General features: G+C 70.3%; 49 protein-coding genes and 7 tRNA genes. 18 read left to right on the forward strand and 38 right to left on the reverse strand.

Annotated elements, in window-relative coordinates; translation table 11 throughout:
• Positions 1–69: 69 nt before the first annotated feature.
• Genes ACIPEK_RS28805 through pgsA form a run of 3 tightly spaced genes read right to left on the reverse strand, consistent with a single transcriptional unit; the run spans position 70 to position 2,881 of the window.
• A complete protein-coding gene (locus ACIPEK_RS28805; RefSeq protein ID WP_383073830.1) occupies positions 70–1,278 on the reverse strand; it encodes a glycosyltransferase family 4 protein in 1,209 nt (402 codons plus the stop codon).
• Positions 1,275–2,210, reverse strand: coding sequence for a phosphatidylinositol mannoside acyltransferase (locus ACIPEK_RS28810; protein ID WP_383073828.1), 936 nt, complete (start codon positions 2,208–2,210; stop codon positions 1,275–1,277). Before ACIPEK_RS28810 ends, ACIPEK_RS28805 begins: the two co-directional genes overlap by 4 nt.
• Entirely contained in the window at positions 2,207–2,881 is a 675-nt protein-coding gene (gene pgsA / locus ACIPEK_RS28815; protein ID WP_383073826.1) for a phosphatidylinositol phosphate synthase, read from the reverse strand. Before pgsA ends, ACIPEK_RS28810 begins: the two co-directional genes overlap by 4 nt.
• Before the next feature lie 267 nt (positions 2,882–3,148).
• Between pgsA and ACIPEK_RS28820 the strand changes: the two genes are divergently transcribed.
• The gene (locus ACIPEK_RS28820; protein WP_402001738.1) at positions 3,149–5,374 is read left to right on the forward strand and encodes an elongation factor G-like protein EF-G2; all 2,226 of its coding nucleotides are present in this window, start codon (positions 3,149–3,151) and stop codon (positions 5,372–5,374) included.
• A gap of 147 nt (positions 5,375–5,521) precedes the next feature.
• Complete coding sequence (locus ACIPEK_RS28825; RefSeq protein WP_402001741.1) at positions 5,522–7,192, forward strand: hypothetical protein; 1,671 nt, start codon at positions 5,522–5,524, stop codon at positions 7,190–7,192.
• Positions 7,193–7,257: 65 nt separating this feature from the next.
• Here ACIPEK_RS28825 and ACIPEK_RS28830 read toward each other — a convergent pair whose 3' ends face one another.
• Positions 7,258–7,818 (reverse strand): HIT family protein, encoded by a 561-nt coding sequence (locus ACIPEK_RS28830; RefSeq protein ID WP_402001744.1) that lies wholly within the window; start codon positions 7,816–7,818, stop codon positions 7,258–7,260.
• 66 nt (positions 7,819–7,884) lie between these two features.
• On the opposite strand from ACIPEK_RS28830, the gene ACIPEK_RS28835 reads away from it, so the two are divergent.
• Entirely contained in the window at positions 7,885–8,562 is a 678-nt protein-coding gene (locus ACIPEK_RS28835; protein WP_383073820.1) for a potassium channel family protein, read from the forward strand.
• Between the two features lie 29 nt (positions 8,563–8,591).
• Here ACIPEK_RS28835 and thrS read toward each other — a convergent pair whose 3' ends face one another.
• The 3 genes from thrS to ACIPEK_RS28850 form a co-directional block, all read right to left on the reverse strand.
• A complete protein-coding gene (gene thrS / locus ACIPEK_RS28840) occupies positions 8,592–10,577 on the reverse strand; it encodes a threonine--tRNA ligase (protein ID WP_402001747.1) in 1,986 nt (661 codons plus the stop codon).
• A 328-nt stretch (positions 10,578–10,905) separates the two neighbouring features.
• Positions 10,906–12,180 carry a hypothetical protein gene (locus ACIPEK_RS28845; protein ID WP_402001750.1) on the reverse strand — a complete coding sequence of 425 codons (1,275 nt, stop codon included), beginning with the start codon at positions 12,178–12,180 and terminating at the stop codon, positions 10,906–10,908.
• Positions 12,180–12,746, reverse strand: a complete 567-nt coding sequence (locus ACIPEK_RS28850) for a DUF4365 domain-containing protein (RefSeq protein WP_327276249.1) — start codon at positions 12,744–12,746, stop codon at positions 12,180–12,182. The genes ACIPEK_RS28845 and ACIPEK_RS28850 overlap by 1 nt, the downstream gene beginning before the upstream one ends.
• A gap of 192 nt (positions 12,747–12,938) precedes the next feature.
• Between ACIPEK_RS28850 and ACIPEK_RS28855 the strand changes: the two genes are divergently transcribed.
• Positions 12,939–13,664: a 3'-5' exonuclease gene (locus ACIPEK_RS28855; protein ID WP_402001753.1), complete on the forward strand. Its 726-nt coding sequence runs from the start codon at positions 12,939–12,941 to the stop codon at positions 13,662–13,664.
• 79 nt (positions 13,665–13,743) lie between these two features.
• On the opposite strand, the gene ACIPEK_RS28860 is transcribed toward ACIPEK_RS28855, so the two are convergent.
• Positions 13,744–13,815 (reverse strand) — tRNA-Val (locus ACIPEK_RS28860).
• 39 nt (positions 13,816–13,854) lie between these two features.
• The gene (locus tag ACIPEK_RS28865; RefSeq protein ID WP_402001756.1) at positions 13,855–14,301 is read right to left on the reverse strand and encodes an SRPBCC family protein; all 447 of its coding nucleotides are present in this window, start codon (positions 14,299–14,301) and stop codon (positions 13,855–13,857) included.
• 83 nt (positions 14,302–14,384) lie between these two features.
• Here ACIPEK_RS28865 and ACIPEK_RS28870 point away from each other — a divergent pair, with 83 nt between their 5' ends.
• Entirely contained in the window at positions 14,385–16,904 is a 2,520-nt protein-coding gene (locus ACIPEK_RS28870) for an SCO7613 C-terminal domain-containing membrane protein (RefSeq protein ID WP_402001759.1), read from the forward strand.
• A 429-nt stretch (positions 16,905–17,333) separates the two neighbouring features.
• Here the strand turns inward: ACIPEK_RS28870 and ACIPEK_RS28875 are convergent.
• A tRNA-Val gene (locus ACIPEK_RS28875) sits at positions 17,334–17,405 on the reverse strand.
• Between the two features lie 54 nt (positions 17,406–17,459).
• Complete coding sequence (locus ACIPEK_RS28880; protein WP_402001762.1) at positions 17,460–17,951, reverse strand: TIGR02611 family protein; 492 nt, start codon at positions 17,949–17,951, stop codon at positions 17,460–17,462.
• 190 nt (positions 17,952–18,141) lie between these two features.
• Between ACIPEK_RS28880 and ACIPEK_RS28885 the strand changes: the two genes are divergently transcribed.
• Together ACIPEK_RS28885 and ACIPEK_RS28890 are read left to right on the forward strand one after the other, a co-directional pair.
• Positions 18,142–18,555: an SsgA family sporulation/cell division regulator gene (locus tag ACIPEK_RS28885; RefSeq protein WP_003959770.1), complete on the forward strand. Its 414-nt coding sequence runs from the start codon at positions 18,142–18,144 to the stop codon at positions 18,553–18,555.
• A gap of 351 nt (positions 18,556–18,906) precedes the next feature.
• Entirely contained in the window at positions 18,907–19,494 is a 588-nt protein-coding gene (locus tag ACIPEK_RS28890; RefSeq protein WP_383073806.1) for a CGNR zinc finger domain-containing protein, read from the forward strand.
• Positions 19,495–19,498: 4 nt separating this feature from the next.
• On the opposite strand, the gene ACIPEK_RS28895 is transcribed toward ACIPEK_RS28890, so the two are convergent.
• From ACIPEK_RS28895 to ACIPEK_RS28905, 3 genes are all read right to left on the reverse strand, one after another.
• Positions 19,499–19,654: a hypothetical protein gene (locus ACIPEK_RS28895; protein ID WP_176740351.1), complete on the reverse strand. Its 156-nt coding sequence runs from the start codon at positions 19,652–19,654 to the stop codon at positions 19,499–19,501.
• 348 nt (positions 19,655–20,002) lie between these two features.
• Positions 20,003–21,022, reverse strand: a complete 1,020-nt coding sequence (locus ACIPEK_RS28900; RefSeq protein ID WP_402001766.1) for a LacI family DNA-binding transcriptional regulator — start codon at positions 21,020–21,022, stop codon at positions 20,003–20,005.
• Positions 21,023–21,284: 262 nt separating this feature from the next.
• The gene (locus ACIPEK_RS28905; RefSeq protein WP_402001769.1) at positions 21,285–21,746 is read right to left on the reverse strand and encodes a hypothetical protein; all 462 of its coding nucleotides are present in this window, start codon (positions 21,744–21,746) and stop codon (positions 21,285–21,287) included.
• Positions 21,747–21,948: 202 nt separating this feature from the next.
• Between ACIPEK_RS28905 and ACIPEK_RS28910 the strand changes: the two genes are divergently transcribed.
• On the forward strand, positions 21,949–22,464 hold the full coding sequence (locus ACIPEK_RS28910) for a DsbA family protein (protein ID WP_402001772.1): 516 nt from the start codon (positions 21,949–21,951) through the stop codon (positions 22,462–22,464).
• 13 nt (positions 22,465–22,477) lie between these two features.
• Here ACIPEK_RS28910 and ACIPEK_RS28915 read toward each other — a convergent pair whose 3' ends face one another.
• The 3 genes from ACIPEK_RS28915 to ACIPEK_RS28925 all read right to left on the reverse strand — a co-directional run bounded on the left by ACIPEK_RS28915 (position 22,478) and on the right by ACIPEK_RS28925 (position 25,234).
• A complete protein-coding gene (locus tag ACIPEK_RS28915) occupies positions 22,478–23,314 on the reverse strand; it encodes a GNAT family N-acetyltransferase (protein ID WP_402001775.1) in 837 nt (278 codons plus the stop codon).
• A 64-nt stretch (positions 23,315–23,378) separates the two neighbouring features.
• On the reverse strand, positions 23,379–24,200 hold the full coding sequence (locus ACIPEK_RS28920) for an aminotransferase class IV (protein ID WP_402001778.1): 822 nt from the start codon (positions 24,198–24,200) through the stop codon (positions 23,379–23,381).
• Entirely contained in the window at positions 24,200–25,234 is a 1,035-nt protein-coding gene (locus ACIPEK_RS28925) for a chorismate-binding protein (RefSeq protein WP_402001849.1), read from the reverse strand. The genes ACIPEK_RS28920 and ACIPEK_RS28925 overlap by 1 nt, the downstream gene beginning before the upstream one ends.
• A 163-nt stretch (positions 25,235–25,397) precedes the next feature.
• On the opposite strand from ACIPEK_RS28925, the gene ACIPEK_RS28930 reads away from it, so the two are divergent.
• The 5 genes from ACIPEK_RS28930 to ACIPEK_RS28950 all read left to right on the forward strand — a co-directional run bounded on the left by ACIPEK_RS28930 (position 25,398) and on the right by ACIPEK_RS28950 (position 25,843).
• Positions 25,398–25,470: transfer RNA gene (locus ACIPEK_RS28930), tRNA-Gly, on the forward strand.
• 37 nt (positions 25,471–25,507) lie between these two features.
• Positions 25,508–25,581 (forward strand) — tRNA-Cys (locus tag ACIPEK_RS28935).
• Position 25,582: 1 nt separating this feature from the next.
• A tRNA-Val gene (locus ACIPEK_RS28940) sits at positions 25,583–25,654 on the forward strand.
• A 19-nt stretch (positions 25,655–25,673) separates the two neighbouring features.
• Positions 25,674–25,745, forward strand: a tRNA-Val gene (locus ACIPEK_RS28945).
• A gap of 23 nt (positions 25,746–25,768) precedes the next feature.
• Positions 25,769–25,843, forward strand: a tRNA-Val gene (locus tag ACIPEK_RS28950).
• A 153-nt stretch (positions 25,844–25,996) separates the two neighbouring features.
• Here the strand turns inward: ACIPEK_RS28950 and ACIPEK_RS28955 are convergent.
• The 3 genes from ACIPEK_RS28955 to ACIPEK_RS28965 form a co-directional block, all read right to left on the reverse strand.
• Positions 25,997–26,281, reverse strand: a complete 285-nt coding sequence (locus ACIPEK_RS28955) for a zf-TFIIB domain-containing protein (RefSeq protein WP_030968663.1) — start codon at positions 26,279–26,281, stop codon at positions 25,997–25,999.
• 68 nt (positions 26,282–26,349) lie between these two features.
• Positions 26,350–27,321 (reverse strand): phosphotransferase family protein, encoded by a 972-nt coding sequence (locus ACIPEK_RS28960; protein ID WP_402001781.1) that lies wholly within the window; start codon positions 27,319–27,321, stop codon positions 26,350–26,352.
• Positions 27,322–27,534: 213 nt separating this feature from the next.
• Entirely contained in the window at positions 27,535–27,744 is a 210-nt protein-coding gene (locus ACIPEK_RS28965) for a hypothetical protein (RefSeq protein ID WP_327276234.1), read from the reverse strand.
• A gap of 608 nt (positions 27,745–28,352) precedes the next feature.
• On the opposite strand from ACIPEK_RS28965, the gene ACIPEK_RS28970 reads away from it, so the two are divergent.
• The gene (locus ACIPEK_RS28970; RefSeq protein ID WP_402001784.1) at positions 28,353–29,687 is read left to right on the forward strand and encodes a protein kinase; all 1,335 of its coding nucleotides are present in this window, start codon (positions 28,353–28,355) and stop codon (positions 29,685–29,687) included.
• 4 nt (positions 29,688–29,691) lie between these two features.
• Here the strand turns inward: ACIPEK_RS28970 and ACIPEK_RS28975 are convergent, their stop codons facing one another.
• The 9 genes from ACIPEK_RS28975 to ACIPEK_RS29015 all read right to left on the reverse strand — a co-directional run bounded on the left by ACIPEK_RS28975 (position 29,692) and on the right by ACIPEK_RS29015 (position 41,566).
• Entirely contained in the window at positions 29,692–30,510 is an 819-nt protein-coding gene (locus tag ACIPEK_RS28975; protein ID WP_402001787.1) for a TrmH family RNA methyltransferase, read from the reverse strand.
• 99 nt (positions 30,511–30,609) lie between these two features.
• Positions 30,610–31,872, reverse strand: coding sequence for a uroporphyrinogen-III C-methyltransferase (gene cobA, locus ACIPEK_RS28980; RefSeq protein ID WP_402001789.1), 1,263 nt, complete (start codon positions 31,870–31,872; stop codon positions 30,610–30,612).
• Between the two features lie 245 nt (positions 31,873–32,117).
• Positions 32,118–35,384 carry a nicotinate-nucleotide--dimethylbenzimidazole phosphoribosyltransferase gene (cobT, locus tag ACIPEK_RS28985; RefSeq protein WP_402001792.1) on the reverse strand — a complete coding sequence of 1,089 codons (3,267 nt, stop codon included), beginning with the start codon at positions 35,382–35,384 and terminating at the stop codon, positions 32,118–32,120.
• A 333-nt stretch (positions 35,385–35,717) separates the two neighbouring features.
• Complete coding sequence (cbiE, locus tag ACIPEK_RS28990) at positions 35,718–36,956, reverse strand: precorrin-6y C5,15-methyltransferase (decarboxylating) subunit CbiE (RefSeq protein ID WP_402001795.1); 1,239 nt, start codon at positions 36,954–36,956, stop codon at positions 35,718–35,720.
• A 107-nt stretch (positions 36,957–37,063) separates the two neighbouring features.
• The gene (locus tag ACIPEK_RS28995; RefSeq protein WP_383073787.1) at positions 37,064–37,750 is read right to left on the reverse strand and encodes a GNAT family N-acetyltransferase; all 687 of its coding nucleotides are present in this window, start codon (positions 37,748–37,750) and stop codon (positions 37,064–37,066) included.
• Positions 37,751–37,853: 103 nt separating this feature from the next.
• Positions 37,854–38,720 (reverse strand): MetQ/NlpA family ABC transporter substrate-binding protein, encoded by an 867-nt coding sequence (locus ACIPEK_RS29000; RefSeq protein WP_402001798.1) that lies wholly within the window; start codon positions 38,718–38,720, stop codon positions 37,854–37,856.
• A 73-nt stretch (positions 38,721–38,793) separates the two neighbouring features.
• Positions 38,794–39,465, reverse strand: a complete 672-nt coding sequence (locus ACIPEK_RS29005; protein WP_402001801.1) for a methionine ABC transporter permease — start codon at positions 39,463–39,465, stop codon at positions 38,794–38,796.
• On the reverse strand, positions 39,462–40,523 hold the full coding sequence (locus ACIPEK_RS29010) for a methionine ABC transporter ATP-binding protein (RefSeq protein ID WP_402001804.1): 1,062 nt from the start codon (positions 40,521–40,523) through the stop codon (positions 39,462–39,464). The genes ACIPEK_RS29005 and ACIPEK_RS29010 overlap by 4 nt, the downstream gene beginning before the upstream one ends.
• A 395-nt stretch (positions 40,524–40,918) precedes the next feature.
• On the reverse strand, positions 40,919–41,566 hold the full coding sequence (locus ACIPEK_RS29015; RefSeq protein WP_402001807.1) for an HAD family hydrolase: 648 nt from the start codon (positions 41,564–41,566) through the stop codon (positions 40,919–40,921).
• Positions 41,567–41,658: 92 nt separating this feature from the next.
• On the opposite strand from ACIPEK_RS29015, the gene ACIPEK_RS29020 reads away from it, so the two are divergent.
• Both ACIPEK_RS29020 and ACIPEK_RS29025 read left to right on the forward strand, forming a co-directional pair.
• Positions 41,659–42,018: a hypothetical protein gene (locus tag ACIPEK_RS29020; protein ID WP_072484474.1), complete on the forward strand. Its 360-nt coding sequence runs from the start codon at positions 41,659–41,661 to the stop codon at positions 42,016–42,018.
• A gap of 2 nt (positions 42,019–42,020) precedes the next feature.
• Entirely contained in the window at positions 42,021–42,458 is a 438-nt protein-coding gene (locus ACIPEK_RS29025) for a hypothetical protein (RefSeq protein ID WP_383073777.1), read from the forward strand.
• 25 nt (positions 42,459–42,483) lie between these two features.
• Here ACIPEK_RS29025 and ACIPEK_RS29030 read toward each other — a convergent pair whose 3' ends face one another.
• From ACIPEK_RS29030 to ACIPEK_RS29040, 3 genes are all read right to left on the reverse strand, one after another.
• The gene (locus ACIPEK_RS29030; protein WP_383073776.1) at positions 42,484–42,987 is read right to left on the reverse strand and encodes a GNAT family N-acetyltransferase; all 504 of its coding nucleotides are present in this window, start codon (positions 42,985–42,987) and stop codon (positions 42,484–42,486) included.
• A gap of 36 nt (positions 42,988–43,023) precedes the next feature.
• A complete protein-coding gene (locus ACIPEK_RS29035; protein WP_402001811.1) occupies positions 43,024–43,590 on the reverse strand; it encodes a sigma-70 family RNA polymerase sigma factor in 567 nt (188 codons plus the stop codon).
• Positions 43,591–43,684: 94 nt separating this feature from the next.
• On the reverse strand, positions 43,685–44,887 hold the full coding sequence (locus ACIPEK_RS29040) for a glycerophosphodiester phosphodiesterase (RefSeq protein WP_402001814.1): 1,203 nt from the start codon (positions 44,885–44,887) through the stop codon (positions 43,685–43,687).
• A 234-nt stretch (positions 44,888–45,121) separates the two neighbouring features.
• Between ACIPEK_RS29040 and ACIPEK_RS29045 the strand changes: the two genes are divergently transcribed.
• Complete coding sequence (locus tag ACIPEK_RS29045; RefSeq protein ID WP_382216810.1) at positions 45,122–45,793, forward strand: lysophospholipid acyltransferase family protein; 672 nt, start codon at positions 45,122–45,124, stop codon at positions 45,791–45,793.
• Positions 45,794–45,895: 102 nt separating this feature from the next.
• Here ACIPEK_RS29045 and ACIPEK_RS29050 read toward each other — a convergent pair whose 3' ends face one another.
• Positions 45,896–47,440 carry an MFS transporter gene (locus ACIPEK_RS29050; protein ID WP_402001817.1) on the reverse strand — a complete coding sequence of 515 codons (1,545 nt, stop codon included), beginning with the start codon at positions 47,438–47,440 and terminating at the stop codon, positions 45,896–45,898.
• Positions 47,437–47,988 (reverse strand): TetR/AcrR family transcriptional regulator, encoded by a 552-nt coding sequence (locus ACIPEK_RS29055; protein ID WP_402001820.1) that lies wholly within the window; start codon positions 47,986–47,988, stop codon positions 47,437–47,439. Before ACIPEK_RS29055 ends, ACIPEK_RS29050 begins: the two co-directional genes overlap by 4 nt.
• Before the next feature lie 81 nt (positions 47,989–48,069).
• Here ACIPEK_RS29055 and ACIPEK_RS29060 point away from each other — a divergent pair, with 81 nt between their 5' ends.
• Entirely contained in the window at positions 48,070–48,594 is a 525-nt protein-coding gene (locus ACIPEK_RS29060; RefSeq protein ID WP_402001823.1) for a hypothetical protein, read from the forward strand.
• Between the two features lie 27 nt (positions 48,595–48,621).
• Here the strand turns inward: ACIPEK_RS29060 and ACIPEK_RS29065 are convergent, their stop codons facing one another.
• The 4 genes from ACIPEK_RS29065 to ACIPEK_RS29080 all read right to left on the reverse strand — a co-directional run bounded on the left by ACIPEK_RS29065 (position 48,622) and on the right by ACIPEK_RS29080 (position 53,470).
• Positions 48,622–49,521 carry a sigma-70 family RNA polymerase sigma factor gene (locus ACIPEK_RS29065; protein WP_402001826.1) on the reverse strand — a complete coding sequence of 300 codons (900 nt, stop codon included), beginning with the start codon at positions 49,519–49,521 and terminating at the stop codon, positions 48,622–48,624.
• A 100-nt stretch (positions 49,522–49,621) separates the two neighbouring features.
• Positions 49,622–50,632, reverse strand: a complete 1,011-nt coding sequence (locus tag ACIPEK_RS29070) for an aldo/keto reductase (RefSeq protein ID WP_402001829.1) — start codon at positions 50,630–50,632, stop codon at positions 49,622–49,624.
• A 124-nt stretch (positions 50,633–50,756) separates the two neighbouring features.
• Positions 50,757–52,190: an argininosuccinate lyase gene (argH, locus tag ACIPEK_RS29075; RefSeq protein WP_402001831.1), complete on the reverse strand. Its 1,434-nt coding sequence runs from the start codon at positions 52,188–52,190 to the stop codon at positions 50,757–50,759.
• Between the two features lie 86 nt (positions 52,191–52,276).
• On the reverse strand, positions 52,277–53,470 hold the full coding sequence (locus ACIPEK_RS29080) for an argininosuccinate synthase (RefSeq protein WP_402001834.1): 1,194 nt from the start codon (positions 53,468–53,470) through the stop codon (positions 52,277–52,279).
• Positions 53,471–53,704: the final 234 nt, after the last annotated feature.

Genomic DNA, 53,704 nt, shown 5'->3' on the forward strand with positions numbered 1-53,704 from the left:
GGCGCCGGCCGAACGGGCGATCGTCGCGGCGTGCGGACCGGCTTGCTGGTGCCCCGGTGTCTCCGCCCTCTAGTCCCGTGCCAGTCCGAGGCGTGCGCGCAGGCCCGTGCGTTCGTCGGCCGCCACCGACGCCGCGCCGTCCGTCACCGTCTCGTACACCGCGAGGATGTCCGCCCCGACCGTCGACCAGTCGAAGCGCCGCACGTGCGCGGTTCCCCGTTCGCGCAGCTCCGTACGCCGCTCCGGGTCGCCGAGCAGCCGGATCGCAGCCGACGCCAGCGCGTCCGCGTCCTCGTTGGCGAAGAGTTCGCCCGCCGCGCCCAGGTCCAGGACCTGCGCGAACGCGTCCAGATCGCTGGCCAGGACGGGCGCACCGGCCGACATCGCCTCGACCAGGATGATCCCGAAGCTCTCGCCGCCCGTATTGGGCGCGACGTACACATCGACGCTGCGCAGCAGCCGCGCCTTGTCCTCGTCGCTCACCATGCCGAGGAATTCGACGCGCTCGCGCATCTCCTCGGGCAGCGAGGCGACGGCCTCCTCCTCGTCGCCGCGGCCCGCCACCAGCAGCCTGGTGTCCGGACGCGCGGCAAGGATCGAGGGCAGCGCCCTCATCAGGACGGGCAGGCCCTTGCGTGGCTCGTCGATACGCCCGATGAAGCCGATCGTGCCGCCCTCCCGTCTCCCACCACCGCCCTCAACCGAGCTTCGCGCCCCCTCCGATTGCCACTCGGCCTTGGGCTCGGCCCCGGCGAAGAAGCCGACATCGACCCCGTTGGGGATGACGACCGCGTCGCCGCCCAGGTGCTCGACCAGGGTCCGGCGTGCGTACTCGCTCACCGCGATGCGCGCGCTGATCTTCTCCAGCGCGGGCTGCAGGATCGGGTAGGCGGCGATCATGGCCCGGGAGCGCGGGTTGGAGGTGTGGAACGTGGCGACGATCGGCCCCTGCGCCGCCCAGCAGGCGAGCAGCCCCAGCGACGGCGAGGTCGGCTCATGGATGTGGATCACGTCGAAGGTGCCGTCGTGCAGCCAGCGGCGCACCCGGGCGGCCGAGAGGAAGCCGAAGTTCAGCCGGGCCACGGAGCCGTTGTACGGGACGGGCACGGCCCGGCCCGCCGAGACCACGTACGGCGGCAGCGGTGTCTCGTCGTCGGCGGGTGCCAGCACCGACACCTGATGTCCCAGCCGGATCAGGTGTTCGGCCAGGTCCCGGATGTGGAACTGCACACCACCCGGTACGTCCCAGGAGTACGGGCAGACGATGCCGATCTTCACGGCCGGTCCTCCCGGTTCTCCAGGTCGGCCAGCCAGAGCCGTTGCAGCATGTGCCAGTCCTCCGGATGCTCGGCGATTCCGACGGCGAAGGCATCGGCCAGCGCCTGTGTCACCGAGGACGTCTTCTCCGTACGGCTGCCTGACTCGGGCACCTCGACCGGCGGATGGATACGCGCCTTCATCACGGGCGTGTCGTCGTACGAGAGCGTCACCGGCAGCAGCAGCGCCCCGGTCTGCTGGGCCAGCAGCGCCGGCCCGGCGGGCATGCGTGCGGTGTCGCCGAAGAATTTCACCTCGACGCCGGACGCCGACAGATCACGGTCGGCGACCAGACAGACCAGGCCTCCCGCGCGCAGCCGCCGCGCCAAGGTACCGAAGGCGGCGCCACCGCTGTGCGGCAGCACCTCCATGCCGAGTCCCTCGCGGTAGGCCACGAACCGGTCGTACAGCGTCTCGGGCTTGAGCCGCTCGGCGACCGTGGTGAAGGGCACCTTGAGATCGGTGGTGACCCAGGCTCCGGCCAGGTCCCAGTTCCCCAGGTGCGGCAGGGCGAGAATGACACCGCGGCCGGTGTCCAGCCCGTCGGTCAGCCGGTGCGCATCCGTCACGTCTATGGACGCCTTGATCCGCGCCGGACTCCAGGTGGGCAGCCGGAACGACTCCATCCAGTAGCGCATGTACGAGCGCATCCCGGCCTTGGAGAGCGCGGCGAGCCGGGCCGGGGACGCCCCGGGCACGACCCGCGCCAGATTCGACTCCAGCCGCAGCACGCTCTTGCCCCGCCGCTTCCACACCTGGTCGGCGATGGTGCGGAAGAGGGCCCGGGCGACTGGTTCGGGGAGCTTCTTGACGGCGGTCCAGCCGAGCCCGTACAGCCCGTCGGTCAGCCGGTCCCGCAGGCCGGACTGCGCGTCACCCGGTGCGCCGCTCACTGTGCGGCCCCGCTCCCCCGGTCCGCGGCGGCGGCCTCGGCCGCGTCGGCCTCCGCCGACTCGCGGCGCACCGTCACGACCCGCTGCACGAGCGTCACCAGGCTGCCCACGGCGACGATCCACAGCGCGATCGGCAGCAGGATCTGGATCCCGGGGACACCGAACTCGTGAAGACCCGCGAGTCCGGCCGCGACCAGCGAGATGACCAGCCGCTCGGCGCGCTCCACGAGACCGTTGACCGCGACGGGCAGCCCGATCGACTCACCGCGCGCCTTCGTGTACGAGACCACCTGGCCGCTCGCCAGGCAGAAGATCGCGACCGCGCACATCACGTTGTCGTCGCCGTTGCCCGCGTACCAGAGCGCGAACCCTCCGAAGATCGCCCCGTCGGCGACCCGGTCCAGGGTCGAGTCCAGGAACGCCCCCCAGCGGCTGGAGATACCGGCCTGCCGGGCCATATTGCCGTCGACGAGGTCGGAGAAGACGAAGATCGTGATGACGATCGTGCCCCAGAAGAACTCCCCCATCGGGAAGAAGACCAGCGCACCTGCCATCACTCCGGCCGTACCGATCAGAGTGACCGCGTCAGGGCTCACGCCGAGACGGAGCAACAGTGCGGCGAACGGTGTGAGGACACGCGTAAAAAATGCACGCGCGTACTTGTTCAGCATGGCCTTCCCGAGGGTCGGTGGGCCGAGCGGCCCCTACGGCCACCGGCTGGCCCATCGTAGTCACGCCCGCCGGACTCCACCGTCCGGGCACCCGGCATCGCGCCGCGGTGCACGACGTATGGACGCAGCCTGACCTGAGTGGAAAGCTCGAATTACCGCGGGCGTCGCCGTAGCCGCCGCGGCGGCTCCCCGTGCCCGTGCACCCTTCTCCCCACACCGCGCCGGCTTTTCTTCCCGCTCCGCGCCACTATCTGGGAGGCACGCATCATGGGCGACAAGGCACACGCACATACCGGGGCCGCCGGCAGGGCAGCGACGGCCGACCAGCCCTCATCCGTACGCAATGTAGTACTGGTCGGCCACAGCGGCTCCGGCAAGACCACCCTCGTCGAGGCCCTCGCACTGACCGCGGGGGCGGTCAACCGGGCCGGGCGGGTCGAGGACGGCGCCACGGTCTCCGACTACGACGAGATCGAACACCGCCAGCAACGCTCCGTACAGCTCTCGCTCGTACCCGTCGAATGGGGCAGGTACAAGATCAACCTGCTGGACACTCCCGGATACGCCGATTTCGTCGGGGAACTCAGGGCCGGTCTGCGGGCAGCGGACGCGGCCCTGTTCATTGTGTCCGCGGCCCAGGAGGCCGACGCCGTGGCGGGCGCCACCCGCGCCGTGTGGGAGGAGTGCGCCGCCGTCGGCATGCCGCGCGCCATAGTCGTCACGCACCTCGACACGGCGCGCACCTCGTTCGACGAGATGACCCGGATCTGCGGCAAGATCTTCGGCGGCGACGACCCCGACGCCGTACTCCCGCTCTACCTGCCCGTGCACGGACCCGAGGGCCCGGACGGGCACGCTCCGCTCACCGGACTCACCGGACTCCTCACCCAGCGGATCTTCGACTACTCCTCGGGCGAGCGGCAGGAGAACCCGCCCGCCGACGCCCAGCAGACCACGCTTCAGGAGGCCCGGAACCGGCTCATCGAGGGGATCATCGCCGAGAGCGAGGACGAGACCCTGATGGACCGCTACCTCGGCGGCGGCGAGATCGACATCAAGACACTCATCGACGACCTGGAGCGCGCTGTGGCCCGGGGCGCCTTCCACCCCGTCCTCACTGCGGCCCCCGCCGCCGAAGGCGACCGCCAGGGCATCGGCACCGTCGAGCTCCTGGACCTGATCACCGGCGGCTTCCCCACCCCGCTGGAGCGCCCCCTCCCCGAAGTCACCCCCCTCCATGGGGCCCCGCGACCGGTCCTGACCTGCGACCCGCAGGGCCCACTCGTCGCCGAGGTCGTCAAGACGGCCTCCGACCCGTACGTCGGCCGGGTCTCGCTCGTACGCGTCTTCTCCGGCACCCTCCGCCCCGACGAAACCGTCCACGTCTTCGGCCACGGCCTCAACGACCCCTGCCACGAGACACGCCCCTTCCACGAGGCGGAGGTACGTGTCGGCGCCCTCTCCTCCCCCTTCGGCAAACAACAGCGCCCCCTCACCGCATGCATCGCCGGAGATCTGGCCTGCGTCGCCAAACTGGGCAGCGCCGAGACCGGGGACACCCTCTCCGCCCAGGACCAGCCGCTGCTGATGGACCCCTGGACCACACCGGACCCGCTGCTGCCGCTCGCCATCGAGGCGCACAGCAAGGCGGACGAGGACAAGCTCTCCCAGGGGCTCTCCCGGCTCGTCGCCGAGGACCCGACCATGCGCCTCGAACAGAACCAGGACACCCACCAGGTGGTCCTGTGGTGCCTCGGTGAGGCCCATCAGGACGTGGCGCTGGACCGCCTGCGCAGCCGCTACGGCGTCCAGGTCGACGCAGTACCCCACAAGGTGTCGCTGCGCGAGACCTTTGCCGGCCCGTCGACCGGGCGCGGCAGGCATGTGAAACAGTCCGGCGGCCACGGCCAGTACGCCATCTGCGAGATCGACGTGGAGCCGCTGCCGCCGGGGTCGGGCATCGAATTCGTCGACAATGTGGTCGGCGGAGCGGTACCGCGCCAGTTCATCCCGTCGGTCGAGAAGGGCGTGCGCGCCCAGGCCGCCCGGGGAGTCGCGGCCGGACATCCGCTCGTCGACGTACGCATCACCCTGCGGGACGGTAAGTCCCACTCGGTGGACTCCTCCGACGCCGCGTTCCAGACCGCGGGCGCACTGGCCCTGCGCGAAGCTGCCGCGGACACCCGTATCCAGCTCCTCGAACCCGTCGCCGAGATCCAGGTCCTGGTCCCCGACGACTATGTCGGCCCGGTGATGAGCGATCTGTCCGGGCGGCGCGGCAGGGTGATCGGTACCGAGCAGTCCGGCCACGGACGCACCCTCGTACGGGCCGAGGTCCCGGAGCTGGAGATCGGCCGCTATGCGATCGACCTGCGCTCCCTCTCCCATGGCGCCGGTCGCTTCGACCGGGCGTACGCCCGGCACGAAGCCATGCCCCCACAGCTCGCGGAACGCATCCGCGAGCAGCAGGAGAACAACCCGAATGACGCGTAATCGACTGTGCCGCCCGCCCTTGTCCACAGAGGCGGGCGGCGTATTGATCCGGACGATACGCTGTGGTCCCAGCTCAGAAGGTGTGCCGGGCACGGCAGTTGGGAAACAGCCGCAGGAGCAGTTCCTTGGCGGCGAGTGGGGGCGACAGTGGCCAACGACGGATTCGATTTCTCTCCCGGAGCGCAGATCCCGCTCCAGGGCGCGGGCTCACAGGCGGTGGCGACGAACGCCCTCGCCTCCGCCGCGTACCGCGACAGCCCGGTGGAGACGATCCTTGAAGCCAACAGCGAGTGGCACAAATCCGAAGTGAAGGTGGGCCGTTCCAAGCTCTTCAAGTCCGACTACTTCAAGCCCAACCTCGGCGAGGCGTTCTCCCGCGCCGTCCAGGAACGCGTGCTGGGCGGCGCCCGGAAGGCCCTCATCCAGTCCTTCGGAACCGACCCGCAGACCGTCGTCGAGCACTGCCTGTCCGCGACCCGTCTGCGCAGGGCGCGCGACGCCAAACTGACCGCCGTCACCGCCCTGTTCGGCTTTCTCTTCCTGCCCGGAATGCTCCTGTGGGTCATCGCCTTCCGACTGCGCGACTCGCTCGGCAACACCAAGGACAAGGCCCTCGCCGCCCTGGGCAACGCCCTGCTCCCGGTCATCGGCTTCGTGGCCCTGATCTTCCTGATCAAGCTGCCGCTCACCGGATTCCCCGCACTCTACGTACGGGCGATGATCGTCGCTCCCGTCATCGGCTGGCTCATCGCCAAACGGATCGCCGAGTCCTCCGCCAAGGACATGCGCGCCCGCTGGGAAGGACTGCTCTCCGGCGGCGGCGTCATCGCCAAGATCCCCGAGGCCGTACCCAAGAACCCGAACGAGACCTCCCGCGAGGCGCTCCGACAGGGCCTGGAGAAACTCTCCGCCGAGCAGCAGTCCAACTCGGTCTTCTACGCGGGCCCCAAGGGAATCCTCGGCATGGGAACCCGCTGGGGCAGCTGGCAGCTCGCCGAACAACTCGTCTCCAAGGAACCCGGCAAGGAATTCCACCAGTTCCGCAGTTGGGACCTGATACGGGTCATCCACGACCAGCTCAAGGTGCTGGAGCGCGGCCCGTTGAACACCGGAGGATTCCCCACCCCGTCGGTCACCCACTGGATCGTGTCACCTGTCGGCGAGAACGCCGACTCGGTCTCCAGGCCCGACGGTGAGGACGTCGCCACCTTCCAGGTCAAGCCGCACGAAATACAGCGGATCTGCAACCACCAGCAGTTCGGCGGCGGCGACCGGCACTATCTGGGCGTCCAGTTCACGCTCTGGGACGGCCAGTTGGTCATCACGATGATGATCACGGTCACGGTGCTCTACGAAACCTTGCGCATCGAAGTCACCGGACACGCGCTCGGCCCGGTCCACTCGCTCTTCACCAGCAAGCCGGCGGCCAAGACCAAGACGGTCAACAAGACCGTCCGCTTCTGGGAGACCCGCGACATCACCCTCGCACTGGTCGAGCCCCGCGAAGTCGTCCGCCTCGCCCTGCGCGCCCCCTTCACCTGGTACCCGCCGCTCCTCGACTACCTGGGCGGCAAGATCGCCCTGCCCGAGCCGTTCGGCCTGCGCCACGCCTGGGCCGAGAAGCCATGGCGCCACCGCTTCATGGCCGACGACGCGATGCGCGCCGCCACCCCCGTCCTGCGCGCCGTGCACAGCGCCGCCCTGCGCGTCCTGGAGGAGAACGGCGTCGACACCGAACGCTTCGACAACCGCTCGATGATACTGAGCGGACTGGTACAGGACCCGACCCCGCGCAAGGCCGACCTGTACGACGCATAGACATGCGCAGGGCGCCCCGGCACAAAGCAGAAGCCGGGGCGCCCGCGCAGAGGCAACAGCTCGGATCAGGCCGCCGGCCAGGCCTCGGCAAGCATCTGGCGTGTATCGGCGAGCAACTGCGGCAGCACCTTCGTATGCCCGACCACCGGCATGAAGTTGGTGTCACCACCCCAGCGCGGCACCAGATGCTGATGCAGATGGGCCGCGATACCCGCCCCCGCCACCGAGCCCTGGTTCATACCGATATTGAACCCATGGGCCCCCGACGCCGCCCGCAGAGCCGCCATCGCCCGCTTGGTGAAATCGGCCAGCTCCATGGTCTCCGGACCGTCCAGCTCCGTGTAGTCGGCGACATGCCGGTACGGCACCACCATCAGATGCCCGCCGTTGTACGGATACAGATTCAGCACGGCGTACACCTTCTCGCCGCGCGCGACGACGAGTCCGTCCTCGTCCGATTTCGCCGGGATCGCGCAGAACGGACAGCCGTCGCCGGCCTCCGGACCGGTCGGCTTGTTCTCGCCCTGGATATACGCCATCCGGTGGGGCGTCCACAGGCGCTGGAACGCGTCGGGCGTCCCCACTCCGATCTGCTGCTCCGGCTCACTCGTCATGCCGATCAGCATATTGCTTCGCTCCCGGGCAGCGTGTCGCCGGGGCCGCACCCGTCGACGCACGGCGATGCTGAGGCGATGAGCGACCAGCCCGCGGACTCCACCCCTCTTCGTTTCAGGCGCTGGGAGCAGCGCACAGAAGTGCCGCTCTTCGGCGCCTCGCTGCTCTTCCTGCTCGGCTACGCGGTCCGCGTCCTCGCCCCCCACGACGCCGAGCCCTGGCGCCGCCTCGCCCTCGCGCTGGTCGGCGCCACCTGGCTGGTCTTCGCCGCGGACTACGTCGTACGGCTCCGTCTCAGCGGCCTCGGCCACCACTTCATCCGTGCGCACTGGCTGGACACGGTCGTCCTGCTGCTTCCCCTGCTGCGGCCGCTGCGCCTGATCCGGGTCTACAGCGCGGTCCAGCAGCGCAGGGACCAGCCGCGGCTGAGCCTGTACGCCCGCGTCATCGCGTATGCCGGTGCGACCGCTCTGCTGCTCGGCTTCTCCGCCGCGCTCGCCGTCTACCACCAGGAACACACGGCGAAGGGGGCTTCGATCCGTACCTTCGGCGACGCGGTGTGGTGGGCGTGCGAGACGCTCACGACGGTGGGGTACGGGGATACGGTGCCGGTCACGGCAGGCGGCCGAGTCGTGGCGTCGGGCCTGATGGCCTGCGGGCTGGCGCTGCTGGGGGCGGTGACGGGTTCGTTCTCGTCGTGGCTGTTGCAGGTGTTCACACGGGAGGACGAGAAGAGGCCCCCGGGGGGCAGGTAGCTCTCCGGGGGCCTCTCACTCCGTGCCTGTCAGACCTGGACGCGGTCCTCGACGACCTTCTGGATCTTGGCAATGGCGTCCTCGACGGGGATGCCGTTCTCCTGCGATCCGTCGCGGTAGCGGAAGGAGACGGCGCCGTTGGCCATGTCCTCATCGCCCGCGATGATCATGAAGGGCACCTTGGCCTTCTGCTGGTTCCGGATCTTCTTCTGCATCCGGTCGGACGAGGCGTCCACCTCGACCCGCAGGCCCTTCTTCCGGGCCTTGGCCGCGAACTCCTGGAGGTACGGAATGTGCGCGTCGCCGATCGGGATGCCGACCGCCTGGACCGGGGCCAGCCACACCGGGAACGCACCCGCGTAGTGCTCGAGAAGCACCGCGAAGAAGCGCTCGATGGAACCGAACAGGGCGCGGTGGATCATGACCGGGCGCTGCTTGGTGCCGTCGGGGCCGGTGTACTCCAGGTCGAAGCGCTCCGGCAGGTTGAAGTCGAGCTGCACGGTCGACATCTGCCAGGTGCGGCCGATGGCGTCCTTGCACTGCACCGAGATCTTCGGACCGTAGAACGCGGCGCCGCCCGGGTCCGGGACCAGGGGCAGCCCCTGCTTCTCGGCGACCTGTCGCAGCGTCTCGGTGGCCTCTTCCCAGACCTCGTCCGAGCCGACGAACTTCTCCGGGTCCTTGGTGGAGAGCTCCAGGTAGAAGTCGGTCAGACCGTAGTCGCGGAGCAGGTTCAGGACGAAGGTGAGTGTCCGGTCGAGCTCCTCCGCCATCTGCTCCTTGGTGCAGTAGATGTGCGCGTCGTCCTGCGTGAAGCCGCGCGAGCGGGTCAGGCCGTGCACGACGCCGGACTTCTCGTACCGGTACACCGTGCCGAACTCGAAGAGGCGCAGCGGCAGTTCACGGTAGGAACGGCCACGCGCATCGAAGATCAGGTTGTGCATCGGGCAGTTCATCGGCTTGAGGTAGTAGTCCACCCCGTCGTCGAGCTGCATGGGCGGGTACATGCCTTCGGCGTACCAGTCCAGGTGGCCCGACTTCTCGAAGAGCTTGCCCTTGGTGGCGTGCGGCGAGTAGACGAACTCGTAGCCCTCCTCCTCGTGACGCCGGCGCGAGTAGTCCTCCATGGCGCGGCGGATGATGCCGCCCTTGGGGTGGAAGACCGCAAGACCGGGGCCGATCTCATCCGGGAAGGAGAAGAGGTCCAGCTCGTTGCCGAGCTTGCGGTGGTCGCGCTTGGCGGCCTCCTCCAGGAACTCCAGGTGCGCCTTGAGCTCGTCCTTGGTGGGCCACGCCGTGCCGTAGATGCGCTGCAGCATGGGGTTCTTCTCGCTGCCCCGCCAGTACGCCGCGGCGTTCCGCATCAGCTTGAACGCCGGGATGTTCCGGGTGGTGGGCAGGTGCGGACCACGACAGAGGTCCTTCCAGCACAGGTCGCCGGTCTTCGGGTCGAGGTTGTCGTAGATGGTCAGCTCGCCGCCGCCCACCTCGACATCCGCGCCGTCGCCGGCGTTCTCGACGGAGTCGGAGCCCTTGATGCCGATGAGCTCCAGCTTGTACGGCTCGCCGGCCAGCTCCTCGCGGGCCGCCTCGTCCGTCACGACCCGGCGGGAGAACTTCTGCCCCCGCTTCTGGATCTCCTGCATCTTCTTCTCGATGGCCTTGAGGTCCTCGGGAGTGAACGGCTTCTCGACGTCGAAGTCGTAGTAGAAACCGTCCTTGACCGGCGGACCGATGCCCAGCTTGGCCTCGGGGAAGAGCTCCTGCACGGCCTGCGCCATGACGTGCGCGGTGGAGTGCCGGAGGATGTTGAGGCCGTCCTCGGAAGAGATCTCGACGGGCTCGACGACCTCGCCGTCGGCGACGACATACGCCAGGTCCTTCAGCTCACCGGCGACCCGGGCGGCGACGACGGTGCGCTCGCCGGGGAAGAGCTCGGCTGCCGTAGTGCCCGTCGTCACCACGCGCTCTTCCCGCTCGGAATCGCGTTGGATGATCACACGGACGTCTGACACCGGTCTCTCCTGACTCAGGGGGTACGCACGCATTCGTGGTGCACGTGCGATACGAATCGTACCGAGCCGTGGGCCCCCTCTGCTAAACGGTTGAGCGCGAAGGGCCTCCTCATGCCGGCGGCCCGCCCCCTGCGCCCCTTGGACCGACCGGCACATGGGGGCGGCGTCGCGGGACCGGGCACGCACTCCCCCAGGGCCTTAAGGGCCAGGGGGACCCCCTCCGGCGTTGTCGTCAGTCGACAACGCTCCGCATTGCTTCCCTCCTCCGCCTTGCAGCTGCACGCACCCAGCCCCGCTCCTTCTCCCACCCCCCATGTGCCGGTCGGTCCTATTCGCCGGTGCACGCCTCCTCGAAATAGTCGACGTTCTCCTGGAGCGACTTCATCAGCCGGTCCCGTTCCGCCTCGTCCACCTGCACGGGCACGACCTGCGAGGTCCGGGACAGCCGCCGGAAGCCGCCGCGGCTCTCCAGCCTGCCCTCCACCCGGATCGGCAGTCCCACCAGGTGGGCGTGGCCGGCGATCCGGTACGCCTCCTCGTCCAGCTCCAGCCGTACGTGCGGCACCTCGGCGCCGGCCAGCACCCGCAGCCGTACGATCCCGGCGCCACGCGGTCCCGAGCGGCGCAGCCGGACGACGGCGCCGGTGATCCGTACCGTCGCGGCGGGTTCGTCCTGGAGGTAGCGGGCGCCCGCCCTGCGCAGGGCGGGCAGGTCGCCCGGGGAGAATTCCACCGGCTCGGGGCGGGCCGGGCAGCCCTCGGGCGTCCCGGCGGCGGGCGCCCATTCCAGGGCGATCCCGGCCCCTTCCGAGCCCCGGACCAGCGCGATGACGGCCTCGGTGAGTTCCCGGCTGACGCCTGCCTCGACAGCGGTGTCAAAGGCTTCATAGCCACCGGTGGCCCGCTGGTAGTCCACTGCCTCGCGGGTGGCGTGCAGGGCGTGGTAGAGCCGTACGGCGACGGCACGGCCCGGTTCGACGGGGACGAAGGCGGTGAGATCGCGGCCTCCGGGCGCGGGCCCGACGAGGATGTCTTCGAGGGCTGCCAGGGCCCTGCGGCGGTGGCGTGCTCCGTGGTAGCCGGTGCGCCCTCGCACGGCGAGCGCCCCGGCGAGCAGGATCTGCCGGGCGGCGGTGTGCAGCTGCTCCGCCCCCGTCCAGCTGGCGGCCCCGGCCGCTCCCGCGACCGGTTCGGGGACCTCGCGCCACCAGCGGATCTCGTCGCTGGGTACGGCGAGGGAGACCAGGACTTCGCGGGCGGAGGGGGCGGCGCTGCGGGCGAGCGCGGTCAGCGCCTCGCCGAGGAGGTCCTCGCTGTCGGGGAAGGCGGTGGTGTCGGGGACGAGGAGGCTCGTACCGCCTCCCGGCGGGGCCGGTGGTCCCGGCGGTGTCCAGCGGCTGTAGCGTCCCGCCGCACCGCCGCGGCGGTGCCAGCCGTGCCGGTCGAGCAGGGCGCCGAGGACCGCGGGGTCAATACGGGCGGGATCGGGGATGCTTCCGAGCTGCTCGGGAGCGATGGGCCACGGCCCTGCGGATTCACTGGGGTGCGGGCGTGTCGCTGACGGGATCGCTTCGTTGACGGACTCGTCCATCGGCCGGTGCATCAGGGTCTCCCTCCCGCCCCTACGCGGGTCATGATCTCGCAGAGCGCCCGGTCGTCGAATATGCGCGAGGTCGGGATCCGCACGGTGGTCCTGTGCCGGCCCGTCACCGCGTGGCCGGCCAGGTTGGTCCAGTAGCAGCAGTGCCGCAGGTCGAGCCGGTCGTGTCCGGCGCGCAGCCAGTCGTCCTGACTGCGCGGCACGATCATCACGACCAGGATCTTGTGCACCGACACGGGGGTCCGGGCGAGCTTCACGAGGTGTGCGTTGTCGAGCGTGAAGGAGAACGTCGGTCCGGGCGGGTGCGGCGGGATCTGGTAGGTGCATTTGAGCTGCACTTTTATGGTCACTTCGTCGTCCACGGTGTGACCCGGGGCGCCGTGGCTGACGTGCCAGTCGATGCCGTTGTCGGGGAAGGGCTGTGACAGGGAGCACCCCGCCGCGGCCGCGACGGCGTGCAAGTAGCCCACCTGGAGGGTCTCCATGCAGGCGGTGGTGGCGAGTGTGCCGCGCAGCGGTGCGATCCGCTGGGGCAGCAGCCCGCTCGGTTCGGGCTGCGCGAGCGCCATGGCTGCGTGTGCCTTCCGGGCTGTGCCGATCGGTTCTTCGTTGCAGGGGTGACGGACAACTTCCGTTCCCGTCACCTGTGTTGTCACCGCACAGGGCGGCCCGCAAACGGCGTATCAGGCAAAGGGTGCGGGTATCACCGAACCGGGCAGGGGAATCACGCCATCTGCCGTTCGGGCACGAGGAGTTCGGGGATGACTCACTGGTACGAGGGGCCGCTGGCCGCTTTTGACACCGAGACAACGGGAGTGGACGTCGAGGAGGACCGGATCGTTTCGGCCGCCCTGGTCGTCCAGGACACGACAGGCGGGCGGGTGCGTGTCACTCGCTGGCTGGTGAATCCAGGGGTGCCGGTGCCCGCCGGGGCGACCGAGATCCATGGTCTGACCGACGATCATCTTCAGCGCAACGGCCGCTGGCCGGCGCCCGTGGTGGAGGAGATAGCCCGGGCGCTGGCCGAGCAGTGTGCGGCCGGCCGTCCGCTCGTCGTGATGAACGCGCCGTTCGATCTGACGCTGCTGGACCGGGAGCTGAGGCGTCATCGCGCGTCGTCACTCGCCGGCTATCTGCGGAACGCACCGCTGTGTGTGCTGGATCCGCGCGTACTCGACAAGCATCTGGACCGTTACCGCAAGGGCCGGCGGACCCTCACCGATCTCTGCGAGCTGTACGGGGTGGTGCTGGACGGTGCGCATGACGCGGCGGCCGATGCGGCGGCCTCGCTGGAGCTGGTACGGGCGGTGGCGCGGCGGTTCTCGTCCCGTCTGGAGCGGCTGACGCCGGCGGAGCTGCACACCTTGCAGGCCGTGTGGCACGCGGCACAGGCGCGCGGCCTGCAGGCGTGGTTCGCGAAGAACGGGACGGCGGAGGCGGTGGATCCTGCGTGGCCGCTGCGCCCGGAGCTTCCTGCTGCGGCGTGATCGGTCACGGCCCGGAGCCTCTTCCCGGACACGCAGAGGCCGGTCCGTCGATTCTGCTGACGGACCGGCCTCTTCCGGGTGGGCGATACTGGGTTCGAACCAGTGACCTCTTCGGTGTGAACGAAGCGCTCTCCCACTGAGCTAATCGCCCGGGAACGGGTTGAACCATACAGGGCCCGGCGGGTCTGGTTCAAACTCGATCCAGCCGGGCCGTGAGGCCCCGCCGTCCGGCACGCATCATCAGGGCGTGGTTGGCCCGGAACACTGCGCGTCCGGGCACCGCGAGGAGCCGCATCAGCCGCCTGCGCACCTCGACCTCCTGCTCGTAGGTGGCACGGCTGCCGGTGCCGTGCGCGGTGACCGTCCACCGGGCCCAGCCGTCGAGGTCGCCGCTGAGGGTCGCTTCGAGGACCCTGGCCCGGGGGTCGCGGCGGCGTTCGCGGACGGTCATGACGAGGTCGTACGGGAGGAAGGAGCGGATGCGGGTGGTCACGGTGGTGCCGTCGACCGAGGTGACCTCGCGGATCTGTGGCCACCATCGCGGGTAGCAATCCGCGCGTCCGAGGATCTCGTACACGGCATCGGGTGAGCCTGGCAGGTCCCAGATACTCACAAATCGGTAGTGACTCCAGTCCATGGTCCCAGTCTGCGCGTACTCAGCCGGACAACTGAGTACCCGAGCGCATGTCCGAACCTGTGGCTCGCGCCACACTCCCGTTCATGGAACATGTGCCGCCGCCCGCCGAGGAATTGGCGCTCCTCGATCGCGAGCTGGCCCGGCTGGATGCCCGCCGGTCCCAGTTGCTGGTTCGTCGTACCTGGCTGCTGAGTGTGCTGACGCCGCCCGTCGCGCGCCCTGCCGCCCCGCCCGCACCGCCGTTCGCGGCTCCGTTCGGGCCTCCTGCCGCACCTGTCGGGCCGCGCGGTGCACAGAATGTGCTGCTCACCCTGGGCGGTCTGCTGCTGACGATCGCGGCGATCGCGTTCACTCTGGTCAGCTGGGGGCACATGGGCATCGGTGGCCGCTCGGCGGTGCTCGGGGTGGTGACGGTCGCCGCGCTTTCCGCTCCTGCCGTGCTGCTGCGTCGTGGGCTGCCCGCGACAGCCGAGTCGCTCGCCGCCCTGGCTTCGGCGCTGATGGTGCTGGACGCGTTTGCGCTGCACCGGGTGGCGGTGCCGGAGGCCGACGGACGAGGTTTCGCCGCGGTCGTCGCGGCAGTGCTGGCCGTGCTCTGGGGCGCGTACGGGCTGCTGCTCGACCGGCTGCGACTGCCGCTGCCCCTGGCGGTGGTGAGTGCGCAGCCGCCGCTGCTGCTGTGGGCGTGGGCGGCGGGTGCAGGAGCCACGGTGTTCGGTTGGGCGTTGCTGGTGACGGCGGCGTTGGACTGCGTGATCGCGTTGTGGGGCAGGGGTGTTGCGGTACGGGTGACGGCCTGCGTCTGCTGCTGGGCTACGGGTCTGCTGGGGCTACTGGTGGCCCTGGCGCAGTCGGTGTCCGCCGATGCGGCGTCGGCCGCGCTGGCGCCGGGTGTGCTGTTGCTCGTGGGAGCGCTGATCGCGGTGTCCGGGGCGTGGCGTGCACCGGCGGGGCTTGCGGTGGCCGGTGGTGTGGTGGCCGGGTTGTGCGGGGTGGCCGCCATGGGTGGTGTGCTGCGTGCCGGGGTGGCCTGGGGCTGGTCGGTGCCGGTGTATCTGCTGTGCGGTGTGGTGCTGTTGGTGGCGGTGCGCGCTCCGCTGCCGCGTCCGGTCGGGCAGGGGCTGGTGTGGGCTTCGTCGACGGTGACCGTCGGAGCGGTGCTGGCCGCGGCGCCGCCGGTCGGCCTGTCGCTGATGGGTGCGGTGTCGCAGCTGGCCCGGGTGTGGTCCGGGACACCGGACGGTGGTGTCCGCGGCGCGCTGGGCATGGAGGGTCCGGCGTGGTCCCAGATGGCTGCGGTGCCGGTGGTGCTGCTGGTGGTGGCCGTCCTGCTGGCGGCGGTGTACCGGTCGTGGGCGTGGCTGGTGCGGGTGGCCGGGCCGGTGCTGTCGCCGGGTGCGGCGTGGCGGGGTGCGGCGGGGGCGGGTGCGGTGGCGCTCGGCTGGGCGGGGCTCACCGCGCTGCCCGCAGTGCTGGGGATGTCGTACGCGGCCGCTGTGTCGGTGCAATTGGCTCTGGTCGCCGGGGTGTTCGGGGTGGCGGTACGAGGTCTGCGCCGCAGGATGGATGGTGTGGGGCTGACGGCGCTGGTGTGCGGTCTGGCCGGCGCGGTGAGTGCGGGAATGCTGTCGCTCGCGACGGAGGCTGCCACGTACGCGGTGTTCGCGGTGCTGCTGGTGGTGTTCGGCGGGGCCGCGGTGATGCTCGGCGGCGCTGCGGTGCCGGCGGCGCGGACATTGCCGCCGCTGCCGTCCGTTCAAGCGGCGCGGTCCGTAAGGACGTTGCAGATCGTGCAGGCGGTACCGGCGTGCGCTGCGGTGGTGTGCGGGATGGTGCTCGCCCGTGCGGTCGGGGCGTCGCTGGGGCTTGCCGCGCATCAGGCGGCGCCGGTCATGCTGGTCGTCCCTGCGGTGACGGTGTTGCTCGGAGCTCGGCTGCGGGGTCTCTCGCCGGCTCTGCCCGTCGAGCTGACCGGGGCCGTGGCGGGTGTGGTGGCGGTGGGCACGGCAGTGACGGACCGCCCGTTCCTGGCGTTGGTGCTGGCGCTGTGCGGGGTACTGGCGGCGGGTACGGCCGTACGGGCCGAACGGCGGCCGGCGGCCGGGTATCTGGCGATGACGCTGTTCATCCTGGCGGCCTGGCTGCGGCTGTCGGCTTCGGGGGTGTCGGCCCCGGAGGCGTACACCCTTCCGGTGACGGTGCCCGCTCTGGCAGTCGGTGCGCTGCGCCGGCGCCGTGATCCGGAGGCGTCGTCGTGGACGGCGTACGGTGCGGGCCTCGCGGCGACGCTGGTACCGAGCCTCTTCACGGCATGGGCCGATCCGCACTGGGTGCGGCCATTGCTGCTCGGTGCGGCGGCACTGGTGATCACCCTGTCGGGCGCGCGGCTGCGGCTGCAGGCGCTGCTGCTGCTCGGTGGTGCGGTGCTGGCTCTGGACGCCCTGCACGAACTCGCGCCGTACGTGGTCCAGGTCGTCGGCGCCCTGCCGCGCTGGCTGCCGCCCGCGCTGGCCGGGGTGCTGCTGCTGGTGGTCGGGGCGACGTACGAGCAACGGCTGCGCGACGCCCGGCGGCTGAAGGAGGCTCTGGGCCGGATGCGTTGACGGTGTGGCCACATGGCCGGCCCGGGTCTGCCTCATGGGCCTCGGGCCGGCCTGTGGCCATCGGGCCGTCGTCGGAGGCGTACCGGACAAGGAAGTTGTCGCAGCCGAACTGCCCCTCGGAGTCGCGCAGTACGCGTTTCTCGTTGTACTCGCACAGAAATACGACAGAGTTCCGGAAGGCATCAGGAGATGCATTTGCCCACGGGGGCGCGGGCGTTGAACTCATTCCAGAAATTCTCGTGGTCCTGGAGGGCGGCTTTGGCAGCCCGTCCCGACCCTGATATCCGGATGCTTCTTCCCGAAGAACGAATCCTGGCGTCACCCGCTGCCACGATCGATTGAATCGTTCACGAAGACGTCGCAACGAGTGGGCGCGGGAACGCAGAGGGCCCGTGAGACTCTGCGGTCTCACGGGCCCTCTGTCCGGGGTGGGCGATACTGGGTTCGAACCAGTGACCTCTTCGGTGTGAACGAAGCGCTCTCCCACTGAGCTAATCGCCCGGGCGCAGGCCAAACATTACCGCATGTCAGCGGCGCCCCATGACCATCCCCGGCTCACTCGTGGATCTTCCACGGCATGGTGATGCCGAACTTCCAGACGTAGATCCCCACCAGCACCGCGATGATCACCAGACCGATCACGGTGAGGATGATGTTGCGACGCCGGACCTTGGGGTCGAGCGCCCGCTGAGCGGCCTCGGTGACCTTCCGCCGCGTCCAGCGCAGCACCAGCTGCGCCCAGACGAACTCGGTCGCCCAGATCGCCATGCCACCGAAGATCACCAGCCAGCCGGGGCCGGGGAGCGGCAGCATGATGATGCCCGCCACGACCACCGCGAAGCCGACCACGAAGACGGCGACCTGCCAGCTCATGTGCAGCGCCCTGGACGCCTTGATGAACCCGGGCGCCCTGGAGCCGAGCTCCCGGTCCTCCTTCGTCACACCCTCCGTGACATCTCCTGTCACGCTTTCCGTCACATCCCCCGTGGCGGACACCGGTGTCGCCGGTACGGCGACCCCGCTCCGCTCGTCACTCTCCGCGTTCATGGGAGCCAACCTACCGGAACGGCCTTCGTCACCGGAATGGCCGCATAACCCAAAGTTACACACCGCCGTACGAGCTACCTGAAGGAACACAAAAAGGGCAGAGGGGTTTACAACGCCACCGTAGGTGGCATGTCGATTTCGCCGACGTGCGAATCCCCGAGCGCACACTGAGCGAAAGGCCCTGGCGCTTATGAACACCACGGTCAGCTGCGAGCTGCACCTGCGCCTCGTTGTGTCGAGCGAGTCCTCACTGCCTGTACCTGCGGGCCTGCGGTATGACACGGCCGATCCTTATGCCGTGCACGCCACCTTCCACACCGGAGCGGAGGAAACGGTCGAGTGGGTTTTCGCCCGCGACCTCCTTGCCGAGGGGCTTCATCGGCCCACCGGCACCGGAGACGTCCGCGTCTGGCCATCCCGTAGCCACGGCCAGGGCGTCGTCTGCATCGCACTGAGCTCCCCGGAGGGCGAAGCCCTGCTCGAAGCCCCGGCGAGGGCCCTGGAGTCGTTCCTGAAAAGGACCGACGCCGCGGTTCCGCCAGGCACCGAGCATCGTCACTTCGACCTCGATACGGAGCTCTCACACATCCTGGCCGAGAGCTGAGCCAGGCCGAGAGCTGCACGGCGCCGTCCGACTCGGGGAGGCGGCGCCGCGCGGAAAACCTCATAGGGCTGACATCGACGCCGTCATCACGGAATCCACCGTGGTGACGGCGTCGGCGCGTTCCCCCGCAGCCGTGCCCGCACACCCCACGCGCCGACACGCGCCCCGAGGCCCCGGGGCGCCCGCACACGGCCCGGACAGGCAGCCTCCGGCATTGGAGCCCATGGGTGGACGGTAAGCGCTCCCCGTGCCCCTCATGGGCTCTCTCGGGCCTCTGTGCGCCCACGCCGAGCCAGTAGAGTCAGCCGGCATCGGCGGGCGCCCGCCCGCCGGAGGCCAGGGAGCGAAAGCGTGCTGATCCCCCACGACACCCGGATCGCCCTCGACACGGTGGTCGATCTGCTGAACACCGCACCGGAGAGCGAGCCCCCGGGAAGCGGCCGGCCGGAAGGCGAGCCGATCGACGGTCTCGCCGACATCGCAGCGCTGTACGCCTTCGCGCAGCGCCATCGCATCAGCGGCGTGGACGAGCTCCACGAGAGGGACCTGCGCGCCGTACAGGACGTGCGGACGCGCTTCGCCGCGATCTTCGCGACGGACGACGCGCAGATCGCCGCCCCGCTCGTCAACGCCCTCATCGCCGCCGCCGGCACCACACCGCAGCTCAGCAATCACGACGGCTACGACTGGCATGTCCACTACTTCGCACCGGGCGCCTCGATCGCCGACCACCTCGCGGCCGACTGCGGCATGGCACTGGCCTTCATCGTGGTGGCGGGCGAGCAGGAACGGCTGCGGCGATGCGAGGCGCCGGACTGCCGGCACGCCTTCGTCGATCTCTCCCGCAACCGCTCCCGCCGCTACTGTTCCAGCCGCACCTGCGGCAACCGTCTGCATGTGGCCGCGTACCGGGCACGCCGCAAGGAAGCGGCCGGCTGACCGCTCACAGCATGAAGAGATCATGCAGCGCGGCCATCAGCAGCAGGCTGCCGACCACCGCGAGGAAGATCATCAAAGGGGGCTGGGAAAGCGCGAAGAGGCAGCCGCGCGGCTCTTCGGCAGGGCTTGCGGGGGCATCGCCCCGGGAGGTGTCCACCATCTCGCGACGATCATGACTCAGTCCGGGCCCGGTTGGCGATCAACACGCTTTCTTGCACGGGGAGTTCACCCATCCCGTGGCCGGTCACGATTCGCTCCGGCGTCCGATCGTCCGTCACATTTTCGGTACGACGGCCGGTGCGCTCCTCCATCGCACGCGCACCGTGGACGTCGACATTGCTCAACACCGCGTTGCCCACGCCGACTTCGAGGCCCGGCGGGTAAGCCGCCGGCCGGTCGCGGACGCGCCGTCAGAAGACATCGAAGTCCTCAGGCTCACCGGACTCGGTTCGGCAGTCGCCGAGTTGGGCCAGGAACGGCATGGAAGCCGGGCGGTGGGGCCGCGGCCTCAGCGCGGCGTCGCGCTGGAGGCGCGCACCACGAGTTCCGGCTGGAGCACCACGCTGCGGTGCTCGTGCGTGCCGCCCTCGTCGTCCGCCTCCTCCAGCAGGAGCTCCGCTGCCATCCTGCCCATGACGACCGCGGGTTGGCGGACCGAGGTGAGCGGTACGGCAGCGGCGGCGGCGAATTCGATGTCGTCGTAGCCGACGATGGCGATGTCGTGCGGCACCCGCACGCCCGCCGCGTACAGTGCCTGAAGCACACCGAGGGCAAGCAGGTCGTTGGCGCAGAACACCGCGGTCGGCCGCGGCACAAGACCGAGCAGCCGGGCCCCGGCATCGCGGCCCGCCGCCACGTCCAGGCGGTCGGAGGGGATCTCGACGAGCGCCTCGGGCGGCAGTCCGGCGTCGGCGAGAGCCGACAGGGCACCTTCGCGCCTGTCCCTGATCTGATGCAGGTCGCCGGGGCCGCTGACATACGCCACCGAGCGGTGCCCGGCCGAGACCAGGTGACCGACGGCGAGAGCGCCGCCGCGGACGTCGTCGACGGAGACCGCACAGGTCCCCGTGCCGGACGCCACCCGGTCCACCAGCACGAAGGGAATCCGGTGACGGCTGAACGCCTCCAGGTTCCGGCCGGTCGCGTCGGCCGGGGTGACCAGGACGCCGCACACCCGCTGCTCGGCGAAGAGCCCGAGGTACTCGGCCTCCTCCGTCGGGCTCTGGCCGCTGTTGCAGACCATGACACCGAGGCCGGCCGCACGGGCGGCGCGCTCGGCACCACGGGCCACGTCGACGAAGAACGGGTTGCCCATGTCGAGGACGAGCAGTGCCATGATCCGGCTGCGGCCCGCCCTGAGCTGGCGGGCCGATTCACTGCGCACGTACCCGAGCTCCTCGATGGCGGCCAGCACCCTGGCGCGGGTCTCCGGCAGCACCGCCTCGGGCCGGTTGATCACGTTGGACACGGTGCCCACGGAGACTCCGGCCTGCCGGGCAACATCCTTGATCCCTGCCACACGCGCCACTTGCCCTGCCCCACTGATGCCCTCGGCCGCACAGGCCGGCGGCCCCACCCCATCGTACGGACGCCGTCATGAGGCACTCCGTCGCCCCGGGCCGGTTTACCGGGGGGATCACCTGCAGCGGAATGAATTGTTTCACTCCGATCGGGACGCTAGCTCCATCAGCTCCACCCCCGGCTGCATCCCCTTGCACGGCCAAGGCTGCGATGAATCGATTCATTCATCCAGGACGCACCCGCCCCCGCCGGAAGAGGGAGGGCGCGGGTCAGATTCCGTGCTTCTTCAGGATGGCCTCGATGTCGCTGAAGTCCTCGCCCGACGAGGCGGACTGCTGCTTCGGCTTCGCCTTCGGACGCGCCTGCGTCTGCGTCGCCGGGAGCCGGGACCCGGGGGAGGGCGCCGAAGCCGCGGGAGCGATGGCCTCGCTCTGCGCCGCCCGGGCGGCGGCCCTGCGCTCCTTGCGGCTACCGACGCCGCGGCGCTCGATCGCACGAGTGGTCACGAACAGCAGCCAGGCCACGGCGAGCAGCCCGAAGCCGATCCAGACGCTCGGCTTGAAGGCGATTCCGGCGACCCAGTCCACGACTCCGGTCAGCACCAGGCCGATCGGCACCAGGGAGTAGGCGGCGATCCGGGCCGCGGCGAGGAAGCGCTTGCGGTACGCGGTGACGGCGGCGATGCCCAGGCCCGCCGCGGACGCCGCGGAACAGATGGTCTCGGCAAGCATCGGGGCCTCCAGGCGCAAGGGGAAACGTCCCTTCCATCCTGCACCGGTCACCGCCCGGGCGGCCACGATCCGGGACCACATCAGGGACATTTCAGGGCCGGCATCCTCCCCAGGTGCCGATCGGAAGCGATCCGGTCGTACGGAGCCGGAGTGGATCGGCTGCCGATTGGGACGCTCGCGCGGGCCCTGGGAGACTGGCCGCATGAGCGATTCCACCCCCGCAGCGCCCGTCGTCCTCGACGTCTGGTGCGAGCTCCAGTGCCCCGACTGTCACCAGGCCCTCACCGATGTGCACGCCCTGCGGGCCAAGTACGGCGACCGCCTCGAGGTCCGGCTGCGGCACTTCCCGCTGGAGAAGCACAAGCACGCCTACGCCGCCGCGCAGGCTGCCGAGGAGGCGGCGGCCCAGGGCAAGGACTGGCCGTACATCGAGGCGGTTCTCGCCCGTTCCGACGACCTCGGCCGCACCGGCGAGCCGCTGCTGATCGAGGTGGCGCGGGAACTCGGTCTGGACGCCGAGGAGATGGACACCGCCCTGATCGACGGACGCCACATGCTGATCGTCGACGCCGACCAGGCCGAGGGCAAGGCGATCGGGATCACCGGCACGCCGACGTATGTGATCGGCGACGAGCGGCTGGACGGCGGCAAGAGCCAGGACGGGCTGCGCGAACGGATCGAGGAGATCGCAGACCGGCTGCTCGCCGAGCAGGGCTGAGCCGACGCGGCCCCTAGAGCGTCTTGGCCAGGTTGTACTGAGTCGTTCGGTAACCGAGCGACTCGTACAGCCGCAGGGCCGGCGTGTTGGCGGCGAAGACGTGCAGCCCGAGGCTGCGGGCGCCCGCGTCCAGGGTGATGTGCTCGGCCCGGCACATCAGGGCACGTCCGTAGCCACGGCCGCGGTGCTCCTCACTCACCTCGACATCGAAGACGAATCCGGTTGTTTCACCCGGGCGGTCTTCGCGTACCGACACCCATACATGGCCGACGACCGCGCCCTCGTCAACGAGGACGTGGAAACGCATGCCCGCGGTGTCGATGCCGTTCGGCAGGTTACGGGCGTGGTCGGACCGGGACTTCTGCATGGCCTGCTCGACCGGGACGCCCTGGTCGATCCAGGACTGCGCGTACGACTCGACGCTGGTGCGCTGCCAGTGCGCGAACTCCTCGGCGCTCATCGGCCGGGCGACGACACCGTCCGGGGGCGCCGGAGCCGTCCGGTCGAGGTCCTTGAGCATGTTCCGGCTGCGTTCGGTGTAGCCGAGTGCGGCCGCCAGCCGCTGGGCTCCCTCGTTGCCCGCAGGTGCTGTCAGGTGCACCTGGGTGCAGCCCCAGCCACGCAGCACCTCTTCGGCGGCGAGCGCGGCAATGGTGCCGCGTCCCCGCCGCCGGCTCGGCTCGGCGATGCTCAGGGAACGCAGCACACCGGCCGACGCACCGAACGCCGGATCCGTGCCGATCTCGACGGCGCCGACGGGCCGCCCGTTGTCGCACACGTCGTATGCACGGCTCTTCGCGCCGTCGGCGCCTTGCTGGATCGGCCCGGTCGGCCGGAGGGTCGTGGTCATCGGAGATGTTCTATCCACTGAGCCCCGGCCCGTCACCCTGTTTTACGGGTTCGAGGTACGGGTTCTACGGGTCGAGGTCGTTCCCGGCCCGCTCGTCGAAGATCCGCATGGCCTTGGCGGTCACCGGCCCCGGCCCGCCGGGCAGCTCCCGGCCGTCCACCCGGTGGACGGCCTGCACATCACGCAGTGTGGAGGTCAGGAAGATCTCCTCGGCCCGTTCCAGGGCATCGAACGGCAGGTCGGTCTCCTCGGCCCCCGCCCACTCCACGGCCAGTGCACGGGTGATCCCGGCGAGGCAGCCGGAGGCGACCGGCGGGGTGTACAGCTGCCCGTCGAGGACGACGAAGACATTGGATCCGGTGCCTTCGCAGAGTTGTCCGACCGTGTTGGCGAAGAGCGCCTCCGACGCGCCGTGCTCATGGGCGCGGGCGAGAGCGACGACGTTCTCGGCGTACGAGGTGGTCTTGAGCCCGGCGAGCGCACTGCGTTCGTTGCGCGTCCAGGGGACGGTGATCACGGCGGTGGTGTCGGGGCGGCGCCCCGCCTCCCCCAGGGCGACGACGAGACCGGGGCCGGCGTTGCCGCGGTCGGAGCCGAGCGGGGAGAGCCCTCCCGTGTAAGTGATGCGCAGCCGGCCGAGCGCCATCGGGTTGGCGTCGATGACGGCGGTGCAGGCGCGGCGCACCTCGTCGAGGTCGGGGTCGGGGAGGCCGAGGCCGCGGGCGGAGCGGGTCAGCCGGTCGAGGTGGCGGGTGAGGGCGAAGGGCCTGCCGCCGACGGTCTTGACCGTCTCGAAGATGCCGTCCCCCACGGTGAGTCCGTGGTCGAGCACGGACACCCGGGCGTCGTCGGCGTCCCGCAGTTCGCCGTTGACCCAAATCCTCATTACGCGGTCCTTCCAGTCGCTTCGTAAGCGCCCGACGCTACAGCGAGCAGCCGGGAGGCCTTGAGTTCGGTCTCGTCCCATTCGCGCTCCGGGTCGGAGCCCCAGGTGATGCCTGCCCCGGTGCCGAAGCGGAGTACCGGTGCGGTCCCGGTCCGGTCGATCCAGAAGGTCCGTATGCCGACAGCCAGGGAGGCGGTGCGGCGGTCGGCGTCGACCCAGCCGATGCCGCCGCAGTAGGGCCCGCGCGGTGCGGTCTCCAGTTCCTCGATGATCTCGAGGGCGCTGGACTTGGGTGCCCCGGTGACGGAGCCGGGCGGAAACGCCGCGTCGAGGAGTTCGGGCCAGCCGGCGCCCTCGGCGAGCTCTCCGCGCACGGTGGAGACGAGGTGGACGAGGCCCGGGTGCTTCTCCACCACGCAGAGGTCGGGGACGGTGACCGATCCGGTGGCGCAGACCCGGCCGAGGTCGTTGCGGACCAGGTCGACGATCATCACGTTCTCGGCGTGGTCCTTCTCCAGCAGATCGTCCTCGGTCCGTCCGGTGCCCTTGATCGGTCCCGACTCGACGATCCGGCCGTCGCGCCTCAGGAAGAGTTCGGGAGAGGCTGTGGCGATCTCCACGCCGTGCGCAGGCAGCCGAATCGTTCCTGCATACGGGGCGGGGTTGCCGCGTGCCAGCAGCGCGGTCAGCGCGTCCACGTCCGCGGCGGCCGGGTCGGGCAGTGGCGCGGTCATCACCCGGCAGAGGTTGGCCTGGTAGACCTCGCCCGCCGCGATGTACTCGCGGATCCGCCGTACGCCCGCGGTGTACGCAGCACGGTCCAGGGACGAGTTCCAGTCACCGGCCGCGGGGCCACGCCAGGCGCCGCGTACCGGGGCGGGCACCGCCCCGGTACGTACGGCGGCGAAGCGCGCGCAGACGAGGCGGCCCTCGAAATCGGCGGATACGGCCCAGAAGCCGGACGAGTCGAGGGCTGCGGGATCATTGGTCACGTCCTGCAGATCGGACGCGACGAGGCCGCCGAAGCGGGCCATCGGAGCGAGGTCGTGCACGCCGTTGAGTCTAGGACGGCGCGTGCTGACCTGCGCCGGGGCGAACGCACCTCAGCACGCTGCACAAACGCGTTTTTGTACTGGCCCGGGAATCCGCTAGAGTTCAACACGTCGCCGGGACGCGCAAGCGGACCGGGAAAGACAAGCGGACGTAGCTCAGTTGGTAGAGCGCAACCTTGCCAAGGTTGAGGTCGCCAGTTCGAACCTGGTCGTCCGCTCGCAGAAAGTGGGGGATCTTCCCGAACCCTCACTCCTGGTGGAGTGGCCGAGAGGCGAGGCAACGGCCTGCAAAGCCGTCTACACGGGTTCAAATCCCGTCTCCACCTCCAAGGACGATTAGCTCAGCGGGAGAGCGCTTCCCTGACACGGAAGAGGTCACTGGTTCAATCCCAGTATCGTCCACTGATCCCCGAGGATCCCCGCGCGATTAGCTCAGCGGGAGAGCGCTTCCCTGACACGGAAGAGGTCACTGGTTCAATCCCAGTATCGCGCACGCAGTACACGCAGGTTCACCCTGCGCGATTAGCTCAGCGGGAGAGCGCTTCCCTGACACGGAAGAGGTCACTGGTTCAATCCCAGTATCGCGCACCAGCAAAAGCCCCGGTCGTCTCGGCGACCGGGGCTTTGTCGTTTCCGCGATCAGCAGCGGTGGGTACCGGTGAGCGGCCGGACGGCGGAACGCACCGCGGGCCCGGACGGAAGGCGTCCGGGCCCGTGGTCAGGCGCTCACCGGTGTCGGCCCGCTCATGACGAGAAGAGCATGTGGCCGAAGCTCTTGTGCCGGTAGTGACCGCCGTGGTGGCCGCCGTGGTGCTGCGGGGCGCCCCAGGCGGGCGCCGGGGCGGCCGGGTAGGCCTGCGGGGCGGGCGGCACGGGCGGGGCCTGCTGCGTCCACTGCGCCTCGATGCGGGTCAGGGACTCCAGCTCGCCGTAGTCGAGGAAGATCCCCCGGCAGCCGCTGCACTGCTCGATCTGTATGCCATTGCGGTTGTACGTCTGCATCTGTGCGTGGCACTTGGGACACTGCATGGTTCGGCTCACTCCTCGCCGTCGGGTCGCCGTCGCCGGAATACCTGCCCGCCGACGGTCGGTTCAGCCTACGACGAGGGATCGGCGGCCAACTCGGGCGGGAGGGAGGCAATTCGGGCACAGGCGTCGATCATCGTCTGTTCCACCTCATCCGGAGTTCGACCCTCCGCCGCAGACTTGGCGAATGCCAGCGCCGCGGTCTGAACGGTCAGGGCCCGGGCCGGGACGTCCAGTTCGGGCCAGGGGTCGCCCTCGGCGCGTACGGCAGGTCCGCCGGCTGCCCGGTAGGCGTCCAGGAAACGGAGCCAGACCTCGGGCGGCAGCAGCCCGGCTGCGTACCAGGCGGCGGGACGGGCGAGATCCCATGCGGGGTCGCCGAGGCCGGCGTCGTCGACATCGATGAGCAGCCAGGGGCCGTGCGGGGCGGGGTGGCGGACGAGTTGCCCGAGGTGCAGATCGCCGTGGCACAGGAAGCGGGAGCGGTGCGGGGGCGCGGCGGCTTCGTCGCGGGCCCAGGCGGGCAGGCGGTGCCACGCATCGCGTACGGGGGTGGTGGCCGGGTCATCGGGCCGGGCGGCGCGCATCCGGGCAACGGCGAGCGAGGCCTTGGCGGGGCCCCGCATGGGCGGGAGCTCCAGGGAGGGCGGGGGCGGGGTCAGGTGCAGCCCGGCCAGCAGGACGGCGGCCTCTTCCCAGGGGGCGGCGTCGGGGTCGCCGGGGTCGACGGGGTTGCCGTGCGGCCACAGAGTGACCGGGCGGCCCTGGAAGGTGGTGGAGGGTACGGGGGGCCGGGGCTGCAGGGGGGCGAGGAGGATGCCGGCCAGGCGGGGGTCGTTCGCGAGGGTCAGCCGGGTCAGCAGGTCGGGGGTGTCCGTGCCGGGGGCGTGCGCCTTTGCGACGACGGGCCCGCTGCGGACCACCGTGCCGTCCGCACGGTCGGCGAGCACTGCTGGTGGCGGGCAGGCACAGATGTCCTCGGGACGGGTGTGGGCGGCCCGGTGGGCGAGGGCGCCCAGCGCGCGTACGACTGCGGTGGTCACGGTCTCCCCGGTGGCGAACAGGTGCGGGCGGCCCGATACGCGCCGGGCCCGCCGATGAGCGTACGCGCGTCGCGAAGCGAGCCCGGACAGCGCGATGTCCGGTCAGCTCCCCAGCTGACCGGACAAACGCTGCCGTCCGCCGCACCCCCGTCCCCACGGGGTTGTTGGCCGGATGTCCCGGTCCGGACCGCTCTTCCGGACCCGGGGCGCCGCTCAGCGCCCCAGCATCACGCCCACGGACGACGCCTGTGTGACCACTGCGTCCCAGCCGCCGAAGACGACTACGAGCAGGGCCGCCAGAGGAAGAACCATCGCCGTCGCCACCAGCGGGTGGCGCGTACCGGACGACGGGCGGCTGCCGAACGAGGCATGAACCCTGCGTCCCCGCGTGCGGATCATGGTCCTCGCTGCCGTGTCCGCCATGGTTCCTCTCCTGACTGAATGTGGAGCGGCGGGCGCGTGACCTCGGGGGACGAGTGCTGCGCCCGCCGCTTGACTTCAACATTAGGGACGCGGAAGGCGTACGACGTCATGCCCGCGTACCGAATTCCGGGCCTCCCGGAGGATGAGCCCCGGGTAGTCGATGTACTCCCCTGGGTGGAGATCGGGCGTCTGATCCCGGGGTCATCCCGGAGGGGTGCCCGGAATGTTGTGGATGCAGGTGGGCGGACGGATGCGGCGGCAGGTGGGACGGCGACCGTGACTTCACTCACTCGCCCGCGCCCGCGGCTCCCGGCCGTGGGCCGTGGGTACGTCGCCCCAGTCGCCGCGGCCCCCTCCCCGCGGGGTCCGTGTCGCGCCCCCACTCGTCGGGTCCGCAGCCCTCACAGCTCCAACCCCACTTCACCACAACCACTTTGATGACCTGGCACCGTTCGATGCGGGACCGGCTGCGGCCCCACTCCCCGTCATGGACAGTGCCGCGCACTGACAATCGATCGGCGGGCGAGGGCGCGGCCTCTGAGCGCCCCGGGCGCCGGGTACGTAAGCTGTGCCTCGTCAGGCGTACCAGGCAGCGGGGATGGGCAGACATGGCGATGATGCGGCTCCGGCGCGAGGACCCGCGTGTCGTCGGCTCGTTCAGGCTGCACCGGCGGCTCGGAGCGGGCGGCATGGGTGTCGTCTACCTCGGTTCGGACCGGCGGGGCCAGCGGGTGGCGTTGAAGGTGATCCGTCCGGATCTGGCGGAGGACCAGGAGTTCCGCTCGCGCTTCGCGCGCGAGGTGTCCGCCGCGCGGCGGATCCGCGGTGGCTGTACGGCGCGTCTGGTGGCCGCCGATCTGGAGGCGGACCGCCCGTGGTTCGCCACGCAGTACGTCCCGGGGCCCTCGCTGCACGACAAGGTGGCCGAGGAGGGTCCGCTGTCGGCGGCCGAGGTGGCCTCGATCGGGGCGGCGCTCTCCGAGGGCCTGGTGGCGGTGCACGAGGCCGGTGTCGTCCACCGTGACCTGAAGCCCTCGAACATCCTTCTCTCCCCCAAGGGCCCCCGGATCATCGACTTCGGGATCGCCTGGGCGACCGGGGCGAGCACGCTCACCCATGTCGGTACGGCGGTGGGCTCGCCGGGATTCCTGGCGCCCGAGCAGGTGCGCGGCGCGGCCGTGACGCCCGCGACGGACGTGTTCTCGCTCGGTGCCACACTGGCGTATGCGGCGACGGCCGACTCGCCTTTCGGGCACGGCAGTTCCGAGGTGATGCTGTACCGCGTGGTGCACGAGGAACCGCAGTTGTACGACGTGCACGATGCGCTCGCGCCGCTGGTGAGCGCCTGTCTGGCGAAAGACCCCGAGGAGCGGCCGAGCACGCTTCAACTCTCCATGCGGCTCAAGGAGATCGCGGCGCGGGAGGCGCAGGGTCTGCACGAGAGCCGTCCGCCCGTTCAGCGCTCGGCACAGGAGCTGGACCGGCCGACCGGACGTCTCGACGGCCCGTACACCGAGCAGCAGACCCGGCGTACGGCTCCTCCGGCACCCCGTCAGCAGAAGCAACCTCGGAGCAGCCGGCAGGCCACGTCGTCGAGGGCCGGGGCGCCCCGCACCGGTGGTTCGCGCCCTCAGCAGCATCAGCCGCCGCGCAACACGACACGGTCCGGCAAGCGCCCGCAGGGCACGAACGGGACGAACGGCCGGCCTGGAACGCGGCCCGGGGCCCGTAAGACTTCGACGGGGCGGCGTCCCGCCAACCCGCGGCTGCTGCGGCAGCGGCTCGTCGTCTTCGTCGTGGTCACGCTGCTGGTCGCGCTGGGCATCGCGGCGGCGCAGGGCTGCCAGGGTCCGGCCCGCGGGCTGGGCGCGAGCGAGAGCCAGACGCAGCCCCAGAACCAGAATCAGGGCGAGGGCCAGGAACAGGGCCTGCAGCCTCGGTAGGCGGTCAGTTCTGCGGACGGCCTGATGCCACCGCGTAGAACGCGACCGCGGCGGCCGCTCCCACGTTCAGCGAGTCGACGCCGTGCGCCATCGGGATGCGCACCCATTCGTCGGCGGCCACCAGGGCCTGGGTGGACAGTCCGTCCCCCTCGGCGCCGAGCATCAGCGCCACCTTGTCCATCCGGTGCGGTGCCGCCTCGTCGATGCTGCTGGCCTTTTCGTCCGGGGTCAGCGCGAGAAGTTTGAAGCCCGCTTCCCGTACGGTCTCCAGGGCCTTGGGCCAGGTATCGAGACGGGCGTAGGGAACGGAGAAGACCGCGCCCATCGAGACCTTGACGGAGCGCCGGTAGAGCGGGTCGGCGCAGTCCGGGGAGAGAAGTACGGCGTCCATGCCGAGGGCGGCGGCGCTGCGGAAGATCGCCCCGATGTTGGTGTGGTCGTTGACGGCCTCCATGACGACCACCCGGCGGGTCGCCGCCAGCAGTTCGTCGGCCGTCGGCAGCGGTTTGCGCTGCATCGAGGCGAGGGCGCCGCGGTGGACGTGGTAACCGGTGACGCGCTCGGCGAGCTCGGGAGTGACCGCGTACACCGGGGCCGGGACCTCGTCGATGACGTCGCGCATCAGATCGATCCACTTCGCCGAGAGCAGCATCGACCGCATCTCGTACCCGGCGTGCCTGGCGCGTCTGATCACCTTCTCGCCCTCGGCGATGAAGAGGCCCTCGGCGGGCTCTCGCCTGCGCCGGAGTTCGACATCGGTCAGTCCGGTGTAGTCGCGCAGGCGGGGGTCGTCGGGGTCGTCGACGGTGATGAGATCAGCCACGGGTTTGATACTGCCTTGTCCGGTGTGTGGTGCCAACGGCTTGGGAGAAAATCCGTTACCGCTGGTTACTCGGCGGGGTGCGGGCGGCGCTCGCGCCGGCTATTCGGCGGGGAGCGATACGGAACTCGCGCCGACCGCCACGACGTCGCCGATGACGATGACGGCCGGGGGACGTACGTCTTCGGCGACTGCCCGTTCGGCGACGGTCGCGAGCGTTGCGTCGACCCGGCGCTGGGCTGCCGTTGTGCCCTCCTGGACCAGGGCGACCGGGGTCTCGGGGGCCTTGCCGTGGGCGATGAGGGTACGGGCGATCGCGCCGATCTTGTCGACGGCCATCAGGAGCACGAGCGTGCCGCGCAACTGGGCGAGGGCCGGCCAGTCGACCAGCGAGCGCTCGTCGTCGGGTGCGACATGGCCGCTCACGACGGTGAACTCATGGGCCACACCGCGGTGGGTGACGGGGATTCCGGCCGCGCCGGGCACGGAGATCGAGCTGGAGATGCCGGGGACGACGGTGCAGGCGATGCCTTCGGCGGCGAGCGCCTGGGCCTCCTCCATGCCGCGGCCGAAGACGAACGGGTCGCCGCCCTTGAGCCGCACGACGGCCTTGCCCGCCTTGGCGTGCTCGATGAGCGCCTGGTTGATCGCCTCCTGGGCCATGTAGCGGCCGTACGGGATCTTCGCGGCGTCGATCACCTCGACGTGCGGCGGGAGTTCGTCGAGCAGGTCGCGCGGGCCGAGGCGGTCCGCGATGACGACGTCCGCCTCGGCGAGGAGGCGGCGGCCGCGCACCGTGATCAGGTCCGGGTCGCCGGGGCCGCCGCCGACCAGGGCGACACCGGGGGTCCGGGTGCGGTGGTGGGGTGCGGCGAGGGTGCCGTCGCGCAGGCCCTCGACAATGGCGTCGCGGACGGCGGCGGAGTGGCGGGGGTCGCGGCCATGGGTGTCGGTGGTGAGGACGGCGACGGTCACGCCCTCGCTGCGGCCGGTGGCCGGGGTCCAGGCGGTGGCGGCGTCGGCGTTGTCGCTGCGGACGCACCAGGTGCGGGTGCGCTCGGCCTCGGCGGAGGCGGCGTCGTTCGCCGCGGTGTCGTCGGACGCGATGAGTGCGTACCAGGTGTCGGCCAGGTCCCCGTCGGCGTACGGGCGGCGCTCCCAGCGGATCTCGCCCGCGTCGGCCATCGCCTCGACGGACGGGGTCGCGGCCGGCGATACGAGGACGATGTCGGCCCCTGCCGCGATGAGCGCGGGGAGCCGGCGCTGGGCGACCTGGCCGCCGCCGACCACGACGACTCGGCGGCCGCTGAGACGCAGTCCGACGGGGTACGCAGGGTGATCGGCGTGATCTGCGTGCTCGGCCATGGCGGGGCGGCTCCTCGTAAGGTGCGGGGTGCGGGCCGCTGCGGCGGTGGAGCGGCTGTGACGTGCGGGTTTCTGGGACGGGGTCCACGATACGGGGTGGGGTGCGCGGGGCACCTGCGCCGGGCTTGTTCCCCTGCCCGCCCTTCCCGTAACCGGGGCTCCGCCCCGGACCCCCGCGCCTCGATCGCCGACGAGGCCGGAGAACAAGCCCTTCGGTGATTGAGAGCGCGGGTCCGGTGGAGGGGCTACTTCTCCGTGACGCCCGCCGAGTCGAACGTCGCCACCTCATGCATCGCCCGCGCCGCACTCTGCACGATCGGCAGCGCCAGCAGCGCGCCCGTGCCTTCGCCGAGGCGGAGGTCGAGGTCGACCAGCGGGCGCAGGCCCAGCTTGTTGAGCGCGGCGACATGGCCGGGCTCGGCGCTGCGGTGGCCGGCGATGCAGGCGGCGAGGGCCTCGGGGGCGATCGCCCGGGCGACCAGGGCCGCGGCGCCCGCGCTCACGCCGTCGAGGATGACGGGCGTACGGAGCGAGGCACCACCCAGCAGGAAGCCGGCCATCGCCGCGTGTTCGAGGCCGCCGACCGATGCCAGGACACCGATCGGGTCTGCCGGGTCGGGCTGGTGGAGTTCGAGGGCCCGGCGGACCACATCGACCTTGCGGGCGTGCATCTCGTCGTTGATGCCGGTACCGCGACCGGTCACCTCCGCCGGGTCCATGCCCGTGTACACACAGATCAGTGCGGCCGACGCGGTGGTGTTGGCGATGCCCATCTCACCGGTGAGCAGGCCCTTGTTGCCTGCCGCGACCAGATCACGGGCGGTCTCGATGCCGACCTCGATGGCCGCGAGGACCTCTTCACGGGTGAGGGCCGGCCCGGTCGTGAAGTCGGCCGTCCCGGCGCGCACCTTGCGCGGCAGCAGGCCGGGGGTCGCGGGCAGCTCCGTGGCGACGCCGACGTCGACGACGCACACCTCGGCGCCGACCTGGGCCGCGAACGCGTTGCAGACCGCGCCGCCGCCGAGGAAGTTGGCGACCATCTGGCCGGTGACCTCCTGCGGCCAGGCCGTGACGCCCTGGGCGTGCACTCCGTGGTCACCCGCGAAGATTGCGACGGCCGCGGGCTCAGGGATCGGCGGCGGGCACATCCGGGAGAGTCCCGAGAGCTGCGCGGAGATGATCTCCAGCATCCCGAGCGCACCAGCGGGCTTGGTCATCCGCTTCTGGCGTTCCCAGGCCTCGCCGAGCGCCTTGGCATCCAGCGGACGGATATTGGAGATGGTCTCCTGCAGCAGGTCGTGCGGCTCCTCGCCGGGCAGTGCACGACGGCCGTACGTCTCCTCGTGGACGACCCAGGACAGCGGGCGGCGCTTGGACCAGCCCGCCTGCATCAGCTCTGGCTCCTCGGGGAACTCGTCGACGTAACCGACACAGAGGTACGCGACGACTTCGAGGTGCTCGGGCAGGCCCAGGGCGCGGACCATCTCGCGCTCGTCGAAGAAGCTGACCCAGCCGACGCCGAGCCCTTCGGCGCGGGCGGCGAGCCACAGATTCTCGACGGCGAGCGCCGAGGAGTAGGGGGCCATCTGCGGCTGGGTGTGCCGGCCGAGGGTGTGGCGGCCGCCGCGGGTGGGGTCGGCGGTGACGACGATGTTGACCGGCGTGTCGAGGATGGCCTCGATCTTCAGCTCCTTGAACTGCTTGGCCCGGCCCTTGGGAAGCGACTTGGCGTAGGCGTCGCGTTGGCGCTGTGCCAGCTCGTGCATGGAACGACGGGTCTCCGCCGAGCGGATGACGACGAAGTCCCAGGGCTGCGAGTGGCCGACGCTGGGCGCCGTGTGCGCGGCTTCGAGGACGCGGAGCAGGACCTCGTGCGGAATCGGGTCGCTGCGGAAGCCGTTGCGGATGTCGCGGCGCTCGCGCATGACCCGCAGGACGGCCTCGCGCTCGGCATCGTCGTAGCCGGGGGCGGGCGCGGAGGCGGGAGTCCCGGTCTCTTCGGACTCGGATACCTCGGGAACCTCCGCTTCCTCGGCCCGGGGCTGGGCCTCGGGCTGTGCGGACTCCGCGGGCGCGGTCTCCGTGGCCTCTGCACTGTCCGTGGGGGGCGTGATGTCCGGGGTCTCGATGACCTCCGGGCCCGGTTCGGGCTCCGGCTCGGCCACCGTCGGAACCTCGGCCTCGGGGACGGGCGCGGGGATCGGCTCAGGAGCTTCGGCGGGCGCGACGTTCTCGACAGTCTCGACCACTTCCGCGGCCTCGGCGGCCTCGGGCTGAGCGGGCTGGACCGGCTCCATCGCGAACACCACGCGCTCGGGCTCGGGCTCGCTTTCCACGGCCTGCTCCACCACGGGGGTCGGGGCCAGGTGCGGGGCCGTCGGCACCGAACCTTCCACGGGCACGAACTGGCCCGTGGGAGCGGCTTCCGCGATGTCCTCCGATGCGACGACAGCGACTTCGGCAGCCACCTCGGGCACAGCCTCTGCTTGTGCCCCGGCCTGTGCCCCGGCAAAAACCTCCGCCGGAACCTCGACGGAAGTCTCGACAGTGGTCGGTACCGCATCGGCCTCGGGAGCGCTCACGGCCTCGGGCACCACTACCGGAGCGATCTGCACCGGCTGTGCCTGCTGTGCCGCCGCTACCGGCTCGGCGACCGGCTCCGGCACGACCGTTTCTGCCGCTACCGGGGGAACGGCCGGCTGCGGCGCCTCGGCCGGCCAAGGGCTTCCGCTCTGCGGCAGGATCTCACCGAGCTGCGGGCCCTGCAGTGCGGCCGCCTCGTCAACCGGCGTCTCGAAGTACTCGGGCCCGGTGGTCGGCGGTCCGGCGTGCCGTGCGGGGGCCTGGGCCTGGGTCTGGGCCTGCGCCTGGGGCGCGCCCGCCGGTCCGCGGTCGGCGAGCGAGCGGACCACACCGCCGCTCGGCGTTCCGCCGTAGGACGGCCCGCCGTCTGCCGCGACCGGGCCGCGATGCAGCGGCCGGCGCACCGGGGCCTGGGTCTGCGCTGCCGTGGCCGGGGCGGGAGCCGGGGTGGGCGACGGGATGCGTACGCCCCTCAGGTCGACCGAACCGGAGTCGCGGCCACCGGTCTCGTGCGTCCCCTGGCCGGTCCCGGGCAGGGGTTCGGCCACCGGCTGCTGTGCGGCGTATGCGTCCGCGACCTGCGTCTGGACCGGTTCCTGCACCTGCACGGGCCCCTGGGGCTGCGCGGGAGCCTCGCCGACCGGCTGGGAGTGGACCGCGTGCGCCGAGGGCTGGGCCTGGTAGGCGCCCTGTTCGGGCAGCAGTGCCTGCGCGGCGACGCCCTCGGGGTACTGACCGGGGGCCGGCACCGCCTGCGGGTCGCCCCAGGCGCCCTGGGGGCTCGGCATCAGCAGGAGATCGTCGTCCTCGGACGCATGCTCGGAGGGAGCGAGGTAGGTGTAGGCATCCGGGGCGGCGATGCCCGGCTGCTCCACCATGCCTGCGTTCTCCGGCAGTCCCTCACCCGGGATCTGGCCGGTGTCACTCATGCGTACCCCTCGCCCATCGTCAGTGCTCCTTCGGCCCATCGCCCGGGACGCCCGACCACGGCACGCCGGCGCTCGTCAACAAGAACGAGCGGGCGCGCCGCGCGGCACGAAACGGTCGCGGACATCCTGCATTCTCGCGGCCGTTCGCCGCCGCGGCAGCTCATTTCGCCACGGCCCGCTGTGGACTGCGCCACGTCGCGCATCCCCCGGTTCTGCCGTACCACAACGGGGGCCAAAGCGATCCCCTTTTCCGGACATTGACGAACGAAGCGACGAACGTCCAGCCGCGGTGCAACGATCGGCCAGCCTACCTCGCGCTGTACGCCGACCGGGTCAGGGGGCGAGGTCCGAACGCTGCGCCGAGAGCAGGAACACGACCGAGCGTTCGCGCTCCGACCATGCGGCCGTGTCGAGTTCGACGGACTGGAGGAGCGAACACCGGACGGTGTACCCGTTCCCGGTGAGTGCCGCGCCGAGTGCCTCGGCCTCGTCGCGCGTCGACGCATGGGTCACGATGCGCTCGGGCCGGCGCTCGGTGACGGCGGTGACGACGGGGACTCCCCCGCCCCCGATCCGTACGACATCGGGCTCCGGCAGCCGTTCCAGCACGTGGGGTGCCCGGCCCTCGACGACCTGGAGCTGGACTCCGAAGGACCGGGCCGACGCCGCGGTGCGGGCGCAGGCCGCCGGGTCGCTGTCGACCGCCAGGACCGCCGCCCCGAAACGGGCGGCCTCCACCGCCAGGGCCCCGCTGCCGGAACCGATGTCCCACAGGAGGTCTCCGGTGCGGGGGCCCAGGTGGGCCAGTTGGGCGGCGCGCAGCCCCGGGGACTCGCCCTCGCCACTCTCGTCCCCGGCGTCCGTGGCGCCGCCCGGGTAGGCATGGGAGGGCAGTGCCCAGCCTCGTACGCCACGGGGGCAGGCGGGGTGACGGCCGGCGATCCAGGCGCCGGTGGCCTGCGGTTCGGGGCCGCCGCCGATGACGATCACCACGTTGGGATCGCGCCAGACGTGGTCGGCGGCCTTTTCGGATGTGACGACGCTGACCTGTTCGCGTGCGGTGCCGAGTTCCTCGCAGATGACGAAAGTGCGGTGGACGCCTTCGAGGAGCAGGGCGAGTTCGGCGGGGCCGGCGCCGGGCGAGGTGAGGACGGCGACCTTGTGGTGGGCGCGGCAGACGTTGACGGCGCGCCGCAGGGTGCGGGGGTGGGCGACGACGATCTGGGCGTCCTCCCACGGCATCCCGGCGCGGGCGAACGCGGTGGCGACGGAGGACACGGCCGGCACCACTTCGACTTCGAGGCCGTGCTCGGGTGCGCGGAGATTGCGTACGACCCCGAAGAAGCCGGGGTCTCCGTCGGCGAGGACCACGGCGCTGCCGCGGTGTCCGGCGATCCGGCGGGCGGCCAGGTCGATGGAGCCCAGGCGGATCCGTTCGGCGTTCGCCGGGACTTCGGGGAGTGCGAGGTGGTGGGCGGCTCCGGCGACGAGCGTGGCGGCCGAGAGGGCGGCCGTGGCCGCTCCGGTCAGTGGCGAGCCGTCCCAGCCGATCACGGTGACCCGATCGGCCATCTGTCGTCAGTCTCCTGGAGTTGTCGCAGGTGGGAATCCCCGCGAGGGGCGGGCAGGGTGAGAGTACCCGGTCCGTACCAGTACGGTGTCAGGACCCCTTCGAGGGGTCAGTTCCAGTCGTTGTAGGCGCCGTAGCCGCCCGCGTCGGCGAGCTGCTCGGCGACCCCTTCGAGGTCCTCGGGAAGCAGGCCCCAGACGATCAGGTCGGTCCTGATGTCGGTCCAGCCTCCGTCTGTGCCGTTCTCGGTCCGGGTGCGCGCTATGCGGGCGTTGCGCAGCACTCCCTCGCTGATGCAGCCGAGCTTCTGGGCGACCTGCTGGGAGGCGGTGTTGTCGGCGGCGGTGCGCAGTTCGATGCGCTCGAAGCCCTGGTCACGGAAGAGCCACTGGGCCAGCGCCAGCACGGACTCGGTGGCGTATCCCTCGCCGCGTGCCCAGGGGGCGGTGATGTACGCGGCCTCGGTGGCGAGGGTGCGCCAGTCGGTGTTGCGCAGGCGGACCGAACCGACGAGTCGCTGGGTGAGGAATTCGGTGACGGCGAAGACGATGCCGTCGCCCGTGGTGCGCTGTGCGGGTGCGATCCTGCGGACCCAGCGTTCGGCGTCGACCTGGGTGTAGGGGTGAGGAGCCTCGGTCCAGGCGGTGACGAGTTCATCGTTCATCATCTCGATGTACGCGGGGATGTCCGCCATGTCGAAGGGGCGCAGCACCAACCGATCCGTGCTGATGGAGATGTCCGGAAAGGTGGAAGTCATGCGCAGCTCCATGCCGAAGACCGTGTAAAGGCACAGCATGCAGCATCGGGCCGGCGTTGTGCATGGGCGGGTCCGTACGACGGAGCCCCGCGCCCCCCTTGGCGGGGTGTGCGGGGCTCGTCGGACAAATTACGTACGGATGTCAGGACTTGGCGGCGGTGCCGAAGGCCGGGACGACCGAGCCCTGGTAGGTGTCCTCGATGAACTTCTTGACCTCGTCGGAGTGGAGGAGCTTCACGAGCTTCTGGACGCGGGCGTCCTTCTCGTTGCCCTTCTTCACCGCGATGATGTTGGCGTACGGGTTGCCGTCGGCCTTCTCCAGCGCCAGGGCGTCCTTGGCAGGCTTGAGCTTGGCCTCGATGGCGTAGTTGCCGTTGATGACGGCGGCGTCCACATCGTTCAGGGCGCGGGGCACGGTTGCGGCCTCCAGCTCCTTGAACTCCAGGCCCTTCTTGTCGGTGATGTCGCTCAGCTTGGCGTCGGTGCCGACGCCGGACTTGAGGGTGATCAGACCGTTCTCGGCGAGCAGCTGGAGGGCGCGGCCCTCGTTCGTGGTGTCGTTGGGCACCGCGATGGTCTGGCCGGACTTGATGTCACCGATGGCCTTGACCTTCTTGGAGTAGAGGCCGAGGGGCTCCAGGTGGACGGTGCCGACGGAGACGAGGTGGGTGTTGTTCTTCTTGTTGAAGTCGTCGAGGTACGGCGCGTGCTGGAAGAAGTTGGCGTCGACCTGGCCGGTCTCGGTGGCGGTGTTCGGCAGGACGTAGTCCGTGAACTCCTTGACCTCCAGCTTGAGGCCGGCCTTGGCCGCCAGGTTCTTCTTGACGAAGTTCAGGATGTCGGCGTGCGGCGTCGGGGACGCGGCTACGACGAGCGCCTTGGAGGTGTCGGCCTTGGCGCCGGTCTCGCTCTTGGAGGCCGGGTCGGACGACGTGCCGCAGGCGGTGAGGCCGAAGGCCAGGGCGGCGGTGGCGGCGGCAGCTGCGGTGATCTTGATGTTCTTACGCACGAAAAGTGCCTCTTTCTGGTGGTGAGGGTGGTGCGCCCGGACAAGGAGTTCGGGCTTGAGCGGAGAGGAGGTCTCAGGTGGTGGTGCGGCCCCGGCGGGCCAGCAGGCGTACGGCTCCGTCGCCGATCAGCTGGATCACGGTCACGATGACGATCAGCAGCGCGACGGTGATGAGCATGAACTGGTTGTCGAAGCGCTGGAATCCGTAGGTCACGGCCTTGGAGCCGAGCCCCTCGCCGCCGACCGCGCCGGCCATCGCGGAGTAGCCGATCAGCACGATGACGGTGGTGGTGACGCCGGAGATGAGCGAGGGCAGGGCCTGTGGCAGCAGCACCTTGCGCACGATCGTCGGGATGGATCCGCCCATCGACTGGACGGCTTCGACGAGCCCGTGGTCGACCTCGCGGACGGCCGTCTCGACGAGCCGTGCGAAGAACGGGATGGCGCCGACGGCGAGCGGCACGATCATCGCGGTCGGGCCGATGAAGGTACCGACGACCCAGGTGGTGAAGGGGATCAGGGCGATCAGCAGGATGATGAACGGCAGCGAGCGGCCGATGTTCACGATCACGCCGATGACCTTGTTCACCGGGGTGTTCTGGAGCAGTCCGCCCTTGTCGGTGAGGACCAGCAGGACGCCGAGCGGCAGCCCCACGAGAGCAGTGACGACCGCGGACCAGAGCACCATGTAAAGGGTGTCGATGGTTCCCTGGGTGAGCAGCGGCTGCATTTCGGACCAGGTCACTTCGCCACCTCCTTGGTGAGCGGGGCGGGGGTCAGTATGGGGATGGCGGCGGCGTCGTGCTCCACGACCTCGGCCTGCAGGCCCTGCTCCCGCAGGAAACCGATCGGGACGACGTTCTCCTCGAAGCGGCCGGGCAGTTCGATGCGCATCCGGCCGATCTGGTTGCCGCCGACGGTGTCCATCGCGGCGCCCAGGATCGAGATGTCGATGTTGTACGTACGGGAGAGCTGGGAGATCACCGGCTGGGTGGCGGCCTCCCCGTGGAAGGTGACGTCGACGACCGTGCGATCGGGGCCGGAGGCCGTACCGCCGACGGGGAACAGCTCGTGGGCCAGTTCGGAGCCGGGGGTGGCGAGCAGTTCACCGACGGTGCCGGATTCGACGATGCGTCCCCGCTGCATCAGCGCGGCGGAGTCGCAGATCGTCTTGACGACGTCCATCTCGTGCGTGATGAGCAGGACCGTCAGGCCGAGCTGCTGGTTGAGGTCGCGCAGCAGCTGGAGGATGGAGCGGGTGGTCTCGGGGTCGAGGGCGGAGGTCGCCTCGTCGGAGAGCAGCACCTTGGGGTCTCCGGCGAGCGCGCGGGCGATGCCGACGCGCTGCTTCTGCCCGCCGGAGAGCTGGCCGGGATAGGCCTTGGCCTTGTCGGCGAGGCCGACCAGGTCGAGGAGTTCGAGGGCCTTGCGGGAGCGGTCCTTGCCAGAGACGCCGAGGATCTCCAGCGGGAGTTCGACGTTGTCCTGGACGTTGCGCGAGGCCAGCAGGTTGAAGTGCTGGAAGACCATGCCGATGCGGCTGCGCGCCTCGCGCAGCTCCTTGCCGGCCCGGCGGCCCCGGCCGGCGAGGGCGGTGAGGTCCTGGCCGGCCACGGTCACGGTGCCGGAGGTGGGGCGTTCCAGGAGATTGACGCAGCGGATGAGGGAGGATTTTCCGGCACCGCTCTGTCCGATGACGCCGTACACCTCGCCCTCGCGGACGTGCAGGTCGACGCCGTCCAGGGCGGTGACCTCGCGGCCGCGCGACTGGTAGACCTTCGTGAGGCCCGAAGTGGTGATCACAGGGGTTTCCGTCACTGTCGAGTGCGCGGCGCGGTGTCCGCCGGGCACGGGGCATTCGTCTGATGAGACTGTTTGGACGTTTCGATCGGACGTTCCAAGCGGGGGTCTCGGCACGGCCGGCTGCGGCGGGTGGCCGGAACAGCGGTGCTCGGGCAGGCTCGTTCCGCCGGGTGCGGACGGCTCTGGCTCGGTCTCGCTTCGGGGCGCGAGGCTCAGGCGGGGGCCCTCAGAAGGCGCGCATTCGACACATACAACGAGCACCGGGCGTCGTGATCGCCTCGGTCGCAAGGATGCGGTTGCTCGTCGTGGTCATGGCCCAAGTAAAACAGACGTAACGTTCCGCCCAGCCCGCCTGTCCGAATAGCGGACAGCCGTGGATGGCGGTGCGAGCCAGTTCAGCCGACCGTCGTGATTTCCACGCCCTGGGCTGTGACCTGCACCGATACGGCGGAGAGGTCATCGATGACAACATCCGCGTCCAGCTCGGATCGGTCGTGCGTTGTGGCCAAGGCCACGGTCTTCATGCCTGCCGCCCGTCCGGCCCGCAGTCCGGCGGGGGCGTCCTCGAAGACCACACAGCGGGCCGGGTCGACGCCGAGGCGCGCGGCGGCCAGGAGGTAGGGCTCGGGGTCGGGCTTGCCCCGGGTGACGTCCTCGGCGGCGATCATCACGGGGAAGTCGATCCCCACCTCGCGCAGCCGGGCCTCGCCGAGCGGCCGGGTGGCGGAGGTGACGACGGCCCAGCGGTGCGCGGGCAGCGCACCGAGCAGTTCCTTGGTGCCGGGCAGGATCACGACTCCGCCGGGGGCGTCCTCGACCTCCAGCTGTTCTATACGGGCCAGGGCCCCGTCGACCCGATCCGCGGGCAGCAGCTCGGCGATGATCTCGCCTGCCGTCCGGCCGTGCAGTTCGATGCCCTGGAAGTCCTGCGCCGTCATCCCGTACTCCTGGGCCCACCGGGTCCAGCAGCGGTACACCGACTCGATCGAGGAGAGCAGTGTTCCGTCGTTGTCGAACAGCAGGGCTTCGGCATGGATCTTCATGTGTATCGACACTAGGGCCTTGCCCTCGGGCCATGTCCTCCGGGTACGGGGGCGCACGCAGGGGGCCTTTTGGTCCGTAATACCCTCACCTCATGCTTGACGCCCTGACGGTCGCGGTCGCCGTGACCGCGCTCGCCCTCGCCGCCTGGTGCGGATTCGCTGCATACCGGGACCAGCCGACCAAGGACTGGCACTTCATCGGGATGGCAGTGGTCTCCCTGCTGGCGCTGGCCCAGCTGGTGGTGGGCATCGTGCAGCTGTCCCGGGGCGAACGGCCCGAGCAGGGCATGACGATCTTCATCGCGTATCTGATCGGGGCCTTCCTCGCCGTGCCCGCGGCCGGTTTCCTGTCGCTCACCGAGCGGACCCGGTGGGGTTCGGTGACAGTGGCGGCGGGCGCGGTCGTGCTGGCCGTCCTCGAAGTCCGGCTCTACGACATCTGGGGAAACTGACCGTGACCGAAACCGATCGCACCCCCGCAGCGGCCACCGGCGAGAAGCAGCCCTTCGACCTCGGCACCGGTCCCGGCCGGGTGCTGGTCTGGTTCTACGGGGTGTTCACCGTCGCGGCGGCCTCCCGCTCGATCGTCCAGATGATCCTGGACTTCGACAAGGCGCCGCTCGCCTACGCGCTGTCGGCCGTCGCCGCCCTCGTGTACGGATTCATCACGTACTCGCTGGTGCGCGGCGGCGAGAAGGCGCGCAGGTCGGCGCTGGTGTGCTGCGCCGCCGAGCTCCTGGGTGTGCTGGTCGTGGGGACCTGGACGATGGTGGAGCCCTCGGCGTTCGCGGACGCCACCGTCTGGTCCGACTTCGGTATGGGCTATCTGTTCATCCCGGTGATCCTGCCGATCACCGGGATGATGTGGCTGCGCCGGGCGAAAACCGCGTAGGCGGAGCGAGAACGCGTAACCGGCCCTACGCGCTGGCCACATAGGCGGGGGCGGTCGTGTCCTTCTCCAGCAGGATCATCCGGACACCGTCCCGACCGGTCTCGTTGCCCACGGGGGCGTAACCCGCCCGCTGGTAGAGCCGCAGATTGCCCTCGCTGCGATGGCCGGTGTGCAGCCGGAAGCGAGTGGCCGACCGCTCGTCGACGAGTCCCGACTCCGCGGCCCGCAGCAGCCGGGCGCCGAGACCGTGCCCCTGGAGCCGCGGGTGGACGCAGAGCCTCGCGATCTGACCGGTACCGTCCTGATCGGTGGATCCACGGACCGAGCCGACGACTTCGTCCCCCAGCCGCGCCACGAACACCAGATTCGTGGCGATCTCCGCGCGCACCGAATCGAGGGTCTGGACGAGCGGGTCGATCCGGTAGTTCCCGTACAGCTCCGCCTCGCTCTGGAAGCAGAGGTACTGAAGTTTCAAGATCTGTTCGGCGTCCTGTGCCGCCGCCGCCGAGATGATCACGCTCATGCCCATGTGCGCATGCCTCCGCCCACCTGATCCACCGGTTGTCTAACGCTCCTTTCCCCGCAGTTCAGGAGCTACAACCTCCGCCGCGAGCATTCTGCGCAGACATCCAAGGCATCGGGAACGGATCGGACCCAAACTCCCCTGTGACATACCCAACTTCCCTGCGATTTCCCGGTAGGTGGGATCACTGGGCGCGAGCATCGCCGCCAGCAGCCGGGCGCACCGGCCGGGTAGCCGTTCCACCGCGGCGCGCAGCGCCCGGCGTTCGTCGGCGCCGACGGCGATCCGCTCCGGGCAGCCGGCCGGATCCGCGGAGGTCTCGTCACGGTAGGGGCGTTCGCGCCGGGCGGTACGGCGGGCCCTGCGGGCCTCCGCCCGTACGGCGTCCCGCACCCAGCGCGCCGTGTCCGCCGGCGGCCCGTCCTGCGCGAGCCGCTCCAGCAGCCGTAGCCAGACGGCCTGTTCGAGATCGGCGGTTTCGATCGCCGCGCCCGTTGCCGAGGCTGCCGCCTCGGCCGCGGCCTCGGCACTCACCAGTGGATACAGGGAATGGACGACCGCCGCAGGGCCGGCGGCGGTCCCCACGGGGGCGAGATCGATAAGCGTCATGCCCCGGCCGACGCACCTGTGCCGACGGCCGGTTGCCGTAACCGGCGAGCACCACCCGACCGGGGCACGCCCCGGCCGGGTGCTGACGCAGGTGTCACCTCACGGCGAAGTCCGCCGCAGCGAGAAGAGCGGTGTCTGGATTGTCGGAGAAGATCCCGTCGATACCCGTCGCGAAGTACGCCTGGAACGCGCCGAATGCGTCACCGTACGCGTTGGGGTCCGTGCCGCGCCGGAAGTCGGCAGGAAGGAAGGAGTTCTCGTTCCGCATGGTGTACGGGTGGAGGACCAGGCCCTGGGCGTGCGCATCCTTCACCAGGGTGGTCGGTGCGGTGAGCCGGCCCGAGGCGTCCTTGGGAATGATCAGGTCCAGAGTGGGTCCGATGCCCTGCGCGAAGGACGCCATCCACTTCAGGCCCTCGGGCTTCACCAGGTCGGCGACGGTACGCGGATCTCCGGACGTCACGAAGTCCCAGGGCCGCTCGCCGGCGCCGGAGAGCAGTACGACCCGCGGGGTGGCGACGAGTCCGGCCAGCCGCTGGATGCTGCCGGGCTCGAAGGACTGGAGGATGAGCGGCGACTGCTTGCGGTGGCGGTTGTAGCGGCGCAGCAGCTTGGCGAGGGGCTCCTCGAGTCCGAGGCCGAGGCCGCGGAAGTACGTGGGGTGCTTGGTCTCGACGTACAGCCAGACCGGCTTGCCGCGCTTGCGGCCCTCGCGGTCGGCCCACTGGAGCACCTCTTCGAACGTGGGTACCTCCCAGCGGCCGTCGTAGAGCGTGTTCTTCTGACGGGTGCCGGGGATGCGCTCCTTGGCGCGGAGCGTCTTCAGCTCGGCGAGGGTGAAGTCCTCGGTGAACCAGCCGGTGAGGGAGACCCCGTCGACCTTCTTCGTGGTTTTGCGGCTCGCGAACTCGGGGTGGGCGGAGACATCGGTGGTGGCGGTGATGTCGTTCTCGTGACGGCAGACGAGGTGGCCGTCCTTGGTCGGCACCAGGTCCTGCTCGATGATGTGCGCGCCCATGTCGAGGGCCAGCTGGTAGGAGCCGAGGGTGTGCTCGGGCCGGTAGCCGCTGGTGCCGCGGTGTCCTATGACGGTGGGCACCGGCAGGTCGAGGCGGAAGCCGCTACCCCCGCCGTGGCCCCCGGACCGCTCGGAGGCGTTTCCGGCGGCGTTTTTGGCGGCGTTCTCGGCGGCGTCGGCCGGTCCGCCGGCCAGTCCGAGGGCGGCCGTGCCCAGTACGGCGGCCCCCGCTCCCAGCAGGGTTCTGCGGCCGGGACCTGCCTGCGCGCGCTCTGTCATGAATACTCCTCGCGTGTGATGTCTCGCACCTGTCGGGCGAGGCCCGAGCGTATGGAGTCGTACCGTCGTAGGAGCAGCTCCTGGACGAACTTGGCGGAAACACATGTCAACACTGCGTATCCGCTCGATGAACCCGATGTGCGAGGGGCGAGTACCCGCGAGTATCGTCCTCACCTGCATGGACCGTCACGATCCCGCGCCCCGGCCGGCCCGGCCACTACACCGGAGGAACCGTTGTCCCGACACGCACTCATCAAGGCAGTGCTCGGACCGATCTTGCGTCTGATGTTCCGCCCCCAGGTGGAGGGTGTGGAAAACATTCCCGGGGACGGTCCGGTGATCCTCGCGGGCAATCATCTGACATTCATCGACTCGATGATCATGCCGATCTGCTGCGACCGGCAGGTTTTCTACATCGGCAAGGACGAGTACGTGACGGGCAAGGGGCTCAAGGGCCGGGCAATGGCCTGGTTCTTCACGGGCTGCGGCATGATTCCGGTGGACCGGGACGGCGGCCGCGGCGGTGTCGCGGCGCTGATGACGGGCCGTCGGGTGCTGGAGGAGGGCAAGGCGTTCGCCATCTATCCGGAGGGCACCCGCTCCCCCGACGGCCGCCTCTACCGGGGCCGTACGGGCATCGCCCGGCTGACGCTGATGACGGGTGCGCCGGTGGTGCCGTTCGCGATGATCGGTACGGACAAGCTGCAGCCCGGTGGTACCGGTCTGCCCCGTCCCGGCAAGGTGACGGTCCGTTTCGGTGCTCCGATGGAGTTCTCCCGCTACGAGGGCATGGACCGCGACCGCTATGTGCTGCGGGCGGTGACCGACTCCGTGATGGCCGAGGTGATGCGGCTGTCGGGTCAGGAGTACGTCGACATGTATGCGACGAAGGCCAAGGCCGCGTGAGCTGACGCGCGGCGCAGGACATACGGAAGGGCCCGTACCCCGGTTGGTGGTACGGGCCCTTCCGTATGTCATCACACCTCGTACGGCCCAGGGCGCGGGCGGCTACTGGTGGACGATGCCGTCCTCCAGCTTCTGACCGCGCAACAGGAACCAGGCGGCGACGGCCGTCGCCAGCAGGACCGCCGCGCCGACCCCCGCCGCGAGCCGCAGTCCGTCGACGAACGACTCCTGTGCCGCGGAGACCAGCGCGCCCGCCTGCTGCGCCGGAAGGCCGTGGGCCGCTTCGACGGCGCCGCCCAGCGACTCATGGGCCGCTGCGGCGTTGGCGGACGGGACGCCCTTCGGGGTGGCGAAGTCCTGGTAGACGCCGGTGACGACGGAGCCGAGCAGGGCGATGCCGAGGGCCGCACCGAGTTCGTACGCCGTCTCGGAGACCGCGCCCGCGGAGCCTGCCTGCTCCTTCGGGACGCTGGAGAGAATCACATCGGAGGTGACGGTGAAGGCGAAGCCCGCACCGACGCCGACGACCAGCAGCACCGCGCCGATCAGCGGATAGGCGGTCTCCTTGTGAATCACGGTGACCGCGGCGAGCGCCAGGCCGATCGCCCCGAGACCGCCGGACACCACCGACCGCACCGAGTAGCGCCGGGCTGCCAGGCCGGCGATCAGACCCGCGGTGACCGCACCGACGGCTGCGGGCAGTTCGGCGAGGCCGGCCTCCAGCGGCCCGCGCCCCTGTACCAGTTGCAGGAACTGGGAGAGGAAGAAGACGAGCCCCGACAGGCCGAGGATGGTCAGCAGATCAGCGAGGACCGCACCCGAGAAGCCACGGTGGTGGAAGAGCCGCATGTCCAGCAGGGGTGCGGGGAGCGTGAGTTGCCTGCGTACGAACCAGCAGAGCGCGGCCATGCCGCCGATTCCCGCGACGGCGACCTCCCAGCCCGCGCCGTGCGCGGCCAGCTCCTTGATGGCGTATACGACTCCGATCATGCCGATGAAGGAGAGCGCCACGCTGACGAGGTCCCACGGGCCCGGTGCCGGATTCTTCGACTCGGGGATCATTTTGATGCCGACGACCACGAGAACGGCCATGACCGGCAGGTTGATCAGGAAGACCGAGCCCCACCAGAAGTGCTCCAGGAGGAAGCCGCCGACGACAGGGCCGACGGCCGCACCCGCGGAGGCCATGGCTCCCCAGATACCGATGGCGAGGCTGCGCTCGCGCGGATCGTGGAAGAGATTGCGGATCAGCGCGAGCGTGGACGGCATCAGGGTGGCACCGGCGACACCGAGCAGCGCCCGCGCCAGGATCATCATCTCGGGCGTGCTCGCGTACGCGTTGAGTACGGACACCGCGCCGAAGGCGACGGCACCGGTCAGCAGCAGCTTCTTGCGGCCGATGCGGTCACCGAGGCTGCCCATGGAGACGAGGAGTCCGGCGATGACGAAGGAGTAGACGTCGCCGATCCAGAGCAGCTGGGTGCCGGACGGCTTGAGGTCCTCGGTGAGGAAGGGGGTGGCGAGGCCGAGGACCGTAGCGTCCACGGCCACGAGCAGCACAGCGAGGACGAGGACGGCCAGGGCGATCCACCGCCCCGGACGGCGCAGCTCTTGGGAGGTTTCCGCGTGCTGTTCGAGACTGCTCATTGCTCCACGCTCCGGCGTGCACCGCCGAGCAGCAACTCGACGATCATGTACTGGAAGTCCTGCCCGGCGACCCGGCCCGCCTGGACGGCCCAGGCGCCGCTGGAGACCAGTCCGTAGAGGGCCTCGGTCAGCCAGGCGGGGGTGAGGTCGATGCGGAACTCGCCGCGCTCCTGGCCGCGCCGGAAGAGGGCGGAGACCTGGGCGTCGAGCCGGTTCCAGCCTTCGTTCACCTCGTCGCCCTCGAAGAGCTGGTTCTCGGTGACGAGGAAGGAGAGCAGTCCGGCGCTCGGCTCGACGGCCGCGACGAGTCGGCGCAGCGCCTCCTCGCAGCTCCCCTCGTCGAGCGCGGCGGCGTCCAGGGCCGCTTCGAACTCCTGGATTCCCAGGTTCTCCAACGCTTTGACCAGGGCGTCCCGTCCGGCGAAGTGCCGGTGCAGGGTGGCGCGTCCGATGCCTGCGGCTCTGGCGACCTCGTCCATGGTGGCGGTCGATTTACGGGTCAGCAGGGCGGCGGCGCTGCGCAGCACCTGCTCACGGTCGAGAGTCATGAGACAACAATAAACCATATGAGACAAGAATGTCTCATCGGAGGCTCTGCCTCCGCGGAAGGGAGAGAGGACGATGTCGGCATGAAGCCGCTGCTGCTGATCGACATCGACGGTCCGCTCAATCCGTACGCGGCACTGATGCGCCGCCGGATCCCGGACGGCTATGCGCTGCATCTGATGCGGCCGACCGGGTGGGACTACGGGACGCCGCTGCCCGTCCTGCTCAACCCGGAGCACGGCCAGGCGCTGCTGGCCCTCGCCGGCCGTTACGAACTGGTCTGGGCGACGACCTGGAAGGACGAGGCCAACGAGTGGATCGGGCCGCGACTCGGGCTGCCCCCGCTGCCGTACGTCGACTGGCCGTCGATGCTTGGCGGCGCACCGGACGGTACGTACTGGAAGACGCAGTACATCGTGGAGTACGCGGCCGGCCGGCCGTTCGCCTGGGTCGACGACGAGATCGCCGAGCAGGACCGGGAGTGGATCGCGGGACAGGGGGCGGCCGAGACGCTGCTGATGTGGATCGACCCGCGGATCGGACTGCTGCCGGCCGATTTCGAGAAGCTGGCCGAGTGGGCGGACGGCCGCCGGGGCGGCGGACCCTGAGCGCGCAGTACGGCCGCCCGCCCAGGGTCAGTCGTTGAGGACGGTCAGATCCAGGTCGGGGAGGCGGGCCGGGTCGTTGATGACGGACATCTCGACGACCTTCCCCCGCGAGATCGTGAAGATCATGACCGAGAACCGCCGGCCCTCGCGCGTGGAGATGACGGCCGGGTTCCCGCCGACCAGTGCCGGCTGCGACGACTGGGCGAACGGCGCGAACATCATCGCCTGACGGGCCACGGCCGCGGCGCCCCGCACCAGGGACGGCGCACCGACACCACCGGCGCCGATGTCGGAGCGCACCACCACGTCCGGGTCGAGCACGGCGACGAGAGCCTCGAAGTCACCGCCACGAGCGGCGGCCAGGAAGGCGTCGACGACCGCGCGCTTGCGGGTGAGATCGGGGTCCGCAACCGGGTCCACCCCCTGCACCCGGCGACGGGCCCGGCTGGCGAGCTGCCGGGCCGCGGCCGGGGTGCGGTCCACGATGCGGGCGATCTCGTCGAAGGGCACGGCGAACATGTCGTGCAGTACGAAGGCGAGCCGCTCGGCGGGGTCGAGCGTTTCGAGGACGACCAGCATCGCCAGACCGACCGAGTCGGCCATCAGGGCCTGCTGCTCGGGATCGGCATCCGGCTGAGCGCCGAGCACCTGTTCGGGGGCGTGCGCCTCGGGCGCCCGTGTGTCGAGGGGCTCCTCGCGGCGGGAGCGGCGTGAGCGGAGCATGTCCAGACACACTCGCCCGACGACCGTCGTCAGCCAGCCGCCCAGGTTCTCGATCGCCCGGCTGTCGGAGCGGCTGAGCCGGATCCAGGCTTCCTGGACCGCGTCCTCCGCCTCGCTCGCCGAGCCGAGCATCCGGTAGGCCACGGCCTTCAGCTGAGTCCGGTTCTCCTCGAAGCGTTCTGCCAGGAACTCGATTCCGTCCACTGTCACATTCCTCCGTAGTGTTCCGTCAATGCGATGACGAACCGGATCTCGTCGATGTGACAGGTGGATCAGCGCCGCTTCACCGGCGCCGGGCGCCCGCTCAGCTCCACGGCAGCCCGGCGCGATGACGCCAGTACGCCTCCGGCTCCTCCACGAGCGCATCGAGCCCGGCGCGCCGCTCCTCGTCGAGGTCGACAACGGCCGCGTTCAGGTTTCCGGCGAGCTGGTCGACGGTCGCCGCACCGGAGAGCACCACACCGGCCCACGGCTGCTGCAGTACGAGCGCCAGGGCGATCGCGTCACTGCCCAGGCCGGCCTCGGCGGCGATCTCCTGGACAACGGCGGGGGCTTCCGTTCCGGCGAGCCGGCCGTTGGCCATGGCTTCCTTGACGATCACGGTGAGCCCGGCGTCATGGGCCTCGGCGAGCGCCGCTCCGGCCGAGGTCTCCAGGGCGTTGTAGGTGGCCTGGACCGTACGGAAGAGCGGCGCACCGTCGACCGTGACGGCAAGAGCGGCCCGGATGGCGTCGGCCTGGGCGGGTCCGCTCGTGGACAGGCCGACGCTGACCCCCTCCGCGGCGAGTGCGGCGAGCCGTGCGTGCAGCTCCTTGTCGGTGAGGGCCGGGCTGTCGGCGGTCACCGAGTGGATCTGGTAGAGGTCGAGGCGGTCACCGAGCAGCGCGTCGGTCTCTGCGCGCTGGCGTTCGAACGTGGCGAGGCTGTGGTCCTTGACCTCGTGCACCTCGGCTTCGACGCTCCAGTCGGCGGTGTAGGTGTAGCCCCACTTGCTGCCGATGACGACATCGCGCACTTCCGGGCGCGCCGTCAGCCACTCGGCGAGGAACTCCTCCGAACGGCCGTAGGAGCGGGCCGCGTCGAAGTAGCGGACGCCCTGCGCGTAGGCGGCATCCAGCAGCTCGTGGGTGCGCTCGCGCAGCGCCTCGACGCTGCGGTCACCGGGCAGATCGCGGTCGCGGTGGAGGTTGATGTAGCCGGGCCTGCCGACCGCTGCCAGGCCGAGCCCGATGCGGGCGGTCGGAGTACTCGCTGTGGCCGATGGGGCCTCCCCTGGTCGAGCGAAGCCGAGAGCTCGGGGAAGGGCGAAAGGCATCGTGGGCTCCTCGTCGATCGGGTGCGCTCCCCGTCAACGTAACTCAGCCCGGGAAAACCGGAAGGCGGGGAACGTACGGCCGCTCCCCGCCTCGATTCGCCTTCGGCGCTGCCGGTTCTGCGCGTCAGTTCTTCGCGGTGGCCCACGCCTGCTGGACGACGAGGTCGGCCTTGACCTCGGTGAGCTGTACGGCCACGGCCGACGGGGCCGTACCGCCGCGGCCGCTGCGGGACGCGAGCGCACCGGCCACATTGAGGACCGTGCGGACCTCGGGTGTGAGGTGCTCGGAGATCTTCGCGAACTGCTCGTCGGTCAGCTCGTCGAGCTCGATGCCCTGCTGCTCGCACTCCTTGACGCACTCGCCCGCGACCTCGTGCGCGACGCGGAACGGCACGCCCTGCTTGACCAGCCACTCGGCGATGTCGGTGGCGAGCGAGAAGCCGGCCGGGGCCAGCTCCTCCATGCGCTCGCGGTTGACGGTGAGCGTGGCCATCATTCCGGTGAAGGCGGGCAGCAGGACTTCGAGCTGGTCGCAGGAGTCGAAGACCGGCTCCTTGTCCTCCTGGAGGTCGCGGTTGTACGCGAGCGGGAGCGCCTTCAGCGTGGCCATCAGGCCCGTCAGGTTGCCGATCAGCCGGCCGGACTTGCCGCGGGCCAGCTCGGCGATGTCCGGGTTCTTCTTCTGCGGCATGATCGAGGAGCCGGTGGAGAAGGCGTCGTGCAGGGTGACGAAGGAGAACTCCTTCGTGTTCCAGATGATGACCTCCTCCGCGATCCGGGAGAGGTTGACACCGATCATCGCGGTGATGAACGCGAACTCGGCGGCGAAGTCGCGGGAGGCCGTGCCGTCGATGGAGTTGCCGACGGAGCCGTGCTCGAAGCCGAGGTCGGCGGCGACCGCCTCCGGGTCGAGCCCGAGGGACGACCCGGCCAGCGCGCCGGAGCCGTACGGGGAGACGGCGGTCCGCTCGTCCCACTGACGCAGCCGCTCGGCGTCCCGGGACAGGGACTGCGCATGGGCCAGGACGTGATGGGCGAAGAGCACCGGCTGGGCGTGCTGCAGATGTGTACGACCGGGCATCGCGACGTCCGGATGCTCCTCGGCGAGGCCGACCAGGGCGCCCTGCAGCTCGGCGATCAGACCGCCGATGATCCGGGCGTGGTCGCGCAGGTACATCCGGAAGAGCGTGGCGATCTGGTCGTTCCGGGACCGGCCGGCCCGCAGCTTGCCGCCGAGGTCCGGGCCGAGGCGCTCAAGCAGGCCGCGTTCCAGCGCGGTGTGGACGTCCTCGTCGGCGACGGTGCCGGTGAACGAGCCGTCGGCGACATCGGCTTCGAGCTGGTCGAGGCCGGCGATCATGCGGCTCAGCTCGTCCTCGGTGAGCAGGCCCGCCTTGTTCAGCACTCGCGCGTGGGCGCGGGAGCCGGCGATGTCGTACGGCGCGAGCCGCCAGTCGAAGTGGACGGAGGCGGACAGTTTGGCCAGCGCCTCGGCCGGACCGTCGGCGAAGCGGGCGCCCCAGAGGCGTACGTCGCTGTTGCCGTTGCCGTTGCTCACTGCGTGCTCCTCGGAAGAACAAGGGGTGGATGTGCAACCGCCTCCCCGCACAGAGGGTCGGGGAGGCGGCGACGTGACTACTGGGGTCAGGCGAGGTCACGCTTCGCGGCGATCTTCGACGAGAGGCCGAAGATCTCGATGAAGCCCTGCGCCTTGGACTGGTCGAACGTGTCGCCCGAGTCGTAGGTGGCGAGGTTGAAATCGTAGAGCGACTGCTCGGACTTCCGGCCGGTGACGACGGCGCGGCCCGCGTGCATGGTCATCCGGATATCACCGGTGACGTTCTGGTTGGCCTCGTTGATGAAGCCGTCCAGGGCGCGCTTGAGCGGCGAGAACCACAGGCCGTCGTAGACCAGCTCGCCCCAGCGCTGCTCGACCTGCCGCTTGTAGCGGGCCAGCTCGCGCTCGACGGTGACATTCTCCAGCTCCTGGTGGGCGGTGATCAGTGCGATCGCGCCCGGGGCCTCGTACACCTCACGGGACTTGATGCCGACGAGACGGTCCTCGACCATGTCGATCCGGCCGATGCCCTGGGCGCCGGCCCGCTGGTTGAGCTGCTGGATCGCCTGGAGGACCGTGACGGGCCTGCCGTCGACGGCCACGGGCACGCCCTCCCTGAAGGAGATGACGACCTCGTCGGCCTCGCGCGGGGTGGCGGGGTTTTCGGTGTACTCGTAGATGTCCTCGATCGGCGCGTTCCAGATGTCCTCCAGGAAGCCCGTCTCGACGGCACGCCCGAAGACGTTCTGGTCGATGGAGTACGGGGACTTCTTGGTGGTCGCGATCGGGAGATTCTTCTCCTCGCAGAAGGCGATCGCCTTGTCCCGGGTCATCGCGTAGTCACGGACCGGGGCGATGCACTTCAGGTCGGGGCCGAGCGCGGAGATGCCGGCCTCGAAGCGGACCTGGTCGTTGCCCTTGCCGGTGCAGCCGTGGGCGACGATGCCCGCGTTGTGCTTGTTGGCGGCGGCGACGAGGTGCTTGACGATGGTCGGCCGGGACAGGGCCGAGACCAGCGGGTAGCGGTCCATGTAGAGGGCGTTGGCCTTGATCGCCGGGAGACAGTACTCCTCGGCGAACTCGTCCTTGGCGTCCGCGACCTCGGCCTCGACGGCACCGCAGGCGAGCGCGCGCTTACGGATGACGTCCAGGTCCTCGCCGCCCTGACCGACATCCACTGCAACGGCGATGACCTCAGCGCCCGTCTCCTCGGCGATCCAGCCGATGGCGACGGAGGTGTCCAGGCCGCCCGAATAGGCGAGTACGACGCGCTCGGTCACGGGTTTCTCCTTACGGTGCAATCACTGATAGGCATAACTATGCAATCCTCCGTATGATTTGTCAAAGGCGCAGGTGGGCGGCGTGTCGCAGGGCCCGTGCGCGGGCGAAAAATGCCGGACTCGAACGGTCCGCGGCCGTCTAGTGCCGTAGCAGGGAACGTTTGCCCTGTTGTGATGTGACGCGCCGTTCGGGTGCTGTGCCGGGCGGCGTGTGGCCGTCACTCTGTTGGGGTG

This window comes from Streptomyces sp. NPDC088246 (assembly GCF_044741025.1).
In the GTDB taxonomy this organism is placed as follows: Bacteria; Actinomycetota; Actinomycetes; order Streptomycetales; family Streptomycetaceae; genus Streptomyces.

What these genes read in the sequence shown, in the direction of transcription:
- ACIPEK_RS29035 (WP_402001811.1), bottom strand. Translation starts at nt 43,590, where the DNA reads ATGACGCTTATCGATCTCGCCCCCGTGGGGACCGCCGCCGGCCCTGCG.
- ACIPEK_RS29030 (WP_383073776.1), bottom strand. Translation starts at nt 42,987, where the DNA reads ATGGGCATGAGCGTGATCATCTCGGCGGCGGCGGCACAGGACGCCGAA.
- ACIPEK_RS28845 (WP_402001750.1), bottom strand. Translation starts at nt 12,180, where the DNA reads ATGCACCGGCCGATGGACGAGTCCGTCAACGAAGCGATCCCGTCAGCG.
- ACIPEK_RS28850 (WP_327276249.1), bottom strand. Translation starts at nt 12,746, where the DNA reads ATGGCGCTCGCGCAGCCCGAACCGAGCGGGCTGCTGCCCCAGCGGATC.
- ACIPEK_RS28855 (WP_402001753.1), top strand. Translation starts at nt 12,939, where the DNA reads ATGACTCACTGGTACGAGGGGCCGCTGGCCGCTTTTGACACCGAGACA.
- ACIPEK_RS29055 (WP_402001820.1), bottom strand. Translation starts at nt 47,988, where the DNA reads ATGACTCTCGACCGTGAGCAGGTGCTGCGCAGCGCCGCCGCCCTGCTG.
- ACIPEK_RS29040 (WP_402001814.1), bottom strand. Translation starts at nt 44,887, where the DNA reads ATGACAGAGCGCGCGCAGGCAGGTCCCGGCCGCAGAACCCTGCTGGGA.
- ACIPEK_RS28870 (WP_402001759.1), top strand. Translation starts at nt 14,385, where the DNA reads ATGGAACATGTGCCGCCGCCCGCCGAGGAATTGGCGCTCCTCGATCGC.
- ACIPEK_RS28835 (WP_383073820.1), top strand. Translation starts at nt 7,885, where the DNA reads ATGAGCGACCAGCCCGCGGACTCCACCCCTCTTCGTTTCAGGCGCTGG.
- ACIPEK_RS28910 (WP_402001772.1), top strand. Translation starts at nt 21,949, where the DNA reads ATGAGCGATTCCACCCCCGCAGCGCCCGTCGTCCTCGACGTCTGGTGC.
- ACIPEK_RS28820 (WP_402001738.1), top strand. Translation starts at nt 3,149, where the DNA reads ATGGGCGACAAGGCACACGCACATACCGGGGCCGCCGGCAGGGCAGCG.
- ACIPEK_RS28965 (WP_327276234.1), bottom strand. Translation starts at nt 27,744, where the DNA reads ATGGCGGACACGGCAGCGAGGACCATGATCCGCACGCGGGGACGCAGG.
- ACIPEK_RS28895 (WP_176740351.1), bottom strand. Translation starts at nt 19,654, where the DNA reads ATGGTGGACACCTCCCGGGGCGATGCCCCCGCAAGCCCTGCCGAAGAG.
- ACIPEK_RS29020 (WP_072484474.1), top strand. Translation starts at nt 41,659, where the DNA reads ATGCTTGACGCCCTGACGGTCGCGGTCGCCGTGACCGCGCTCGCCCTC.
- ACIPEK_RS28925 (WP_402001849.1), bottom strand. Translation starts at nt 25,234, where the DNA reads ATGGCCCGCTTCGGCGGCCTCGTCGCGTCCGATCTGCAGGACGTGACC.
- ACIPEK_RS28880 (WP_402001762.1), bottom strand. Translation starts at nt 17,951, where the DNA reads ATGAACGCGGAGAGTGACGAGCGGAGCGGGGTCGCCGTACCGGCGACA.
- ACIPEK_RS28955 (WP_030968663.1), bottom strand. Translation starts at nt 26,281, where the DNA reads ATGCAGTGTCCCAAGTGCCACGCACAGATGCAGACGTACAACCGCAAT.
- ACIPEK_RS28905 (WP_402001769.1), bottom strand. Translation starts at nt 21,746, where the DNA reads ATGCTTGCCGAGACCATCTGTTCCGCGGCGTCCGCGGCGGGCCTGGGC.
- ACIPEK_RS28995 (WP_383073787.1), bottom strand. Translation starts at nt 37,750, where the DNA reads ATGCTGTGCCTTTACACGGTCTTCGGCATGGAGCTGCGCATGACTTCC.
- ACIPEK_RS28920 (WP_402001778.1), bottom strand. Translation starts at nt 24,200, where the DNA reads ATGAGGATTTGGGTCAACGGCGAACTGCGGGACGCCGACGACGCCCGG.
- ACIPEK_RS28865 (WP_402001756.1), bottom strand. Translation starts at nt 14,301, where the DNA reads ATGGACTGGAGTCACTACCGATTTGTGAGTATCTGGGACCTGCCAGGC.
- cbiE (WP_402001795.1), bottom strand. Translation starts at nt 36,956, where the DNA reads ATGGCCGATCGGGTCACCGTGATCGGCTGGGACGGCTCGCCACTGACC.
- ACIPEK_RS29060 (WP_402001823.1), top strand. Translation starts at nt 48,070, where the DNA reads ATGAAGCCGCTGCTGCTGATCGACATCGACGGTCCGCTCAATCCGTAC.
- ACIPEK_RS28915 (WP_402001775.1), bottom strand. Translation starts at nt 23,314, where the DNA reads ATGACCACGACCCTCCGGCCGACCGGGCCGATCCAGCAAGGCGCCGAC.
- ACIPEK_RS28970 (WP_402001784.1), top strand. Translation starts at nt 28,353, where the DNA reads ATGGCGATGATGCGGCTCCGGCGCGAGGACCCGCGTGTCGTCGGCTCG.
- ACIPEK_RS29070 (WP_402001829.1), bottom strand. Translation starts at nt 50,632, where the DNA reads ATGCCTTTCGCCCTTCCCCGAGCTCTCGGCTTCGCTCGACCAGGGGAG.
- ACIPEK_RS28830 (WP_402001744.1), bottom strand. Translation starts at nt 7,818, where the DNA reads ATGCTGATCGGCATGACGAGTGAGCCGGAGCAGCAGATCGGAGTGGGG.
- ACIPEK_RS29015 (WP_402001807.1), bottom strand. Translation starts at nt 41,566, where the DNA reads ATGAAGATCCATGCCGAAGCCCTGCTGTTCGACAACGACGGAACACTG.
- ACIPEK_RS28885 (WP_003959770.1), top strand. Translation starts at nt 18,142, where the DNA reads ATGAACACCACGGTCAGCTGCGAGCTGCACCTGCGCCTCGTTGTGTCG.
- cobT (WP_402001792.1), bottom strand. Translation starts at nt 35,384, where the DNA reads ATGAGTGACACCGGCCAGATCCCGGGTGAGGGACTGCCGGAGAACGCA.
- cobA (WP_402001789.1), bottom strand. Translation starts at nt 31,872, where the DNA reads ATGGCCGAGCACGCAGATCACGCCGATCACCCTGCGTACCCCGTCGGA.
- ACIPEK_RS29050 (WP_402001817.1), bottom strand. Translation starts at nt 47,440, where the DNA reads ATGAGCAGTCTCGAACAGCACGCGGAAACCTCCCAAGAGCTGCGCCGT.
- pgsA (WP_383073826.1), bottom strand. Translation starts at nt 2,881, where the DNA reads ATGCTGAACAAGTACGCGCGTGCATTTTTTACGCGTGTCCTCACACCG.